Raw genomic sequence first — 47266 nt, 5'->3', positions numbered from 1 at the left:
TTCAACCGTTTCGATTTTTGGTTTTTCTATTTCGATCATCAATAAACCCTCCTTCAAAACGTCAAAACCCCGGCAAGTAAACTTGTCACTTAACCGAAATTCCCCATGTATACGTTCCCGCTGTGCGCAACAACTGAAAAATTAATCTTCTGTAAGAACGCAAACTCAGTATTATATCCCATTATTGACAGGAATACAAAATCTATACAGAAAAATTAAACACGGCGACGTTTTGGCGGACGACATCCGTTATGTGGAACTGGAGTTACATCTTTAATTGCAGTTACTTCTAGGCCAGCAGCTTGAAGTGCACGAATAGCAGCTTCACGTCCTGCACCTGGTCCTTTAACTGTAACTTCAAGAGTTTTCATCCCATGCTCAATAGATGTTTTAGCAGCAGTTTCAGCAGCCATTTGTGCAGCGAAAGGAGTAGATTTACGAGATCCACGGAATCCTAATGCTCCAGCACTTGACCAAGAAATAGCATTACCATGAGAATCAGTGATAGTAACGATTGTGTTATTGAAAGTTGAACGAATATGTGCAATACCAGTTTCTATATTCTTTTTCACACGACGTTTACGTGTATTAGTTTTACGTGCCATGAAAAGTAACCTCCTTTACTAATTATTTTTTCTTGTTAGCTACAGTACGACGAGGTCCTTTACGCGTACGAGCATTGTTTTTTGTATTTTGTCCACGAACAGGAAGACCACGACGGTGACGTAAACCACGGTATGAACCGATTTCCATTAAACGTTTGATGTTAAGGGAAATTTCACGACGTAGATCGCCTTCTACTTTTAACTTGTCAATGATATCACGAATCTTATTTAATTCGTCTTCCGTTAAATCACGAACGCGAGTCTCTTCAGAGATACCAGCTTCTGCAAGAATTTTAATCGCAGTTTGTTTTCCAATACCATATATATATGTTAATGAGATAACAATTCGTTTGTCACGGGGAATATCTACTCCAGCAATACGTGCCATGCTTGAGTGCACCTCCTTCTATTTAGCCTTGTTTTTGTTTATGTTTAGGGTTTTCGCAAATAACCATAACTTTACCTTTTCTGCGGATAACTTTACACTTTTCGCAGATTGGTTTGACTGATGGTCTGACTTTCATTGCTATCTAACCTCCTTATACAGATCGGAGCGTAACCGGATTTATTTAAACCGGTATGTGATTCTGCCGCGAGTTAGATCATACGGGGAAAGCTCAACCGTAACTTTATCTCCAGGCAAAATGCGAATAAAGTGCATACGAATTTTACCGGATACATGAGCTAAAACAGTATGACCATTTTCTAATTCTACCTTAAACATTGCATTTGGCAAAGTCTCTTGTACTGTGCCTTCTACTTCAATTACATCGTCTTTCGCCATTAAAGTGATTCTCCCTTCTCTATGCGTGAACCTATTACAGGTACACATCTTTCCGTCAACTTTACTTCAGTCCAATTATCCTCAAAAGTCTTACAATTCTGCATCAAGTATTCACCATTTTGTAGAACCAGGCTTTAACTGAGGACCTTTATCAGCTGGACCGAAATGAGGATTTATGGGTCCTCATGTAAGTCTTGACCGATTCCGTGACCGACATACTCTCAAAAAAAGAGAAGCAATTAGTCTCGACATAGGCTTGAATAGCATGGGAGATGTTTGAAAGGCGCACGCCTGGCATAGCTACTTTCTACCCTCTATATCATGACTCTTTTAGAAAACTACTAGAGTCTTTGCATTTCTTCAACAATTTTGCCGACCGGATATGTCCATGAAGATTACTTAATACGTAATCGCCCAATTCAGGGAATACCAAGTGCAAGAACCTGATCGATAAATGTGTAAATGCTGTTGCGAAATCCATTATACCCTTTGTATGAAAGGAATGCACCAAATTTAAATAGGAAGTTATAAAAATGGTAGGATTTCAATAATCATCAAGGATAATTATTTTTGCAAAGAAGCGAGTAACACATCAATGTTTTCAAATACCTTATTAATATCTTGCTGTCCATTAATGTCGACTAAGTACCCTTTTTCTCCGTAGAAATCAAGAAGTGGCTTAGTTTGTTTCAAATTCACATCTAAGCGATTTTGAACCGTTTCTTCATTATCGTCAGCACGTTGATATAAGTCCCCGCCGCAACGGTCGCATACATCTTCTTTTGTTGGAGGATTGAAAACAAGGTGATATGTCGATCCGCATGATTTGCAAATACGACGTCCTGTCAATCTTTCCATCAAGATGCTTTTATCTACATTGATATTAATTACAAAATTAATTTTTCGGTCTAAATCAGCAAGAATGTTTTCAAGTGCCTCTGCTTGGGCCACAGTACGTGGGAACCCATCAAGTAGAAATCCTTTTAAGCAATCTTCCTTGCTTAATCGTTCACGTACAATGCCGATGGTTACTTCATCAGGAACCAACGCGCCTTTATCCATGAATGATTTAGCCTTTAAACCTAATTCTGTTCCATCTTTGATAGCTGTTCGGAACATATCTCCAGTAGAAATATGAGGGATGTTATATTTTTCTACGATTTGTTCGGCTTGAGTACCTTTACCAGCACCCGGTAGCCCCATTAAAACTAGATTCAATGTTCTTCCCCCTCAAACTCTATAATGGGTAAAGGGAACATGTCGTTCCCAAAACTCATTACTTTATAAAGCCTTTATAGTGTCTCTTCACAAGTTGTGCTTCTAGCTGTTTCATCGTATCAAGGGCAACCCCTACTATGATTAACAAACTAGTTCCGCCAATCTGAGCAGATTGTGGAAGATCAGCAAACTTAATGAAGAATACCGGTAAAACGGCAATGGCTGCTAAGAATAGTGAACCAACGAACGTTAAGCGATATAAAACACTAGTTAAATAATCTTGTGTACTCTTACCTGGACGAATCCCCGGCACATAGCCACCTTGCTTTTTCAGATTTTCAGACATTTGTTCAGGGTTAACCTGAATGAATGCATAAAAATAAGAGAAGGCAATAATAAGAGCAACATATATGATCATGCCAATTGGCTTAGTATAATCAAGGTTGTTTGAGATCCAAGTAGTCACGTCATTCTTTCCAAAGAAAGTAGCGATCGTAGTTGGAGTGATAATAAATGCAGATGCGAAGATTACCGGAATAACTCCCGCAGCATTTACTTTCAATGGTAAATGAGTAGACTGGCCACCCATTTGTGTACGACCTACCGCAGCACGCTTGGCATACTGAATAGGAATTTTACGTAATGCTTGCTGAATGAAGATTACAGCAACCACGATTGCTAATACTGCTACGATGATGAGGATAATCGTTACAATTCGTAAGAACAGTTGGTCTCCAGCATTCTCAAACTGCTGTGCATATATCTGATTTGCCGTAGTAGGCAAACTAGATACGATACCAGCAAAGATAATGATAGATATCCCATTACCAACACCTTTAGCAGTAATCAACTCTCCTAACCACAAAAGAAAAGCTGTTCCTGCCGTTAAGACAGTCGCAATAAGCAAGTATGTTGTAACCCCAGGAGATTCAATTAACGTGCCACCAGACATATTGTTAAATCCGTAAGACATACCCAAAGCTTGGATAAATCCTAGGACAATAGTGAAGTAACGTGTAAATTGAGCCAATTTACGGCGCCCTGCCTCCCCTTGTTTCGACCATTCAGTGAACTTTGGAACAACGTCCATCTGTAATAGCTGTACGATGATCGATGCCGTGATATACGGCATGATTCCCATCGCCAAAATAGAGAAGTTTTGCAGTGCTCCGCCGCCAAAGGTATTTAATAGACCAATGACGCTCATTTGATCCTGTTCAGCAAGAAAACCGGCATTCACATGCGGTACAGGAATAAATGTACCGATGCGATAGACGATTAACATGAGAAGGGTAAAAATTATCTTGTTTCTTATTTCACCCACGCGCATAAAATTGGAGATCGTGCGAAACATTAGATCACCTCTGTGTTACCGCCAGCAGCTTCGATAGCTTCTTTTGCAGTAGTAGAGAATTTGTGAGCTTTAACAGTAAGCTTTTTCTCAATGTTTCCTTTAGCAAGAATCTTGATTCCTGCTTTCTCTTTACTTACGACACCAGTCTCAAGTAAAAGAGCTGGAGTTACTTCAGTACCGTCTTCGAAAAGATTCAACGTATCAAGGTTTACGATAGCATAGTCTTTACGGTTAACGTTGGTAAATCCACGTTTAGGCAAACGTCTGAATAGAGGAGTTTGACCCCCTTCAAATCCAAGGCGTACACCGCCGCCTGAGCGAGCGTTTTGCCCTTTGTGTCCTTTACCTGCTGTTTTACCGTTACCAGATCCAATACCGCGACCTTTACGTTTACGTTCCTTACGAGAACCTTCTGCAGATTTTAACTCATGAAGTTTCATGTTGGCACCTCCTTGTTAAGTTAAAAATTATTTTATTGTTCTTTTACAGTAACAAGATGAGATACTTTGGTAATCATACCGCGAATCGCAGGGTTATCATTTTGAATAACCGTTTGATGCATTTTGTGTAAACCCAAAGTGTTAACTGTAACACGTTGATCTTCAGGACGACCGATCAAGCTGCGAGTGAGGGTAATTTCTAATTTATTAGCCATAATTCGATTTCCCTCCTTATCCTAACAGTTCTTGTACTGATTTACCACGTAACTTAGCTACGTCTTCAGCACGTTTTAATTGCTTCAATCCTTCGATTGTTGCACGAACCATATTAATAGGTGTGTTAGTACCTAATGATTTAGACAAGATATCACTTACTCCGCCTAATTCTAGGACCGCACGAACAGGACCACCAGCAATAACTCCTGTACCTTCAGATGCTGGTTTCAAAAGAATGTGACCAGCGCCAAAGTGACCATTCACAACGTGAGGAATTGTAGTTCCTACCATTGGTACAGTGATTAGATTTTTCTTAGCATCCTCAATAGCTTTACGGATTGCATCCGGAACTTCTTGAGCTTTACCAGTACCAAATCCAACATGACCGTTTTTATCACCTACAACAACTAGTGCAGTGAAACGGAAACGACGTCCGCCTTTAACAACTTTAGCTACACGATTTACTGTAACTACGCGTTCTTCAAGTTCTAATTTATTAGGATCAATGCTACGCATCTGTATATGTCCCTCCTTATCCATTAAAATTCTAAGCCGTTTTCACGAGCAGCGTCAGCTAATGCTTTAACACGACCATGGAAGAGGTAACCACCGCGGTCAAATACCACAGCTTTTAAACCTTTTTCAATAGCACGTTTCGCAATAAGTTCGCCAACTTTTTGAGCTGCTTCAGCGTTGCTAGTAGCTTCGATGCCGATCTCTTTATCAAGAGTAGAAGCACTTGCTAATGTTACGCCTTTTGCATCGTCAATCAATTGTGCGTAAATGTGTTTGTTCGAACGGAACACATTTAAACGAGGACGAGCTTCCGTTCCAGAAATCTTTGCACGTACACGTGCATGTCGTTTCTGACGAGTAGCATTTTTATCAAGCTTCGTAATCATTTACGTCACTCCTTTCGTTTACTTAAGCAGCATTACTTACCAGTTTTACCTTCTTTACGACGAACGAATTCGCCAACGTAACGAATACCTTTACCTTTATACGGCTCAGGTGGGCGAGTATCACGAATATTAGCTGCAAGAGCACCTACACGTTCTTTACTAGCACCTTTAACGATTACTTTTGTATTAGAAGGAACTTCGACTTCAACGCCTGCTTCTGGTTCTATTTCTACAGGGTGAGAATATCCTACGTTAAGGATAAGCTTTTTACCTTGCATTTGAGCACGGTAACCAACCCCAATAAGTTCTAGTGATTTTTCGAATCCTTTTGAAACTCCTTCAATCATGTTAGCGATAAGAGCGCGAGTAGTACCGTGTAAAGAACGGTGAGCTTTCTCGTCAGACGGGCGTGTAACAGTTAGCACGTTCTCTTCAACAACGATTGAAAGATCAGGATTAAATGATCTTGTTAATTCACCTTTAGGGCCTTTAACTGTAACTTCACTTCCGTTAACAGTAACAGTAACGCCAGCAGGGATTTCAACAGGTTTTTTACCTATACGAGACATATTGTGCACCTCCATTCTTGTGAAAATGTATTACCAAACGTATGCTAAAACTTCTCCGCCAACTTGTTTAGAGCGAGCTTCCTTGTCTGTTAAAACTCCGTGAGAAGTAGAAACAATTGCGATACCTAAACCGTTTAGAACGCGTGGTACCTCTCCAGTTTTTGCATATACACGCAAACCAGGTTTGCTGATACGTTTCAGACCAGTGATAACACGTTCGTTGTTTGCACCGTATTTTAAGAAGATACGGATGATACCTTGTTTGTTGTCTTCGATTAATTCAAAGTCACGTACGAAGCCCTCACGCTTTAAGATCTCAGCAATTTCCTTTTTGATCTTTGAAGCAGGAACTTCTAGTTTTTCGTGACGAACCATATTCGCATTACGGATGCGAGTAAGCATATCTGCAATAGGATCTGTCATGACCATTTTATTTTACCTCCTTCCCAAACTCGGGTTTTACCAGCTAGCTTTTTTAACGCCAGGAATTTGTCCTTTATGTGCAAGTTCGCGGAAACAAATACGACAAAGTTTAAATTTACGGATTACAGAATGTGGACGGCCGCAACGTTCGCAACGTGTATATTCTTGTACTTTAAACTTTTGTTCGCGTTTTTGCTTTACGATCATAGACTTTTTAGCCACGATTTCGCCTCCCTTTATTTAGAGATTACTTTTGGAACGGCATTCCAACTTGAGTAAGTAGTTCACGAGCTTCTTCGTCAGTGTTGGCTGTCGTTACGATAACGATATCCATACCACGAACTTTGCTCACTTTATCGTAATCAATCTCAGGGAAGATAAGTTGTTCTTTAACACCTAATGTGTAGTTTCCACGTCCGTCAAAAGATTTCTTTGAAACGCCACGGAAATCACGCACACGTGGTAAAGATACAGATACTAGCTTATCAAGGAATTGATACATACGCTCTCCACGTAGTGTAACCTTCGCTCCGATAGGCATACCTTCACGCAAACGGAATCCTGCGATTGATTTTTTAGCTTTAGTGATTACTGGTTTTTGACCAGCAAGTAGTGTTAATTCTTCAACTGCTGTATCTAAAGCTTTTGAGTTAGATACTGCGTCACCAACACCCATATTAATAACGATCTTTTCAATGCTTGGTACTTGCATTACTGATTGATAGTTGAATTTACCCATCAATGATGGTGTAATTTCGCTTTTATATTTTTCTTTAAGGCGGCTCATTGCTTCGTGTACCTCCCTTCATTTATGACTTATTTATCTAAAGATTCACCTGATATTTTAGCTACGCGTACTTTCTTGCCGTTTTCAATCTTATATCCAACACGAGTCGGTTTACCTGTTTTCAGATCAAGAGGCATTACATTGGATACGTGAATAGCAGCTTCTCTGCTGATAATTCCACCTTGTGGATTAACTTGAGATGGCTTAGAATGCTTTTTCACGATATTAATTCCTTCAACAAGCACACGATTTTGTTTCGGATATGCTTCAAGAATTGTTCCTTGTTTGCCTTTGTCCTTACCAGAGATGACTACGACTTTGTCACCTTTTTTAACATGCATTAGCTTGGCACCTCCTTGAAAGGCTTTACGAAATTTAACTTATAAAACTTCTGGAGCTAGAGAAACGATCTTCATGAAACTGTTATCACGTAATTCACGGGCAACAGGTCCAAAAATACGAGTTCCACGTGGGCTCTTATCGTCACGGATAATTACACATGCGTTCTCATCGAAACGAATGTAAGAACCGTCAGGACGACGCATACCACGTTTTGTACGAACAACAACAGCCTTAACGACTTCACCTTTTTTAACAACGCCTCCAGGTGTTGCTTGTTTTACGGTACAAACAATAACGTCGCCGATATTAGCATACTTACGTCCAGAACCACCTAGTACTTTAATAGCTAGGACTTCACGAGCACCTGAATTGTCAGCGACTTTTAAACGAGATTCTTGTTGAATCATGTACGGTACCTCCCTTCGGAATTAACTTAATCCGAATTAAATTAAATGATTACTGATTTTTCTACAACTTCTAAAAGACGGAAGCGCTTTGTAGCTGAAAGTGGACGAGTTTCCATGATACGTACAACGTCGCCTGCTTTAGCTTCATTCAGCTCGTCATGTGCTTTTAACTTTTTAGAGTATTTTACGCGTTTACCGTATAAAGAATGCTTTTTATAGGTTTCTACAACGACTGTTACGGTTTTATCCATTTTGTCGGATACTACGCGGCCAGTGTAGACTTTGCGTTGGTTGCGTTCGCTCATTATGCAAACCTCCATTCATTATCGATTAGTGACACCGATCTCTCTTTGACGAACAACTGTTTTCATACGAGCGATCGATTTGCGAACTTCACGGATGCGAGCTGTATTTTCAAGTTGTCCAGTAGCTAACTGGAAACGAAGATTAAATAGTTCTTCTTTAAGAGATTTTAGTTTTTGTTCAATTTCAGCAGTGGTTAGGTCTTTGATTTCATTAGCTTTCATTTGTTTCACCACCAATTTCCTCTCTTTTTACAAACTTACATTTGATAGGAAGTTTGTGTGCTGCAAGGCGCAATGCTTCTCTTGCCACCTCTTCAGATACACCAGAGATTTCAAACAATACTTTGCCCGGTTTAACGACTGCTACCCAACCTTCAGGAGCACCTTTACCGGAACCCATCCGTACTTCAAGCGGCTTAGCTGTGTAAGGTTTGCTTGGGAAGATCTTGATCCAAACTTTTCCTCCACGCTTCATGTAACGAGTCATCGCTATACGAGCAGCTTCGATTTGACGGTTAGTGATCCAGGAAGCTTCTTGAGCTTGAAGTCCAAATTCTCCAAAATGAACTTCACGGCCGCCTTTAGCCATCCCTCTCATCTTACCGCGGTGTTCACGACGGTATTTTACGCGTTTTGGCAATAACATATTATTTTCCTCCTTCCTCAGATTTCTTCTTAGTAGGAAGAACTTCTCCACGGTAGATCCAAACTTTCACGCCTAGCTTCCCGTAAGTAGTATCTGCTTCAGCATGAGCATAATCTATGTCAGCACGAAGTGTGTGAAGTGGAACTGTTCCTTCGCTGTAGTGTTCAGCACGAGCAATATCTGCACCGCCAAGACGACCAGAAACTTGAGTTTTGATTCCTTTAGCGCCTGAACGCATAGTGCGTTGGATAGCTTGTTTTTGAGCACGACGGAATGAAACACGGTTTTCTAATTGACGAGCGATGTTTTCAGCAACCAATTTCGCATCAAGATCTGCTCTTTTGATTTCGATGATATTGATGTGAACTCTTTTGCCTGTTAATTGGTTTAATGCTTTACGAAGTGCTTCAACTTCAGTACCGCCCTTACCGATAACCATTCCTGGTTTAGCAGTATGAACTGATACATTGATGCGGTTAGCTGCACGTTCGATTTCAACCTTGGATACAGAAGCATCACTTAGACGTTTCGCGATATATTCACGAACTCTAAGGTCTTCATGCAAAAGAACTGCGTAGTCTTTATCAGCGTACCATTTGGATTCCCAATCACGGATGATCCCGATACGCATACCGACTGGATTTACCTTTTGACCCACAGATTACCCCTCCTTCTTTTCTGATACAACGATTGTAATATGACTAGTACGTTTGTTAATTGCACTCGCACGACCTTGAGCGCGAGGACGGAAACGTTTTAATGTTGGTCCTTCGTTAACGTATGCCTCTGAAACGACTAGGTTATTGATATCCATTTCGTAGTTATGTTCTGCATTTGCGATAGCAGATTTCAGAATTTTTTCTACGACTGGAGAAGCAGATTTTGGTGTTAAGCGAAGAATCGCTACTGCTTCACCTACTTGTTTTCCTCGAATTAAGTCTGCGACTAAACGCACTTTACGAGGAGCAATACGAACTGTTCTAGCGACAGCTTTTGCTTGCATGAGATGCCCTCCTCTCATTAACGTCTTGTTTTCTTGTCATCACTTGCGTGACCTTTATAAGTGCGTGTAGGCGCGAATTCGCCTAGTTTGTGACCTACCATGTCTTCAGTTACATAAACCGGCACATGCTTACGACCATCATAAACAGCGATAGTATGTCCGATGAATTGCGGGAAGATTGTTGAACGACGAGACCAAGTTTTAACTACCTGTTTCTTGTCAGTTTCATTTAATTTTTCAACTTTTACCAATAAATGATCATCAACAAAAGGCCCTTTTTTTAAGCTACGACCCATGCGAGTACCTCCCTTCGTGATCGTTCTACGGTCCGATTAATGAACCGTAGCTCAACCCCGTTATTTTTTACGACGACGAACGATAAATTTATCGGATTTATTTTTCTTCTTACGTGTTTTGAATCCAAGAGTTGGTTTACCCCAAGGAGACATTGGTGATTTACGTCCGATTGGTGCTTTACCTTCACCACCACCGTGTGGGTGATCATTCGGGTTCATTACTGATCCACGTACAGTTGGACGTTTACCTAACCAACGATTACGACCAGCTTTACCAATGTTGATAAGTTCATGTTGTTCATTACCAACTTGACCGATAGTAGCGCGACAAGTAGCAAGAATCATACGAACCTCACCAGAATTTAAACGTACAAGAACATAACGACCTTCTTTACCAAGTACTTGTGCAGATGTTCCTGCAGAACGGACTAATTGTCCACCTTTTCCTGGTTTTAGTTCGATGTTATGAATTACTGTACCAACTGGGATGTTAATTAGAGGAAGTGCGTTACCCACTTTGATGTCGGCTTCTGGGCCTGACATAACTTCCAAACCTACTTCTAGGTTTTTAGGAGCTAGGATATAACGTTTTTCTCCATCAACGTAATTAATTAATGCAATGTTTGCAGAACGATTTGGATCGTACTCAATAGTAGCAACGCGTCCTGGTATACCATCTTTATTCCGTTTGAAATCGATGATACGGTATTGACGCTTATGGCCGCCACCTTGATGACGAACTGTTAACTTACCTTGGTTATTACGGCCGCCTTTGCTGTGTAAAGGAGCAAGTAATGATTTTTCGGGTTTGTCTGTAGTAATCTCAGCAAAATCCGAAGTTGTCATATTACGTCGACCGTTAGAGGTAGGTTTATACTTCTTAATCGCCATTTGTATTTCCCTCCTTCTCTAATGAATTAAGCTTCGAATAGCTCGATTTCTTTGCTGTCAGCAGTTAATTTAACAATAGCTTTACGGCGCTTGTTAGTATAGCCTGCATGTTTGCCCATGCGTTTGAATTTACCTTTGTAGTTCATGATATTTACCTTTTCAACTTTTACGCCGAAAACTTCTTGAACCGCATCTTTAACTTGAGTTTTGTTAGCTCTAACATCAACTTCAAAAGTATACTTCTTTTCAGCCATAGCGTCTGAAGAAGCTTCTGTGATTACGGGGCGCTTAATGATATCGCGTGCATCCATTATGCAAGCACCTCCTCTACTTTTTCGACAGCTGATTTAGTCAAGATCAATTTGTTGTGTGAAACAACATCAAGAACATTAAGACCAACAGCTTCAACTACAGTAACACCTGGGATGTTACGTGCAGAAAGAGCAACTTTCTCATCTAAACCGTCAGTAACGATCAACGTTTTAGTATCTACAGAAAGATTTTTAAGTACAGCAACAAATTCTTTCGTCTTTGGAGCTTCGAAAGTCAAGCTTTCAAGTACTAAGATATTCTCTTCCAATGCCTTTGCAGACAATGCAGATTTAATAGCTAAACGACGTACCTTTTTAGGTAGCTTGTAAGAGTATGATCTTGGAGTTGGTCCAAAAACAACACCACCGCCACGCCATTGTGGAGAACGGATAGAACCTTGACGCGCACGTCCAGTTCCTTTTTGTTTCCAAGGTTTACGTCCACCGCCTGCAACTTCAGAACGGTTTTTAACTTTATGAGTTCCTTGGCGTAAGGAAGCTCGTTGCATGATGATTGCTTCAAATAATACATGATTATTAGGTTCGATACCAAAGATGGATTCGTTTAGCTCGATGTCGCCAACTTGTGAACCTGTTTGGTTGAACAATGTAACTTTTGGCATTCTATTGCTCCTCCTTTCTCAGAAATTACTTTGCTTTAACAGCAGATTTAACTTTGATCAGTGCTTTTCTAGCACCAGGTACATTACCTTTGACCAATAGTAGGTTACGTTCAACGTCAACTTTAACGATAGCTAAGTTCTGAACAGTAATTTGTTCCCCACCCATACGTCCTGGTAATAGTTTACCTTTGAATACGCGGTTTGGAGCAACAGGACCCATTGAACCTGGGCGACGGTGGTAACGAGAACCATGAGTCATCGGTCCGCGAGATTGTCCGTGGCGTTTAATAGCACCTTGGAAACCTTTACCTTTTGAAATACCTACCACGTCTACTAAATCGCCTTCTGCGAAAATACTAACATTGACTTCTTGACCGATCTCATATGCAGCAAGATCCGTTCCGCGGAATTCGCGAATGAAGCGCTTAGGAGTAGTATTTGCTTTTTCAACGTGTCCCTTTTCAGGTTTGTTAGAAAGCTTTTCACGTTTGTTTTCAAAACCAACTTGAATTGCTTCATAACCGTCAGTTTCAACAGTTTTCTTTTGAAGTACTACATTGTTAGCAGCTTCGATAACTGTTACCGGGATAAGTTCGCCATTTTCAGCAAAAACTTGAGTCATACCGATTTTTCTTCCTAAGATTCCTTTGGTCATAAGTCACACCTCCTAGAGTAATTGTTCTTATTATATAAATTATAATTTAATTTCAATGTCAACGCCTGATGGTAAATCTAAACGCATCAATGAATCAACTGTTTGTGGAGTCGGATTAACGATATCGATAAGACGTTTATGCGTACGCATTTCGAATTGTTCGCGAGAATCTTTATATTTATGAACCGCACGAAGGACCGTGTATACAGATCTTTCAGTTGGCAATGGAATTGGACCAGCTACAGTCGCACCAGAACGTTTTGCAGTTTCAACAATCTTCTCAGCAGATTGATCAAGGATTCTGTGATCATATGCTTTCAAACGAATACGAATTTTTTGTTTTGCCATAATTTTCCCTCCTTTTCGCCTATTTTATAAATAGACTTTCTCAATGGAAATTTCCCACACACTCGCCATGGCAAAGCGGCCGGGTGTGTCAGCAACCTTCCATATCATCGCAGTCAAAGACCAACATTGTCTATTATACATCACACACAAGTTAAAAGCAAGTTAAACTTAAATCTTTCTTGTGCAACACACTTTTATTATTATACATACAATCATTAGGATTTACAAGTAGATTCTACATCTCTATTTATAACCAGTTTCTTCTATTATAAAATACCATCCATAACTAGTATTCAAATAGCTTTGTAATACAAAAAAAAGCAGATGGCGTCCCATCTGCTTCTCCGGAAGGCGTCCCTTCCAATATTCGATTTAGAATCGATTACTCTTGGATTGTAGCAACTACGCCAGCGCCTACAGTACGTCCACCCTCACGGATAGAGAATTTAGTACCTTCTTCGATAGCGATTGGAGCGATTAGTTCTACAGACATTTCAATGTTATCTCCAGGCATAACCATTTCTACGCCTTCAGGAAGGTTACAAATACCAGTTACATCAGTTGTACGGAAGTAGAACTGAGGACGGTAGTTTGTGAAGAATGGAGTATGACGTCCACCTTCTTCTTTAGAAAGAACATAAACTTCAGCTTTGAATTTGCTGTGTGGAGTAATTGTATTTGGTTTAGCAAGTACTTGTCCACGTTGGATATCTTCACGGGAAACACCACGAAGTAGAGCTCCGATGTTGTCACCAGCTTCAGCATAATCAAGAAGTTTACGGAACATTTCAACACCAGTTACAGTTGTTGGTTTTGCTTCTTCGTTGAAACCGATGATGTCAACAACGTCACCGACTTTAACTTGTCCACGTTCAACACGTCCTGTAGCAACTGTTCCACGACCAGTGATTGAGAATACATCCTCAACTGGCATCATGAATGGTTTTTCAGTGTCACGAGTTGGTTCTGGAATGTACTCGTCAACAGCTGTCATTAATTCATGAATTTTTTCTTCCCAAGCAGCTTCGCCTTCAAGAGCTTTAAGTGCAGATCCTTTGATAACTGGAATGTCATCGCCAGGGAAATCGTATTCAGAAAGAAGGTCACGAATTTCCATTTCTACTAGTTCAAGAAGTTCTTCGTCATCAACCATGTCGCATTTGTTCATGAATACAACAAGGAATGGAACACCAACTTGTTTAGAAAGTAGGATGTGCTCACGTGTTTGAGGCATTGGGCCATCAGCAGCAGATACTACTAAGATACCGCCATCCATTTGTGCAGCACCAGTGATCATGTTTTTAACATAGTCAGCATGTCCTGGGCAGTCAACGTGTGCGTAGTGACGAGTAGCAGTTTCGTACTCAACGTGTGCTGTAGAGATTGTGATACCACGTTCTCTTTCTTCTGGTGCACCATCAATTTGGTCATAAGCGCGTGCTTCTGCTCCACCTGATTTAGCAAGTACAGTAGTGATTGCAGCAGTTAAAGTAGTTTTACCATGGTCAACGTGTCCAATTGTTCCAACGTTAACATGCGGTTTTGAACGATCAAATTTAGCTTTTCCCATTAGGAATTCCTCCTTAAAAATATAAAAATAGTTTAAGTATATAGGGGCTGTGGGAGAAGAAAAATTCTTCCAACACAGCTTACATAAGTAGTTATACTTTAATAAGAGATGAAAATCAATTATTCACCTTTATTTTTTTTGATGATTTCTTCAGAAATGCTCTTAGGTACTTCTTCATAGTGATCGAAGTGCATAGAGAATGTTCCGCGTCCTTGTGTGTTTGAACGTAGAGATGTTGCATATCCGAACATTTCAGATAGTGGAACCATCGCTTTAACCATTTGAGTGTTTCCGCGAGCTTCCATACCTTCTACGCGACCACGACGAGATGTAATATCTCCCATGATGTCACCTAGGTAATCTTCAGGAATAACAACTTCTACTTTCATGATTGGTTCAAGGATAACCGGTTTACATTTAGAAGCAGCATTTTTAAGCGCCATAGAAGCAGCGATTTTAAATGCCATTTCATTGGAGTCAACATCATGGTAAGAACCATCGAATAATTTTGCTTTAATATCAACTAATGGGTAACCAGCAAGTACTCCACGATCAAGTGAATCAACTAATCCAGCTTGTACAGCAGGGATATACTCACGTGGTACTACACCACCAACGATAGCATTTTCAAATTCGAAGCCTTTACCTTCTTCGTTTGGTCCAAATTCAATCCAAACGTGTCCGAATTGTCCACGTCCACCTGATTGACGAACGAATTTACCTTCGACTTTAGCTGAACCACGGAAAGTTTCACGGTAGGCAACTTGAGGAGCACCAACGTTAGCTTCCACTCTGAACTCACGACGCATACGGTCAACAAGGATGTCCAAGTGAAGCTCACCCATACCAGCGATAATTGTTTGACCAGTTTCTTGGTCAGTATGCGCACGGAATGTTGGATCTTCGTCTTGTAGCTTTTGTAAAGCTTGTGACATTTTGTCTTGGTCTGCTTTAGATTTAGGTTCAACAGAAAGTGAGATAACTGGTTCTGGGAATACCATGGACTCAAGAATAACTTGTTGCTTGTCATCACATAGTGTATCTCCAGTAGTTGTATCTTTCAAACCAACAGCTGCAGCGATATCCCCAGCATATACTGTAGAAATCTCTTCACGGCTGTTTGCGTGCATTTGAAGGATACGTCCAATACGTTCACGTTTACCTTTTGTTGAGTTGATTACATAAGAACCTGATTCTAATGTACCTGAGTACACACGGAAGAATGTAAGCTTACCAACATAAGGATCTGTCATTACTTTAAACGCTAGTGCAGAGAACGGTTCAGAATCATCTGAATGACGTTCTACTTCTTCTTCAGTATCAGGAAGAGTACCTTTGATTGCCGGTACGTCCAATGGAGAAGGAAGGAAGTCAATAACGTTATCAAGCATTAATTGAACACCTTTGTTTTTGAATGCTGATCCACAGATAACTGGGAAGAATTCAACATTAACGGTTGCAGTACGGATAGCAGCTTTTAATTCAGGAATACTGATTTCTTCGCCACCAAGGTATTTTTCCATTAATTCTTCATTAACTTCAGCTACCGCTTCAATTAACTTTTCACGGTATTCTTCAGCTAATTCACGGTGTTCTTCAGGAATTTCACCAACAGTGATATCTGTTCCTAAATCATTAGCATAGAAATGAGCTTTCATTTCAATTAAGTCAATGATTGCGGAGAAGTTATCTTCAGCACCGATTGGTAATTGTACCGGATGAGCGTTTGCTTGCAAACGATCATGGATAGTTCCTACTGAATATAGGAAATCCGCACCGATTTTGTCCATTTTGTTTACGAATACGACACGTGGTACACCGTATGTCGTAGCTTGACGCCAAACTGTTTCAGTTTGAGGTTCAACACCTGATTGTGCATCAAGTACTGCTACAGCACCATCAAGTACACGTAGGGAACGTTCAACTTCAACAGTGAAGTCTACGTGACCTGGAGTATCGATGATGTTTACGCGGTGACCTTTCCACTGTGCAGTTGTTGCAGCAGAGGTGATCGTGATTCCACGTTCTTGTTCTTGTTCCATCCAGTCCATTTGTGAAGCACCTTCGTGTGTTTCACCAATTTTATGGATTTTACCAGTATAGTAAAGAACGCGTTCTGTTGTAGTCGTTTTACCAGCATCAATATGTGCCATGATACCGATATTACGAGTATTCGCTAAGGAGAACTCTCTTGCCATTTGTCTTTCTCCTTCCTATTATAAGGATTTTTTTGTTATATATCTTACCAGCGATAATGAGCGAATGCTTTGTTAGCTTCAGCCATTTTGTGTGTATCTTCACGTTTCTTAACTGCTGCTCCAGTGTTGTTAGCAGCATCCATGATTTCATAAGCTAAACGCTCTTCCATCGTTTTTTCTCCACGAAGGCGAGAGTAGTTTACTAACCAACGAAGTCCTAGAGTCGATTTGCGGTCTGGACGCACCTCAACTGGTACTTGGTAGTTAGCTCCACCCACACGGCGTGCTTTTACTTCTAGTACAGGCATGATGTTTTTAAGTGCTTGATCGAACACTTCAATTGGCTCATTCCCAGTACGTTCTTTAATTAATTCAAATGCAGAGTAAAGTATTTTTTGTGATTTACCTCTTTGTCCATCAACCATTAATTTGTTGATTAAGCGAGTCACAAGTTTAGATTTATAAATTGGATCTGGTAATACGTCTCTTTTCGTTACAGGTCCTTTACGAGGCATTATATTTCCTCCTTTCAAGAAAGTTCATATTTTGTTTTGGATTATTTTTTTGCTGCTTTCGGACGCTTAGTACCGTATTTAGAACGGCTTTGCATACGATTGTTAACTCCTGCTGTATCAAGAGCACCACGAACGATATGGTAACGTACCCCTGGTAAATCCTTTACACGTCCGCCGCGGATTAGTACCACGCTGTGTTCTTGTAAGTTGTGACCGATACCTGGGATATAAGCTGTTACCTCGATACCATTTGTTAAACGTACACGCGCATATTTACGTAAAGCGGAGTTTGGTTTTTTCGGTGTCATAGTTCCCACACGAGTACAAACACCACGTTTTTGCGGAGATGATACGTTAGTTTGTGCTTTTTTAAAGCTGTTGTAGCCTTTGTTAAGTGCTGGAGAGTTAGATTTAACCTCTTTAGACTCGCGTCCTTTACGCACTAATTGATTAATAGTAGGCATTACATTTTTCCTCCCTTCGCAATTTCATGTCTAGTACCACACATCCAGGTGGTTCATAAATGGGTAAAAACAAAGTCCTTGCAAATATTATTGCAAAAACATTTTTACTTTTTGATGGCAACAGTTGCTGCTCCGACATCAATACCACATGCTTTACCAAGCATTTTCATCGAATCAACGTATGTGATAGGAACATCCACTACTTTAGCCGTCTCAACGACGCGCCCAGTCAAGTATATATCTGCATCATCAGCGATGATAACTTCTTGAATTAAATTGTTCTTCAGAGCTCTAACTGTTTGTTTCGTTCCTATAACTACTGACTTTGCCTGTATTACTTTTTCATAAGACATGGTCCATATCCTCCAAAGTTACAGGGTAACATAGGAGCACCTTTGCTATAGTATCATTATTAGTCAGATGCTGTCAACTTGTTTCAAGAAATAATTTAAGCAAAAGGTTTTCCAGTTACATAATTCTAAACATTTTAAGTCTACCAAAATGGGTTGTTATGAATCGAAAGTTCTTGCTGCTTACCTTTAATAAAGAGAGTCCAGCTCATTTTATTAAAGAATCTCCATCCCTCTATACAGGGGGATGGAGGTCTTCAGTTTCATTAATCAACAGATACTGTTTCAGAACTTTCTACAACTACAGGGTTAGCTTTTCTGTAGCGAGGCATTCCGGTTCCGGCTGGAACAAGTTTACCGATGATAACATTTTCTTTCAATCCAAGCAATTCATCACGTTTTCCTTTAATTGCTGCATCAGTCAATACTCTTGTTGTTTCTTGGAATGATGCTGCAGACAAGAAGGAATCCGTTTCAAGAGATGCTTTTGTAATTCCGAGTAATACAGGACGTCCTGTAGCAGGCAATTTGCTAGTTAGCAATGCGCTTGTGTTTGCATCTGTAAACTGGTTAACATCCAATAGAGTACCTGGAAGCACTTCAGTTTCACCTGCATCAAGAACACGAACTTTACGCATCATTTGTCTAACCATAACCTCTATATGCTTATCGCCGATTTCTACCCCTTGCATGCGGTATACTTTCTGTACTTCATGAAGCAGGTATTCCTGGACGGTAAGAACATCCGTAACTTTTAACAATTCTTTAGGATCAATAGAACCCTCTGTTAATTCCTCGCCTCGGCGAACGAATGTATCAACGGTTACTTTTAAGCGCGCTGTGTACGGCGCTGTGTAAGTACGTGATTCAACCGCACCTTGGACAACGATTTCTTGTTGCTTATCGCGAATTTCATTGATAGAAACGATAGTTCCCTCAATTTCAGAAATAACAGCTTGACCTTTAGGGTTTCTCGCTTCAAATATTTCTTGGATACGAGGTAAACCTTGAGTAATATCGTCTCCGGCAACCCCACCTGTATGGAAAGTACGCATAGTTAACTGTGTACCTGGTTCACCAATTGATTGGGCAGCGATGATACCTACTGCTTCACCCACTTCAACTTCTTGACCAGTAGCCAAGTTACGTCCGTAACATTTTTTACATACACCATGACTAGTGTTACATGTAAAGGCAGAACGAATCCATGCAGTTTCAATACCAAGAGATTCAATATAAGCTGCTAGATCCTCAGTGATAAGGTCGTTTTCAGCCACAATTACTTCATTCGTTTCCGGGTTTCTAATGGCTTTTCTTGCATATCGGCCAATTAGACGTTCCTCCAGATGCTCGATAATTTCTGTACCCTCTCTCAAGGCAGAGATTTTCAAGCCGCGGTCTGTTCCACAATCATCATCACGAATGATAACATCTTGGGCTACATCAACCAGACGACGTGTAAGGTAACCAGAATCGGCTGTTTTAAGGGCTGTATCGGCAAGACCTTTACGAGCACCATGTGTAGAGATAAAGTACTCTAACACTGTTAAGCCTTCACGGAAACTTGATTTGATCGGTAATTCAATGATACGTCCAGCCGGGTTGGCCATTAGTCCACGCATACCCGCAAGTTGCGTGAAGTTGGAAGCATTACCACGGGCACCGGAGTCACTCATCATGAAGATCGGGTTGCGTCGGTCAAGAGATTTCATCAGTTTAGACTGAATTGTATCTTTCGCTGCACTCCAAATCGAAATGACACGATCATAACGCTCATCTTCCGTAATTAGACCACGTCTAAATTGTTTTAGAACGTTATCTACTTTCGTTTGAGCTTCTGTGATGATTTCTTGTTTTTCTTTTAATACAACAATATCAGCCACACCAACAGTGATACCTGCTTTTGTTGAATATTTGAAACCAAGGTCCTTCATCCGGTCAAGCATCTTAGAAGTTTCGGTAATCTTGAAACGTTTAAATACTTCCGCAATGATATTTCCAAGAATCGCTTTCTTGAAAGGATCAATAGCTGGTTGTGCTTTAATCAATTCCGAGATATTAGCACCTTTTTCCACGAAATATTTCTCTGGAGTTTTAGTTTCCAAATTATAACGAGTTGGCTCATTGATATATGGGAATGATTTTGGCAGAATTTCATTAAAGACCAATTTACCAACAGTAGTGATTAATAGCTGGCTGTTTTGTTCTTCCGTGAATGTTTCATTATTTAGTGATGAAGCGTGTACTGCACAACGAGAATGTAAGTGAACATAACCGTTTTGATATGCAAGTAAAGCTTCACTAGTATCTTTGAATATCATACCTTCACCGATAGCGCCTTCTCTTTCCAATGTTAAGTAGTAATTACCTAACACCATATCTTGAGAAGGTGTTACGACTGGTTTTCCATCTTTCGGATTCAAGATGTTCTGGGCAGCAAGCATTAGCATACGTGCCTCAGCTTGAGCTTCAGATGATAAAGGAACGTGGACCGCCATTTGGTCACCATCAAAATCAGCATTGTATGCTGTACATACTAATGGATGCAAACGGATTGCGCGTCCTTCAACCAATGTTGGCTCAAACGCTTGAATACCAAGTCTATGAAGAGTAGGTGCACGGTTAAGTAATACCGGATGCTCCCTGATGACTTCTTCAAGTACATCCCAAATCTCAGGAGATAATCGTTCAATTTTCCGTTTAGCAGATTTAATGTTATGCGCTAAACCTCTTTGAACAAGTTCCTTCATAACGAATGGTTTGAATAATTCAATCGCCATCTCTTTCGGCAGACCACATTGGTACATCTTCAAGTTAGGTCCTACGACGATAACTGAACGACCAGAATAATCGACACGTTTACCAAGAAGATTTTGACGGAAACGACCTTGTTTACCTTTTAACATGTGAGATAAAGATTTCAATGGACGGTTACCCGGTCCAGTTACTGGGCGACCACGACGGCCGTTATCGATTAAAGCGTCGACTGCTTCTTGGAGCATACGCTTTTCATTTTGAACGATAATGCTCGGAGCACCAAGATCAAGTAATCTTTTCAAACGGTTATTACGGTTAATAACCCGACGGTAAAGATCGTTTAAATCAGATGTTGCAAAACGGCCGCCATCCAGTTGAACCATCGGACGAAGTTCTGGTGGAATAACTGGTAGTACATCTAGTATCATCCATGAAGGCTCATTACCAGAGTTACGGAAGGCTTCTAATACTTCCAAGCGTTTGATAGCACGAGTTCTGCGTTGTCCTTGAGCTGTTTTAAGCTCTTCTTTCAACGTTTCTACCTCTTTTTCCGTATCAATATCTTGTAAAAGTTTTTTAATAGCTTCCGCACCCATTGCAGCTTGGAACTTCTTACCGTATTTTTCACGGTATGTACGATATTCTTTTTCAGAAAGAAGTTGTTTCTTTTCTAAAGTTGTATCGCCCGTTTCAGTTACCACGTAAGATGCGAAGTAAATAACTTCTTCTAAAGCCCGAGGAGACATGTCTAGGACAAGACCCATACGACTTGGAATTCCTTTGAAATACCATATATGTGAAACTGGTGCAGCCAGCTCAATATGACCCATACGTTCACGACGAACCTTAGCACGAGTGACTTCAACACCACAACGGTCACAAACTACGCCTTTATAACGGACACGTTTATATTTACCACAGTGACATTCCCAGTCCTTTTGAGGTCCAAAGATTCTCTCACAGAATAAACCGTCTTTTTCTGGTTTTAACGTACGATAGTTGATTGTTTCTGGTTTTTTAACTTCTCCATGTGACCAAGAACGAATCTTATCTGGTGAAGCAAGACCAATTTTCATATACTCAAAATTATTAACATCTAACAAGGGGCCTACCTCCCTTTTAATCTCCAGGTTTTACCCTGATTGCCTTCATATGTTCGGGCAATCTACACCGGATGATGGTTGATTGAATCAATAAGACTCCGACAAGGCAGCAGGATTCTTAAAGAAAAGCCTTGCTGCCAGTCAGAGCGGATATTATAGATTGATTTATTTAAATTATTTATTCTTTTGATGGTGCTCCTGCTTCAGTAGCAACCATATCTTTTGTTTCTGTATCCAGGCTTAATTTGTCTGATTGATTAGGGTCTTCTTCATCTTCTAAGTCACGCATTTCAATCTCGCGGTCCTCAGCATTCATGATTTTAACGTCTAATCCTAAGCTTTGAAGTTCCTTGATCAATACTTTGAAGGATTCAGGGACACCAGGCTCAGGGACATTTTCGCCCTTGACGATCGCTTCGTATGTTTTCACACGGCCCACGACATCATCTGATTTAACCGTTAGGATTTCTTGTAATGTATACGCAGCACCATATGCTTCAAGTGCCCATACTTCCATCTCACCAAAACGCTGTCCACCAAATTGCGCTTTACCACCAAGTGGTTGTTGCGTAACAAGGGAGTAAGGTCCAGTTGAGCGTGCATGAAGTTTATCATCGACCATATGTGCAAGTTTAATCATATACATGACACCAACAGACACTCGGTTATCGAAAGCTTCTCCCGAACGGCCATCGTAAAGTACAGTTTTTGCATCACGGGACATGCCAGCTTCTGCAATTGTACCCCAAACATCTTCCTCAGTAGCACCATCGAATACAGGGGATGCTACGTGAATGCCAAGTGCACGGGCAGCCATACCTAAGTGAAGCTCCAGCACCTGACCGATATTCATACGTGAAGGTACACCCAGTGGATTTAACATGATATCTACTGGTGTGCCATCTGGCATATAAGGCATATCTTCTTCAGGAAGGATCCTGGAGATTACCCCTTTATTACCATGACGTCCGGCCATTTTATCGCCTTCATGTATTTTACGTTTTTGAACGATATATACACGAGCAAGTTGGTTAACACCTGGTGGTAGTTCGTCGCCATCTTCTCTGTTAAACACTTTAACATCAAGGACGATTCCGCCGCCACCGTGAGGAACACGAAGTGATGTATCGCGTACTTCACGAGCCTTTTCACCGAAAATTGCATGTAATAGGCGTTCTTCAGCCGTAAGTTCAGTTACCCCTTTAGGAGTTACTTTCCCTACTAGAAGATCTCCGTCTTTCACTTCGGCACCCACACGGATTATTCCACGCTCGTCAAGGTTGCGTAATGCATCTTCACCGACGTTAGGTATATCTCGAGTGATTTCTTCAGGCCCCAATTTCGTATCACGAGACTCAGATTCATATTCTTCAATATGGATAGAAGTGTACACATCATCTTTGACTAGACGTTCGCTCATGATAATGGCATCTTCATAGTTGTATCCATCCCAAGTCATGAAGGCAACCAATACGTTACGTCCAAGAGCTAACTCACCTTTTTCCATTGAAGGACCATCAGCAAGAATTTCACCTTTGACGACATTGTCACCTACGCTAACGATAGGACGTTGGTTATAACACGTTCCTTGGTTGGAACGAATGAATTTCAATAAACGGTACTTATCAAGGTTACCTTTTACTTGCTGACCGTCTACTTCACTTACCCGACGCACCCATACTTCACGCGATTCCACGTGTTCTACGATACCAGGGTGTTTACAGATGACAGCAGCCCCAGAGTCTTTCGCCGAAACATATTCCATACCCGTTCCGACTCTTGGTGCTTCTGGTTGTAATAAAGGTACTGCTTGACGTTGCATGTTCGCTCCCATTAGGGCACGGTTGGAGTCATCGTTTTCCAAGAAAGGAATACATGCAGTCGCAGCAGAAACGACTTGTTTAGGCGATACATCCATATAATCTACGCGGTCACGCGGAACAACGGTATTCTCACCGCGGAAACGTGCAACTACCATATCATCAAGGAATGTACCATCATCTGATAGACGAACATTCGCTTGGGCTACTACGTAGTTATCTTCTTCATCAGCCGTCAAGTAATCAATTTTGCTAGTGATTTTCCCAGTTTCATGGTCAACACGGCGATATGGTGTTTCAATGAATCCATATGGATTTACCTTTGCAAAACTTGATAAGGAGTTGATCAGACCGATATTCGGTCCCTCAGGCGTTTCAATCGGACACATACGGCCATAGTGGGAGTAATGAACGTCACGCACTTCAAATCCAGCACGTTCACGAGTCAAACCACCAGGTCCCAATGCAGATAGACGACGTTTGTGCGTCAATTCAGCTAAAGGATTCGTTTGGTCCATGAATTGTGAAAGCTGTGAGCTACCAAAGAATTCTTTAATAGATGCTATAACAGGACGAATGTTAATCAATTGCTGAGGAGTGATCGTATTCGTATCTTGAATGGACATTCTTTCACGAACGACACGTTCCATACGGGACAAACCGATTCTGAATTGGTTTTGCAACAATTCACCAACAGAACGCAGACGACGGTTTCCTAAATGGTCAATATCATCTGTGATTCCCACGCCATGAAGCAAATTAAAGAAATAACTAATAGAAGAGATTATATCAGCTGGTGTAATGTTTTTAACCTGATCGGTTACATAAGCATTTCCGATGATATTAATTACTTTTTCGCCTTCAGCATCATTCGGTGCAAACACTTTAATAGGTTGAAGAAGAGTTTCTTCTTCCACTACTCCACCAGATGGATGGAATGTTTTAAAACCGATTCCTGCTTCTAGGTTAGGCAGAATCTTATCGAGAGTCCGTCGATCAAGCAATGTGCCCTTTTCAACAATAATTTCTCCGGTTTCAGGATCAATTAATGTTTCGGCAATTTTTTGTCCGAAAAGACGATTCTTGATATGCAACTTTTTATTGATCTTATAGCGACCAACATTAGCTAAATCATAACGTTTTGGATCGAAAAAGCGGGATACTAATAGACTTTTCGCGTTTTCGACTGTAGGTGGTTCACCTGGACGAAGACGTTCATAGATTTCTAGTAATGCTTTTTCTACACTCTCTGTGTTGTCTTTTTCAAGAGTGTTGCGAAGGTATTCATTATCACCGATTAAATCGATGATTTCTTGATCAGTTCCGAAGCCTAGTGCACGCATCAAAACCGTGATAGGTAATTTCCTAGTCCGGTCGATTCGAACATAAACTACGTCCTTGGCGTCTGTCTCATATTCAAGCCATGCACCACGGTTAGGAATAACGGTCGCAGAGAAACCAAGCTTACCGTTCTTATCCATTTTCCCATTATAGTAAACACTCGGTGAGCGTACTAATTGGGATACGATTACACGTTCAGCACCATTGATGACAAATGTGCCCGTTTCAGTCATAAGTGGGAAATCACCCATGAATACATCCTGGTCTTTCACTTCACCAGTTTCCTTGTTAACAAGGCGTACTTTCACACGAAGTGGCGCAGAATAAGTAACATCGCGTTCTTTTGTTTCTTCTACAGAATACTTCGGTTCAGCTAGGCTGTAATCGATGAATTCTAATGATAAATTACCTGTGAAATCCTCAATAGGTGAAATATCTTGGAACATTTCTTTTAAACCTACATCTAAAAACCATTGATAAGAAGCCGTTTGAATTTCAATCAGATTCGGAAGATCCAAAACCTCACTGATTCTTGCATAACTTCTACGTTGGCGGTGTCGTCCATACTGAACAAGTTGACCTGTCAACTGATTCACCCCTTAAATCAAGCGTTATAAGGATCTATTTGCCACGGAAAAAGGAATCCAATCCATAGACAAAAAGAAAATGGTTTTTATTTTAAAAACCACTATTTCTCATAAAACGAACTATTATTTATATATTTTTCCCATATTATCCATTGGTTATACACCAATGGTATAAAAATTGCATAGTAACGGAATTATATATATGCATTTTATAATACTAACATAGCGAAAATTTAGAGTCAAACTTTTTTGGATAATAGTATGTAGTAGCCTTTTTTCTTAACAGCCACTTCGACATTTCCAAATAACAGCTCTAGTTTATCCATGGCGGACGGAGCGCCTTGCTTTTTTTGAATGACAACCCATAGTTCTCCACCAGCTACCAAACTCCGATAGCTTTCTTCCAGTATTTCGTGGACTACACTTTTACCTGCGCGAATGGGAGGGTTAGTAAGAATTGCAGCGAATTGTTCAGAACCTACTTTTTCAAAGCGATCGCTTTCATATACCTTTACATTAGCGATACCATTTGAAGCGGCATTTTCCTTCGATAATTCAACTGCCCGGCTATTGATATCTATCATTTCTACCGTTCTTTCGGGATAAGCTGAAGCAATCGAAATTCCAATGGGTCCATAACCACAACCGACATCAAGAATATTCCCTTTTACAGCTTCATTGAGATTGAAGGTTTCTACCAAAAGGCGAGAACCAAAATCAACCTCTTTTTTTGAAAAAACGCCATTATCACTTTTAAAATGGAATGTGCGTCCTTTTAGTTTAAAATCCCAAAACTTAGGATTGCTTTCGACATCCGGTTTTTGTGAGTAGTAATGCTCTGTCAGAGTCATCTCCCCCTATCAGAAAGGAATATTGAAGATTAAACGAGAGAAGAGATTTGAAGAATGGATACTTGCATGTCTAAAAGTTTGTATACTTTCTTACTAAACCATCTTTCATTTGTCTTTAAAATGAAGAGAAAAAAGCTCGCCAGTGATAGCGAGCTTTTTGTTTATGCAAGATTACTTAACTTCAACGCCAGCTCCAACTTCTTCAAGTTTAGCTTTAAGTTCTTCAGCTTCCTCTTTAGAAACGCCTTCTTTGATTGCTTTTGGAGTGTTATCAACAACTTCTTTCGCTTCTTTAAGTCCAAGACCAGTTGCTTCACGTACAGCTTTGATAACTTTGATTTTTGAATCTCCAGCAGATGTAAGAACTACATCAAACTCAGTTTTTTCTTCAGCAGCAGCGCCACCAGCAGCAGCTACAGCTACAGGTGCAGCAGCAGTTACGCCAAATTCTTCTTCGATTGCTTTTACAAGGTCGTTTAATTCTAGAACAGTCATGTTTTTAACTGCTTCAATGATTTGATCTTTAGTCATTGTTATTTCCTCCTCGAAATGGTTGGTTTTTTTTGGTTCAATAGGCTGAATAAGCGGTTAGCTTACGCGCCTTGTTCTTCTTTTTGTTCTGCAACTGCTTTTGTAGCAAGAGCAAGACCGCGCATAGGTGCTTGTAGCACACTTAGCAACATTGAAAGTAGGCCTTCGCGTGAAGGTAGTTCTGCAAGAGCTTTAATATCTTCAGCAGATGCAACATTTCCTTCGATAACTCCAGCTTTAATTTCTAACGCTTCATGTTTTTTCGCAAAATCGTTAAGGATTTTAGCTGGCGCAATAACATCTTCATTCGAGAATGCAATTGCATTTGGTCCTGTTAGAGATTCGTTTAAAGAGCTAAGTTCAGCACTTTCAGCAGCACGACGAGCCAAAGAGTTTTTGTAAACCTTGAACTCAACGCCAGCTTCACGAAGTTGCTTACGAAGTTCTGTTAATTCAGCAACAGTCAAACCACGGTAGTCAACAACAACTGTGGATTTGCTAGCTGTTAATTTATCAGTAATCTCAGCAACGATAGTTTGCTTTTGTTCAATAATTGCGTTCATCCTTACACCTCCTGTAGATTTGCTTGAAAACATTTATACCGTTTCAAAGAAAAAGCCTTCATCTCTATTGCAGACATGAAGGCAGTAATTTCAAAGGTCATAGTCAACGACTATTTTTATCGAATTACCTCGGCAGGGTATTAAGCTCATATAGAGCACCTACTGTCTTCGGTACAAATGATATTCATTTATCACAACAAAACATATTATAACAATAATAGTTTTGGTATGTCAAATTTATTTATTGAAAGAAGAAGAATCAACTTTCACACCAGGACCCATTGTAGTAGTTACAGAAACGTTTTTCATGTAAGTACCTTTAGCAGCCGCAGGTTTAACTTTCATTAATGTATCATAGATAGTAGTGAAGTTTTCCACTAGTTTAGCATCTTCGAAAGATACTTTACCGATTGGAGCATGGACGTTACCAGCTTTATCTACGCGGTATTCCACTTTACCAGCTTTGATTTCATTAACAGCTTTTGTTACATCAAATGTAACTGTGCCTGTTTTAGGGTTTGGCATTAAGCCTTTAGGTCCTAATACGCGGCCAAGTTTACCAACTTCACCCATCATGTCAGGAGTCGCAACGATTACATCGAATTCGAACCATCCTTGTTGGATTTTGTTGATGTAGTCAGATTCGCCAACGAAGTCAGCACCAGCAGCTTCAGCTTCTTTTGCTTTTTCGCCTTTTGCGAATACTAATACGCGTTGAGTTTTACCAGTTCCGTTCGGAAGCACAACTGCTCCACGAATTTGTTGGTCAGCTTTCTTAGGATCTACTCCTAAACGGAAAGCAACTTCAACAGTCGCATCGAATTTTGTGAAGTTTGCTTTTTTAGCAACTTCAATTGCTTCTGTGACAGCATATGCTTTTGAAACTTCAACAAGCTTAGCTGCTTCAAGATACTTTTTACCTTTTTTAGCCATGATATAAATCCTCCTAAATTGTGGTTTTAACGGTAATACCTCCCACGAATAAAGGTTGCGAGTATCAATCGCAACCCCGTAGAAACGAATAACAATTACATGGATTAGTCTTCGATGACAATACCCATGCTGCGAGCAGTACCTTCAACCATACGCATTGCAGCTTCAACGTTTGCAGCGTTTAGGTCAGGCATTTTAGTTTCAGCAATCTCGCGCACTTGATCACGCTTGACTGTAGCAACTTTTTTACGGTTAGGTTCACCAGAACCAGACTCGATACCTGCTACTTTCTTAAGTAGTACAGCAGCGGGTGGAGTTTTTGTAATGAATGTAAATGAACGGTCTTCAAATACCGTGATTTCAACAGGAATAATTAGACCAGCTTGGTCTGCTGTACGAGCGTTGAACTCCTTACAGAATCCCATGATGTTAACACCAGCTTGACCTAATGCAGGACCAACCGGCGGTGCAGGATTCGCTTTACCAGCAGGAATTTGCAATTTAACCATTTTAATTACTTTTTTAGCCACGAGACACACCTCCTTATAAGTCCGTGATGTGGTAATAGGGATATACCCTCCCACTCATCTTGAATTCTTTATATGTTAATAAAGAATTCTTGTATCGTTGAGGCCTAAAAATTTGAAACATACTGACCTTTGAAATTCTACCACTTCCAAAAGGCTTTTTCAAGTTTTTTTCCGTTTATAATTTTTCCACTTGGTTAAAGTCTAGTTCTACCGGCGTATCTCGACCAAACATATTAACAAGAACTCTGACTTTTCCTTTATCTGTATCCAATTCTTCAATTGGACCCGCAAAGGTTGCAAATGGTCCTTCTTTCACTTGAACAGTGTCTCCGACTTCAAAGTCGATATCGAATTTGCTTTCGTCGACGCCCATACGTTTAAGGACTACTTCTATTTCTTCATCAAGCAGTGCCGTCGGTTTAGAACCGGCTCCTGATGAACCGACGAAGCCTGTTACTCCGGGTGTATTACGGACTACATACCATGAATCGTCCGTCATGATTATTTCCACTAGCACGTACCCTGGGAAAACCTTCTTCTTCGTTACTTTCGTTTTGCCATCTTTAACTTCGGTTTCTTCTTCTTCAGGGACTACTACGCGGAAGATCCTATCTTCCATTCCCATTGTTTCAACACGTTTCTCTAGGTTGGCCTTAACCTTGTTCTCATAGCCTGAGTAGGTGTGAACTACATACCAATTCTTTTCCATATCTTTAGGACTTTGACGTCCTTCCCTCCCTGCGATCGATCATTTTCTTTATGAAACTTTATTTTCTAACGAACTAGCCAAAATTAACACCCTGCATGATCCGGATATACCCACAGATTGAACAGCAATGCTAGAGTTTGAACTTTTCTTAAAAAAGACAAATTAAAAAACCCGTTTCCGGGCTTTTCTGCTGACACATATTATTCTATCACTATTATACCTTATTTTCGAATCTCTTATTCAATAACTAAGCGAATTAATTCGGAAATGCCCATATCGACCACTAGAAAGAATAGAGCCATGAACACAACAGTCGTTACTACAACGATTGTGTATTTGGTTAATTCTTTACGTTTCGGCCAGCTTACTTTTCGCATTTCGCGTGTGACTCCGCTGAAAAATTCGGTTAAGCGTTTCATGAATGTATCCTCCAAGCATTAGACTGCTTCTGTCAATCTATTTAAAAAACGGTTATTTTGTTTCCCTATGATTCGTATGTGAATTACAGGTGCTGCAAAATTTCTTTAATTCTAGTCGTTCAGCGCTGTTAGACTTGTTGCTATCATAGTTATAATTTCTTGAACCGCAATCGGTGCAAGCTAGTGTGATTTTCTTTTGCATTTGAAACACCTATCCTATCTACTATATCCATAAAACCTTATCACGGCTGTCTTTTATTGTCAATAACAAAGGGGATTGCCACCTCAATCACTGTCAACTCAATTAGCCTTTTCATACCATTGAGAATGCAACATTCAAGTGGAGTTAGTGACAGATGAAATGAAGCGGAAAAAGCGGAGGGACTATAAACTGATTTCCCTTACTTCCAGGTAACGCTCGAGCTTTCTTTTCACCCTCTGGAGGGCATTATCGATCGACTTCACATGGCGGTTCAACTCTTCAGAGATTTCCTGATAGGTTTGCCCATCCAAATAAAGAGCTAATACCTTTCTCTCTAAATCACTTAGAAGCTCGGCCATCTTCAATTCGATATCGTCAAACTCCTCTTTGTTGATAATCAGTTCTTCTGGGTCTAATACCTTTGTACCCGATATAATATCCATAAGAGTACGGTCGGACTCCTCATCATAAATGGGCTTGTCCAGGGAAACATAGGAATTGAGCGGGATATGCTTTTGACGTGTTGCTGTTTTAATAGCTGTAATGATCTGTCTCGTAATACATAGTTCAGCAAATGCTTTAAAAGAAGAGAGCTTATCGCCTTTAAAATCACGGACGGCCTTATACAAACCAATCATGCCTTCTTGTACGATGTCTTCCTTATCTGCACCTATTAAAAAATATGTCCTTGCCTTCGCTCTTACAAAATTACGATACTTTTGAATCAAATAATCTAGCGCCTCACTGTCTCCAGTGTGTACTAACTCAATCAACTCTTCATCATCAAACTGCAGATACTTTTCGTTCAGTTTCATTCCGAAATTGAGACCCAAATTATATCCCCCTGACCTGACTCAGATAGAAATATTATACAGCAGGTAAAATTTGCCCGTCAATGGTTCAAATTTTGCCCCGGCGCCATTTTTCGAATATTTCTGCTACTTCTTCACTCAAAGGGATTTTAGCCGCAGGTTTTATTGCCGTTGTTTTTTGCACATCTTTCTTTATTTCTCCCTGAATTTCTTCCATATCCATCAACAGTTCACGAGCAGACTTTCTTAGGGCCCCTTGGCCAAAGATGACCCATTGCTCCGTGAAGTCAGAAGTAGCCACTTGAATCTGCGTTTTGACATTATTCATTTCAATCGCCATTTTTTCAATTCTCTCGTCGGCTGTTTCATTTTCTTTTGTGAAAATTATGTCGACTTTATGATTTTTGAATACCCTCGCTATTCCTTGAACATATTGGGCATCAAATACGACGATGACCCTCGATCCAGTAAAGGCTTGATATTCGGCCATCATTTCTATCAGTCGGTCTCTTGCCGCAGCAAGATCTCTTTCTTTTAATTCTCTCAGTTCCGGCCAGGCTCCAATGATGTTGTAACCGTCCACTAACAGAATATTCATCTCATTACTGTCCTAGGGGATTTCTTTTTCGATAGACCTCATACATCAGTAAGCTTGCGGCCACCGATGCATTTAATGATGTTACTTTCCCGACCATAGGGAGGCGAATCAGAAAATCACATTTCTCTTTCATTAACCTGGCCATTCCCTTGCCTTCGCTTCCAATAACAAGACCAATAGGCATCTTGCCGTCCATGTTCCGGTAATCATCGCTACCTTTCGCGTCGGTACCCACTATCCAGACCCCGCGTTCTTTTAACTCTTCTACCGCTCTAGCTAAATTCGTAACCCGTGCAACCGGAATATACTCAATGGCCCCTGTGGATGCTTTCGCTACCGTCGCCGTTAGCCCTACCGCTCTACGCTTCGGAATGATAATTCCATGAGCACCGACCGCATCTGCCGTTCTCATGATTGACCCTAAATTATGCGGGTCTTCTACTTCATCTAAAATCATGAAAAACGGGGCTTCATCCCGTTCAGCTGCTTTGGCGAATAAGTCGTCCAACTCCACGTAATCGTAAGCTGCCACTTGCGCAATGACACCTTGATGGATTCCCTCTACCATTTGGTCTATTTTTTTCTTTGGCACGATTTGTACGAAGACTTTCTTTTCCTTTGCCAGTCCGATCAGTGGAAGCATAGACCCTTTTTGCGAGCCCTCTGAAATCCAAATTTTATTAATATCCCGTTCGGAACGCAGTGCTTCCAAGACGGGGTTTCTTCCGATAATATATTCTTCAGTCATGGGTTATTTCCCCTTTTCTTCTTCTATGAATTCAATTGATTTTTCAATAAGTTCTTCCATTCTTTCAATTCGGCCCGATAGATATAGAAAGCCCATAAGTGCCTCAAAGGCTGTACTGTAACGATATGTTTGCACATCCGTATTCTTGGGCACCGTCCCGGATTTTGCGTTACGACCCCTACGAACGACAGCGGCCTCCTCTTCGGACAACCAATCCGACTCCATAAAAAAATGTATGATTTTGCTCTGCGCTTTAGCCGATACAAAAGATGTCGCTTTTTTATGAAGCAAATTAGGCTTCACCGCTCCCTTTTGAATAAGATGATGCCGTATGTAGGTCTCAAATACGGCATCTCCCATATAGGCTAGAGCAAGACTATTTAACATTTTTTCGTCTATTTTATTATCGTATTGAAGCATCTGTTACCCTCTTTTCCATCTAGTACCTTGAGGGGTATCTTCTAATATAATGTTCATGTTTTTTAGACGGTCACGAATTTCATCAGATAACCCAAAGTTACGGTCTTTCCTTGCTTGAATTCTTTGCTGGATCAAGCCTTCTATTTCTTCATCCAATAATTCTGCTTCTTCTTCAAGTGATAAGCCAAGAACGGATAAAAGAGTTTCAAATTCAGAAAGGAAAGCTGCAATGACTTCCTTGTTAGTATTCTTCTCCATCAAGTAATAATTCGCTTGTTTGGATAGTTCGAAAAGAATGGATATCGCGTTTGCGGTATTGAAATCATCGTCCATTTCCTTTATGAACTGTTCATGCAATTCGTCAACCTTCTGCAACCACACATCATTATTCTCGGTTAACCCACTGCTGACTTGTTGACGGTGCTTCAGGTTTTGATAAGAAGTTTTCAAACGGTCGAAAGCTGCCGTTACATTTTCCAGCACTTCTTCGCTGTAATTGATTGGATGACGATAATGCACGGATAACATGAAGAAACGTAACACTTGTGGGTCGTGCTTCTGGATGATGTCATGAACAAGAACGAAATTGCCTAATGACTTTGACATCTTTTCATTATCTATATTGATATACCCATTGTGCATCCAATAATTAGCGAAAGACTTGCCTGTTAACGCTTCTGATTGGGCAATTTCGTTTTCATGGTGGGGGAAAGCTAAATCTTGGCCACCCGCATGAATATCGATTGTATCACCAAGGTACTTCTTGACCATTGCCGAACATTCTATATGCCAGCCTGGACGACCTGATCCCCATGGACTTTCCCAAGAAATTTCGCCCTCCTTCGCCGCTTTCCAAAGGGCAAAATCTAGTGCATCCTGCTTCTTCTCACCGATTTCAATACGCGCTCCGACCCGCAGTTCATCAATGGACTGATGAGACAGTTTCCCATACCCGTCAAATTTACGAGTGCGGAAATAGACATCCCCTTCCGATTCATATGCATATTCCTTATCAATCAACGTCGAAATGAATTCAATGATTGTATCCATGTTCTCCATCACGGTTGGATGCGCATCCGCTTTTTTGCAACCAAGCGCTGAAACATCTTCGAAATAAGCATTAATAAAGCGCTCTGAAATGGTCGGGACATCTTCTCCCAATTCTTTGGCCGCTCGAATCAGCTTATCATCAACATCCGTAAAGTTCGAAACGAAGTGAACATCATAGCCTCTGTAACCCAAGTATCTTCTCACGGTGTCGAATACGATTGCTGGTCGGGCATTTCCGATATGAATGTAGTTATAGACTGTAGGTCCACATACATACATTTTTACTTTTCCCTCTTCCATCGGGATGAAGGTTTCTTTCTGTCTAGTCGCTGTGTTATATATTTTTATCGCCATATTATAAACTCCTTTCTTCCTGCTTCTGTTTTGCTAACTCCGTTTTTAACGCTTGGATTTCTATATCCATTACCTTCAAACGGTCAGCAATTGGATCAGGAAGATCTGAATGATTTAAGTCTTTCTTGATTTTGATGCCATCTTTAATGACTACTTTTCCAGGTATGCCGACCACTGTTGAATTGGCGGGTACTTCCTTCAGCACGACCGAACCAGCACCAATCTTGGAATTTTCACCGATTGTAATGGAACCAAGTACTTTGGCTCCTGTTGCTATCAGTACGTTATCTTTTATCGTAGGATGGCGTTTCCCTTTTTCCTTTCCCGTCCCTCCAAGTGTTACTCCTTGAAAGACAGAAACATTGTCACCGATTTCACATGTTTCACCAATGACGATTCCCATGCCATGATCGATGAAGAAACGACGGCCTATGGTCGCCCCAGGGTGAATCTCAATTCCGGTAAAAAAGCGACTGATTTGTGATATGCTTCTAGCCAGGAAAAACAACTTTTTCTTGTATAGTACATGAGCCATCCGGTGACTCCAAATGGCATGCAACCCGGCATACGTCAATATAACTTCCAAATAACTGCGCGCAGCAGGGTCTTGATCAAAAACCACTTCGATATCTTCTTTAAACATTTTTAACATGATGATTCCCCCCTATGCTCCATCCTTGTAATTTTAAAGCATATAAAAAAGCGCCTCTGTCCATATAGACAGAGACGCTTTAAGCGCGGTTCCACTCTGTTTGGAATGGATATAGCAGACCCAAAAGGCCCAACTCCCATTCCCAACTTTCATCCCTGTAACGGAGGATATTCCGCCTGTGCCTACTATAGGTTAGTTCAGCACAGGACTCAAGGGTGCATTTCAGAAAACGAGAGGCTTAAACCATTTTCAGCAGGTTATGGTTCTCTCTAATAAGCTTCGTTTACTTACTTCTCCCCATCTACGCGTTCTTTTGTAAGATTATTAATTACTATATTACATTTTGGTCTAATTGTTAACATTAAATACTCAGGATGCGTTGTTTAATTTTTTCTTTACCTAGTAGAGAAATCGCTTTAGGAAGGTCAGGACCATGTGTTTGACCAGTCACAGCCGCACGGATTGGCATGAATAATTTCTTACCCTTATGCCCCGTACTTTTCTGTACCGCTTTAATGGACTTCTTGATTTCGTCTGCTTTAAACTCCTCAAGACCTTCAATTTCTTTAAGGAAGGCTTCCATGACTTCAGGTACTTGTTCCTCCGCTAGGACTTCTTTCGCTTCAGGCTCATATTCAAGTTCTTCTTTGAAAAATAGTCCAGACAGTTCTACGATTTCCGCCCCATAGCTCATCTGCTCTTGATATAGAGAAACTAGACCACGCACCCACTCTTCTTCTTCCGGAGAACGCGTTGCAGAAATCTTGCCTGCCTTCACTAAGTGAGGAATGGACAATTGTACCGCACGTTCCTCATCCATTTGCTTCACATATTGATTATTCATCCAAGTAAGTTTTTGCTTATCGAAAAGTGCCGGTGATTTTGAAAGACGGTCTGCTTCGAATAGCTTAATGAACTCTTCCTTGGTGAAAATCTCTTCTTCGCCGCCCGGTGACCATCCAAGCAATGTTATGAAATTGAATAACGCTTCCGGTAAGTAACCCAACTCTTCATATTGTTCGATGAATTGTATAATTGATTCATCACGCTTACTTAATTTTTTCCTGCTTTCATTGACGATCAGTGTCATGTGTCCGAACACAGGGGGCTCCCAACCGAATGCTTCGTAAATCATTAGTTGCTTAGGTGTATTAGAAATATGATCATCTCCGCGAAGAACATGCGATATCTTCATCAGGTGATCATCAACCGCTACCGCAAAGTTATACGTTGGAATTCCATCTTTTTTAACAATGACAAAATCTCCAAAGCCATCCGTTTCAAATGAAACATCATCCTTAACCATATCTTTGAAAGTAAGGACCCTTCCTGAAGGAACGATAAATCGAATGCTTGGTTTTCTGCCTTCAGCCACTAGTTTCTCTTGGTCTTCTGCTGTTAAATGGCGGCACTTTCCGGAATATTTCGGTGTTTCGTTCCGTTCAACCTGTCCTTCACGTTCTGCTTCAAGCTCTTCTTCCGTACAGTAACATTTATAAGCCAAACCTTTGTCTAGAAGGTCTTCGAACAGTTCTTTATAAATGTCGTTCCGTTCTGACTGACGATACGGTCCATACTCCCCGCCAATGTCTACGCCTTCATCCCAGTCCATTCCGAGCCATTTCAAATATTTCAGCTGACTTTCTTCGCCACCTTCAATATTTCTTTTTTTGTCGGTATCTTCAATGCGGATAATGAATTTGCCGTCATTATGACGGGCATATAAATAATTAAATAAAGCTGTCCGAGCATTTCCTATATGTAAATGTCCAGTCGGACTTGGTGCATAACGAACACGAATATCACGGTTCATGATAGATATAGACCTCCCAGTCTTTCTTTTCTACGTTTTATTTTACCATTTAACCTCAATGTAATAAAGGTTTCCACTCTAAAACGAGTTTCAGTTAGTTTTAACCAACAGGACAACAGCCTGCGCTGCAATGCCCTCGCCTCTTCCCGTGAATCCTAGCTTCTCGGTCGTTGTCGCCTTTACATTGATTTGACCTACTGAGGCATCCAAGAGTTCTGCAATCCTAATACGCATTTCTTCAATGTAGGGGGCCATTTTGGGACTTTGTGCAATGATTGTACAATCTGCATTACCTAATTCATAGCCTTCTTTTTTGACGATGGCCCAGATGTACTGCAATAACTTAGCAGAATCGGCATCTTTGAACTCCGGATCAGTATCTGGAAAATGCTTGCCTATATCACCTTCACCAATTGCACCTAAACAAGCATCTGCAACCGTGTGCAGCAATACATCCGCATCCGAATGACCAAGCAACCCTTTCTCATGAGGAATCGTTATCCCTCCAATTATTAAAGGCCTGCCTTCTACAAGTTGATGTACGTCATAACCCTGTCCTATTCGAAACATCTTATTCTCCCCTATCTTCACTTTTCATTTGTTGTTTATGTAAAATCGCATCCGCAAAATATAAATCTTCCTGAGTCGTGATTTTAATATTATCATAATTGCCTTCAATAATGACTACCTGTTCGTTGATTCGTTCTAGCAAACTTGAATCGTCCGTACCCAGAAACGATGCTGCTTCCGCTTTTTCATGAGCGTTAATTAGAATAGATGCACGAAAAGCTTGTGGCGTTTGTACGGACCACAAGCTTGATCGTTCAACTGTTTCCATCACTGATCTGTTGTTTGCTTTTTTAATCGTATCCTTCACTGGGACTGCGATGATTGCTCCACCATGGAGACTTGCCGCAGTCGTTAATTCACTAATTTGCTTTTGGTCGATAAATGGACGTGCTCCGTCATGAACTAGGATTATTTCTTCTTCTACATGTGTCAAAGCATTATAAACACTCTGTTGACGTTCCTTACCACCCGATACAAGCTTCTTGACCTTCTTAAAATCGAAGGAGGCTATCATTTCCTTGAAATAATCCTTTTCTGCTGGATTTATCGAGAGGATAATTCCTTGGCAGTTTGAATCCTCCTCAAAAACACGAAGTGTATATACAATGATCGGGGTACCCGATAGTTCAATAAAAAGCTTATTCTTGCCGGCCTTCATTCTCTTTCCTTGTCCCGCTGCAGGTATCACTACTTCATAAAACATAAAAGTTTCTCCTACTCTTCTTTATAATGCTTTTTCTAATAGTTTAGGTTTAGCAAAAATCATTCGACCTGCTGATGTTTGAAGAACGCTTGTCACAAGTACGTCAATGCGTTTCCCAATATAATCACGTCCACCCTCGACAACGATCATCGTCCCATCATCTAAATAGGCAATCCCCTGATTCTGCTCTTTCCCATCCTTAATGACTTGCACATTCATTTCTTCCCCAGGCAGTACAACTGGTTTCACTGCATTCGCTAAGTCATTTATATTGAGGACGGCTACATTTTGAAACTCACATACTTTATTAAGATTGAAATCATTGGTCACTACCATGCCACCTGAAATCTTGGCAAGCTTCACTAGTTTACTATCCACTTCCTGGATGTCCTCGAAATCACCTTCGTACATCTCCACTTTAATGGGAAGGTCCCTTTGAATCCTATTTAGGATATCTAGGCCTCTCCGGCCCCGGTTTCTTTTCAAGGCATCCGAGGAATCAGCAATGTGCTGAAGCTCATTTAATACGAATTGAGGTATCACTATGGTTCCTTCCAGGAAGCCCGTCTGACAAATATCCGCAATTCTCCCATCAATGATAACGCTTGTATCGAGGATCTTCAACCGCTTGCTGTCACCTTCCTCGTCCTCTTCAGCCATACCCCCATCAGCAGCTTTTTTCTTATTGCTTTTTGAGAAAAGACTCAGTAGTTCATCACGTTTCTTAAAGCCGACCTGAAATCCTAGGTAGCCAAATAAAAGCGTAAGAATAATAGGGACGACCGTATTTAGAATCGGTACTCGAATCGCACTGAAGGCTGAACCTACCAAGAATGCCGCAAGCAGGCCGACTAAAAGGCCTACGCTTCCAAAGATTATATCTGTGATTGGAAATTTAACCAGCTGCTCTTCTAACCACTTCATAAAATAGACCACATGATCCACTGCCCAAAAAGTTATAAGATAAAAGATAATAGCACCCAACAGTACACTAACATAAGGATTGTTTAATAAAGCAATATCATCTGCATGGACAACAATTAATAATTCAGGAATAAGTAACATACCAAGCGTTCCACCAATTATTAAGAAACATGCTTGTATAATGCGTTTTAACATTCCCTTTCACCTCCCTCTTCTCATTATTGACCAATACAAAAAAAATGAAACCATTGAAAATTCGTTTTCGTTATATATCAAGAAATTCACTGAAGGACTCGTGATTTATTCATATAGTCATCGTCCTTTTTCGTAATTTCAGCCTAGCATCCCGAGTTTTGGGTGTCAAAAATAAACACTATTCAATTTCAAGTTAAAATAGGAAAATCTAGAAGGGTAATCAGTATCTTACATCCTCCGATTTGTGACGAGTTGATTTTTTAAAATACGAAGTCCTTCTCTAATTTTATTGGCCCGGACTTCCCCTATTCCTTCCACTTCATCAAGTTGCTCCACCGTCGCCTTATTGATTTCCTTAAAACAATCAAATTGCTTCACCAGATTGTCGATGATCAAACCTGGTAATCGGGGAATTTTATGAAGAATCCGATAGCCTCTGGCATGTACTGGAGCATCTAGATGGATGTGACCTTGGTATCCTAGTATCCTCAGCAGTATACTTTCATCGAGCTTTTCCTGCATGGCTAGCTCTTGAAGACGGAAAATGATTTCCACTGGGTTTTCTTCCTTGTTAGAGGCGTAATCCTTGATGAGCCATTTTCCTTCCGTTTCGATATCTGCCAAGATTTCATACATCTGTAGCCGAATTAGCCGACCTTCCGTGCCTAGCTCGTTGAGGTAGGCCAGTAACTCGGATTTGATACGCAAGACCATTACATACCGATGGAAGACTCGTAAAAGGTCTTCATAAGTAACTACTTCCTCGAACTCCAAGGCTCCTAACACCGAAATGCTCTGCTGTAAAACGACCTTATACTTTTCTAATGTCTGAATGGCTAGGTTAGCTTTAGCTAGAATCACTCCGATATCTTTAAGGGCATATCGAAAGCTCCCCTGGTATAGGGTGATAACTGTCCTTCTCTGGGAGATGGCAATTACCAATGACTTGGTTTCCCTCGCCACCCTTTCCGCTGTCCGGTGCCGCATGCCCGTTTCTGTGGAAGGTGCACTATTATCGGGCACTAACTGTGCATTAGCGAAAATGATTTTGTCCGCTTTTTCATTCAAAATAATGGCCCCGTCCATCTTGGCTAACTCATATAATGTGCTCGGGGTGCAGGCGCAATTAATCTCGAAGCCACCATCCACAATCGCTCGTACTTTTTCGTTGTCACCTACAACAATCAAGCCACCCGTATTTGCCCTTAGTACATTTTCGATTCCTTCTCGAAGCGGGGTACCAGGCGCCACAATTTGCAAAATATCCAATTTGGTTTTTTCATACCCTTTTTTCTCTGTCATCTTTACCCCCCTAACGAATGGTGAAGAGCCTCCGAAACTGATGAAACACCAATGACTTTAATACCCTTTGGCGCGGTCCATCCCCCAATGTTATTAGCCGGGATGATTACACGTTCAAATCCAAGCTTTGCCGCCTCCTGTACACGTTGTTCGATTCGGGACACCCTTCTAACTTCTCCCGTCAAGCCGACTTCGCCAATGATGCAATCGGTTGGGTTGGTGGACTTGTCACGAAAACTTGATGCGATACTGATGGCGACTGCCAGATCAATGGCCGGTTCATCCAATTTAACTCCGCCCGCAACTTTTAGGTAAGCATCTTGGTTTTGTAGGAGCAAGCCCACTCTCTTCTCCAGAACCGCCATCAAAAGTGAAACTCGATTATGATCGATTCCTGTAGCCATTCTCCTCGGGTTCCCAAAACTTGTCGGCGATATCAAGGCTTGAATTTCTACAAGTACTGGTCTCGTACCCTCCATTGAGGCAACAACGGTGGAACCAGAGGCACCCTGGGAACGTTCCTCAAGGAAAATCTCAGATGGATTCGCCACTTCTTCCAATCCATGCTCCTTCATCTCAAAAATGCCCATTTCATTCGTCGAACCAAAGCGGTTCTTGACCGCACGGATTATCCGGTATGTATGGTGTCTCTCCCCTTCAAAATATAAAACGGTATCCACCATATGCTCGAGTAGACGGGGGCCAGCAATCGCCCCTTCCTTTGTAACATGTCCAACAATGAAAATGGCGATTCCATTGGTCTTTGCTATCCGCATTAAGGACGATGTACATTCCCTCACTTGAGAAACACTACCCGGAGCCGATGTCACTTCTGAATGGTACACGGTTTGAATGGAATCGATAATGACCAAGTCCGGTTTGACCTCTTGGATCGCCTCTTGAATATAGTCCATATCCGTCTCGGCATAAACGAGAAGATTCTCCGACATAGCCCCTAACCGATCCGCTCTTAACTTGGTTTGTTTTATGGATTCCTCACCAGAAATATACAATACCTTTTTCTGTTTATGAGCCAACTGCGAAGAGACTTGCAAGAGCAGGGTTGATTTGCCTATCCCGGGATCTCCACCGATCAACACAAGTGAGCCTTGGACAATCCCACCGCCAAGGGCACGATTCAATTCCGCTAAATCCGTGGTAATTCGTGGTTCCTTGTCCGACTGAATGGTCGTAATGGGTGTCGCCTTCTCACGCTCCGCAGACCCTCGTACTTCAGAATGAGTGAATGCTCCCTTTCGTGCTGGCTTTACGATTTCAGTTTCTTCCACCATCTTATTCCATTCCCCACATCCGGGGCATTTTCCCATCCACTTCGCTGACTCATATCCACAAGACTGACACATGAATTTCGTTTTCTTTTTTGCTGCCATAATAACTCCTCTTTTTCCTCAAAATACCCATATAAAAGATATTATATGCCGGTTTTATTTAATCCTTCTTATTCATAAAATTATTTGCAATTTCTATATAGTAGTCCGCTAAGGAACAGTTTTTACCTATGAATAAAAAACAGAGGTACACTGCTAAAAAGTCTGAGTGTACCTCGAAGTTAAAAAAATAGCTTATTCACTTATATTGACGGGTTCGCCTTGTCTAACCACGAATTTACCATCTACTACATCTATTACGACTGTTTGCCCTTTTTTCACATTTCCCTTGAGCAATTCCTCAGATAGGAAATCTTCTACATGCTTTTGGAGCGCTCTACGGATTGGACGTGCCCCATATTCCGGGTCAAATCCTTCTGTCGCTACTTTTTCTCTTGCCGCATCTGTAAGTTCTAAGAAAATTTCCTGTTCTTTCAAACGAGAAATTAGTTGATTGGACATCAACGTAACAATTTGCTTCAAATGGTCCTTTTCTAATGAGTGGAAGACGATGGTCTCATCTATACGGTTCAGGAATTCAGGACGGAAAGCACGTTTCAATTCTTCCATTACTTTCCCTTTCATATTTTTATAGTCTTGACCAGTATCCTGAATATTGAAGCCCACATACTTATCCGTTTTCAATGCAGAAGCCCCAACATTCGATGTCATGATCAAAATCGTATTCCTGAAATCGACAGTGCGACCTTTTGAATCCGTCAATCTCCCATCTTCTAGAACTTGTAGAAGAATGTTAAATACATCTGGATGTGCCTTTTCAATCTCATCAAGCAGGACGACGGAATATGGCTTTCTTCTTACTTTTTCAGTCAGCTGTCCGCCCTCTTCATATCCCACATAACCTGGAGGGGAACCCACTAAGCGAGACGTTGAATGCTTCTCCATATATTCGGACATATCAATCCGGATCATCGCATCCTCATCACCAAACATGGATTCTGCCAAAGCACGCCCAAGCTCCGTTTTACCTACTCCTGTTGGTCCCAAGAAGATGAATGAACCGATTGGACGCTTAGGATCTTTCAACCCGGCTCTTGCACGACGTACCGCTTTGGAGACGGCAATGACAGCCTCTTCCTGCCCGATTACGCGATCATGAAGGATAGATTCCATATTCAGCAGCTTATCTGACTCCGTTTGTGCCAAACGAGTAACCGGCACTCCAGTCCAGCTTGATACGACATTGGCAATATCCTCCACTGTCACTTCACTGTTCTCTTGCCCCTGTTTCTCTTTCCACGTCTTCTTGGTCTCTTCCAATTGTTCTCTTAAACGTTGCTCCGTATCACGAAGGGAGGCAGCTTTTTCAAATTCCTGACTTTGAACAGAAGCATCCTTTTCCTTGCGAACTTCATCTAATTTCACTTCAAGTTCTTTTAGGTTAGGTGGTGTAGTGTATGACCGTAAGCGGACTTTCGAACCTGCTTCATCAATCAAATCAATGGCTTTATCCGGAAGGAAACGATCGGAAATATACCGATCAGATAATTTAACTGCGGCATCGATGGCCTCATCAGTAATCGATACACGGTGATGTGCTTCATACCGGTCACGTAATCCCTTCAAAATTTGAATCGATTCCTCATTTGTTGGTTCGTCTACTTGGATTGGTTGGAAGCGGCGTTCGAGTGCAGCATCCTTTTCGATATATTTACGGTACTCATCCAAAGTCGTTGCCCCGATACATTGTAATTCACCACGGGCCAAGGATGGTTTAAGGATATTGGATGCATCGATGGCACCTTCAGCCCCACCTGCACCGATCAATGTATGCAATTCATCAATAAACAAGATAATATTCCCGGCCTGGCGAATTTCATCCATCACTTTCTTTAACCGGTCCTCAAATTCACCCCGATATTTCGTCCCTGCTACGACAGTCCCCATATCTAGCGTCATTACACGTTTATCACGCAGGATTTCAGGAACCTCATTATTAATGATTTGCTGTGCAAGACCTTCTGCAATGGCGGTTTTACCCACCCCAGGCTCTCCGATTAATACAGGATTATTCTTTGTACGGCGGCTTAGCACTTCAATGACACGCTGGATTTCCTTGCCTCTGCCAATGACAGGGTCTAGGCTGTCTTCACGAGCGATTGCGGTTAGATCACGAGCAAGACTGTCAAGCGTTGGTGTGCTTGCATTAGATGTGGCCGAACCTTGATGACCACCTGATTCATTACTGCCTAGAAGCTGTAATACTTGCTGACGTGCCTTATTTAAGCTTACGCCCAGATTATTTAACACACGGGCCGCTACACCTTCCCCTTCTCGAATGAGACCAAGAAGCACATGCTCTGTACCTACATATGAATGCCCTAGTTTTCTTGCCTCATCCATAGAAAGTTCAATGACTTTCTTCGCTCTTGGAGTGTAATGAATCGTTTGAGCAGTGTCCTGGCCACGCCCAATCAAGTTTTCTACCTCTTTTTGTATCTTTTCCGGGCCTAATCCGAGAGCGAATAATGCCTTAGCAGCAATACCGTCTCCCTCACGCACTAAACCTAATAGAATATGCTCTGTACCAATATTATTATGACCTAACCGGATAGCTTCTTCTTGGGCTAATGCTAATACTTTCTGGGCTCTTTCAGTAAAACGACCAAACATCATAGGGAATTCCTCCTTTAGAATTTTCGTTTGAATAAAGCTTCTTTCTTTAGCAGAAGCTTTGCTTTACTTGTATAGTGTGAACATTACGTAAAAATGGCCTTTTTCTATGAGAAGGAGGATTCCGTGAAATCCAAGTGTTCTCGTATAAGAGCTGCTCGGCGGATATCCCTTTCATGAGTCCTTAAAGGTCCACCTGCGTATTTTTGTAAAAACCCTGGCTGAGTTAGAATCATCAACTCATTTAGGATACTCTTAGAAACATTTTTTATATAGCCTATATCTATCCCTAATCTCACATCGGAGATACAGGCAGCGGCTTCCTTAGTCCCAATGATTCGAGCATTTGATAAAATTCCATAAGATCGGAAAACTCTATCCTCTAATTGTATGTGAGAGGTCTTCACTAATGCATCCCTTGCAGACCTTTCTTGGGCAATGATCTGCTGAACTACACTCGTCAGATCTTCCACAATATCCTTCTCCGACTTCCCAAGAGTAATTTGGTTGGATATCTGAAAGATATTCCCTAAAGCTTGGCTGCCCTCTCCATAAATCCCTCGAACTACGAGACCTAATTGGTTAATAGCCGGGATAATGTGATTCATTTGCTGAGTAAGTACAAGACCTGGGAGATGCATCATGACCGAGGCTCTTAATCCTGTTCCCACATTAGTCGGACAGCTGGTTAAGTACCCTCTTTCCTCATCATATGCATAGTCTATGGATTCTTCAATCCAATCGTCAAGAACATTTGCAAGCCTTAAGGTTTCCTTAAGCTGTAACCCTGACATCAAACACTGAATCCTAAGATGGTCCTCTTCGTTAACCATGATGCTTATTTCTTCATTTTCCGAGAGAAGACATGCACCTTTCGCCGATTCTTCCACTAGATGGGGACTGATTAAATGCTTCTCGACAAGTACTCTCTTTTCCAGTGACTTTATTTGATCCATCTCTAGAAGTTCAAGATTGCCTATTTCCGGTGAAACTTCTTTTTCAATCCTCTTCTTAACCAATTCAATAATCTCTTTTGCCTCATCATTGGAAAAGGCGGTAGGGAAGGTGAAATCTTTAAAATTTCTGGCTAACCGAATTCGGGAACTTAATACAATATCCATTTCAGGACCTTCATCATGCATCCATGAACTCAATGCGTTCTCCATAAACTTTTCTAAACTCATGATTCATCGCTCCCCTCCTGTGCCTCATACCTTTTTTCAAGGGAACGAACTTTATCTCTGACTTCTGCCGCTTTTTCAAATTCCTCCTGATCGATGTGTAGCTTTAAATTCTCTTTCAGGTCTGATATTTGTTTCCGAAGATAAATACTTCCACCAATTCTTTTTGGAATTTTACCGATATGTGCAGTATTACCGCTATGAACCCTCTTTAGAATCGGATTTAACTGATCATTGAAAGTTTTATAACACTCAGCACAGCCAAATTTACCAATATGGACGAACTCTTTATAAGAACGATGACAATGAGGACAACGTTTCTCTTCTTTCATAGGGAATGAATTAGTCTTTGTCTGTTGAATATTCGACTCGATATTTAACAATCCTGCTAATAAATTATTTATTGAAAATCCATGCCCACCCGCATCCATGAACATTTCACCTTTTTCCTGAGCACATTTCTCACAAATCATAACTTCAGTCTTTTTCCCATTAATGATTTTGGTAAAGTGAAGAGTCGCAGGTCTTTGTTGGCATTCTTGACAAATCATCATTCATCACCTCTGCCATTTTATTTATATTTTAAGGTTGTAAGCATCGCAGTTAAAATTCGCGCCCTTAATTCATCACGATCTGGTAAATCTATATATATCACTGATCTATCTATGACACTCATCATAATCTTGGCTTCTCTTTCATTAATGACTTCTTCGCTCATCAGTCGGGCAATGACCCCTTCAGCCATAGATTGAGGTACTCGAGAACCGATTAGCGATAATAATTGGTTGATGAGTTGCACGTAATCCTGTGATTTCACCTTCATTATCCGAATATATCCGCCACCGCCGCGCTTACTCTCTACAACATAACCTCTTTCGATTGTAAACCTGGTATTAATTACGTAATTGATTTGAGAAGGAACACACTGAAATTTATCTGCTATTTCGCTTCTTTTAATTTCTAAGATATCTTTCTGACTTATTTCTAGTACTTGCTTCAAATAAGTTTCGATAATATCAGATATGTTTCTCACTCGACCTCCTCCAATCTGACTTTGACTATATTTGACTATTATTATACAAGGAAAAGCACATAATGCAAATTAAAACGCACTAATTCTTCTGTAATAACTATTTTCTCCAAATTATATGTATTTACATACCTCTTGCACACAGTAAAAATAAAATATCTTATTAATTACCCTCAATGATTCTCTTTAAAACCTTCCATATCTCTATTTAACTTTACTTCTAAAACACAAAAAAGGCCAGCACGATGGCTGACCTTTCAAATGGCTTGGCGGCGTCCTACTCTCACAGGGGGAAACCCCCAACTACCATCGGCGCTGAAGAGC

The 47266-nt window shown here is 40.9% G+C and carries 58 protein-coding genes and 2 other annotated features; all 58 genes read right to left on the bottom strand.

The window, feature by feature from the left end:
- Positions 1–215: 215 nt before the first annotated feature.
- Positions 216–605 (bottom strand): 30S ribosomal protein S11, encoded by a 390-nt coding sequence (gene rpsK / locus ACIQXN_RS20490; RefSeq protein ID WP_028390438.1) that lies wholly within the window; start codon positions 603–605, stop codon positions 216–218.
- Between the two features lie 22 nt (positions 606–627).
- Positions 628–993 (bottom strand): 30S ribosomal protein S13, encoded by a 366-nt coding sequence (gene rpsM / locus ACIQXN_RS20485; RefSeq protein ID WP_063235804.1) that lies wholly within the window; start codon positions 991–993, stop codon positions 628–630.
- Between the two features lie 22 nt (positions 994–1015).
- On the bottom strand, positions 1016–1129 hold the full coding sequence (rpmJ, locus tag ACIQXN_RS20480; RefSeq protein ID WP_003156543.1) for a 50S ribosomal protein L36: 114 nt from the start codon (positions 1127–1129) through the stop codon (positions 1016–1018).
- A 41-nt stretch (positions 1130–1170) separates the two neighbouring features.
- Positions 1171–1389, bottom strand: a complete 219-nt coding sequence (gene infA, locus ACIQXN_RS20475) for a translation initiation factor IF-1 (protein WP_028390440.1) — start codon at positions 1387–1389, stop codon at positions 1171–1173.
- Positions 1390–1953: 564 nt separating this feature from the next.
- The gene (locus tag ACIQXN_RS20470; RefSeq protein WP_402971075.1) at positions 1954–2607 is read right to left on the bottom strand and encodes an adenylate kinase; all 654 of its coding nucleotides are present in this window, start codon (positions 2605–2607) and stop codon (positions 1954–1956) included.
- 58 nt (positions 2608–2665) lie between these two features.
- Complete coding sequence (gene secY, locus ACIQXN_RS20465; protein ID WP_402971070.1) at positions 2666–3961, bottom strand: preprotein translocase subunit SecY; 1296 nt, start codon at positions 3959–3961, stop codon at positions 2666–2668.
- Entirely contained in the window at positions 3961–4401 is a 441-nt protein-coding gene (gene rplO, locus ACIQXN_RS20460) for a 50S ribosomal protein L15 (protein WP_402971068.1), read from the bottom strand. The genes secY and rplO overlap by 1 nt, the downstream gene beginning before the upstream one ends.
- A 32-nt stretch (positions 4402–4433) precedes the next feature.
- Positions 4434–4616, bottom strand: coding sequence for a 50S ribosomal protein L30 (gene rpmD, locus ACIQXN_RS20455; protein WP_402971065.1), 183 nt, complete (start codon positions 4614–4616; stop codon positions 4434–4436).
- A gap of 16 nt (positions 4617–4632) precedes the next feature.
- Entirely contained in the window at positions 4633–5133 is a 501-nt protein-coding gene (rpsE, locus tag ACIQXN_RS20450; RefSeq protein WP_402971062.1) for a 30S ribosomal protein S5, read from the bottom strand.
- Between the two features lie 23 nt (positions 5134–5156).
- Positions 5157–5519 carry a 50S ribosomal protein L18 gene (gene rplR / locus ACIQXN_RS20445; RefSeq protein WP_402971059.1) on the bottom strand — a complete coding sequence of 121 codons (363 nt, stop codon included), beginning with the start codon at positions 5517–5519 and terminating at the stop codon, positions 5157–5159.
- A 32-nt stretch (positions 5520–5551) separates the two neighbouring features.
- Positions 5552–6088: a 50S ribosomal protein L6 gene (gene rplF / locus ACIQXN_RS20440; RefSeq protein WP_402971056.1), complete on the bottom strand. Its 537-nt coding sequence runs from the start codon at positions 6086–6088 to the stop codon at positions 5552–5554.
- Positions 6089–6118: 30 nt separating this feature from the next.
- The gene (rpsH, locus tag ACIQXN_RS20435; protein ID WP_285769160.1) at positions 6119–6517 is read right to left on the bottom strand and encodes a 30S ribosomal protein S8; all 399 of its coding nucleotides are present in this window, start codon (positions 6515–6517) and stop codon (positions 6119–6121) included.
- A gap of 30 nt (positions 6518–6547) precedes the next feature.
- On the bottom strand, positions 6548–6733 hold the full coding sequence (locus ACIQXN_RS20430; RefSeq protein ID WP_402875689.1) for a type Z 30S ribosomal protein S14: 186 nt from the start codon (positions 6731–6733) through the stop codon (positions 6548–6550).
- A 25-nt stretch (positions 6734–6758) separates the two neighbouring features.
- Positions 6759–7298, bottom strand: a complete 540-nt coding sequence (rplE, locus tag ACIQXN_RS20425; protein WP_402971054.1) for a 50S ribosomal protein L5 — start codon at positions 7296–7298, stop codon at positions 6759–6761.
- Between the two features lie 29 nt (positions 7299–7327).
- The gene (rplX, locus tag ACIQXN_RS20420; protein ID WP_402971051.1) at positions 7328–7639 is read right to left on the bottom strand and encodes a 50S ribosomal protein L24; all 312 of its coding nucleotides are present in this window, start codon (positions 7637–7639) and stop codon (positions 7328–7330) included.
- A gap of 39 nt (positions 7640–7678) precedes the next feature.
- Positions 7679–8047 (bottom strand): 50S ribosomal protein L14, encoded by a 369-nt coding sequence (rplN, locus tag ACIQXN_RS20415; protein ID WP_402875694.1) that lies wholly within the window; start codon positions 8045–8047, stop codon positions 7679–7681.
- A 41-nt stretch (positions 8048–8088) separates the two neighbouring features.
- Positions 8089–8352, bottom strand: a complete 264-nt coding sequence (rpsQ, locus tag ACIQXN_RS20410) for a 30S ribosomal protein S17 (protein ID WP_402875696.1) — start codon at positions 8350–8352, stop codon at positions 8089–8091.
- Positions 8353–8370: 18 nt separating this feature from the next.
- Entirely contained in the window at positions 8371–8574 is a 204-nt protein-coding gene (rpmC, locus tag ACIQXN_RS20405; RefSeq protein ID WP_034305010.1) for a 50S ribosomal protein L29, read from the bottom strand.
- Positions 8564–8998 (bottom strand): 50S ribosomal protein L16, encoded by a 435-nt coding sequence (gene rplP / locus ACIQXN_RS20400; RefSeq protein ID WP_402971048.1) that lies wholly within the window; start codon positions 8996–8998, stop codon positions 8564–8566. The genes rpmC and rplP overlap by 11 nt, the downstream gene beginning before the upstream one ends.
- A 1-nt stretch (position 8999) precedes the next feature.
- A complete protein-coding gene (gene rpsC / locus ACIQXN_RS20395) occupies positions 9000–9656 on the bottom strand; it encodes a 30S ribosomal protein S3 (RefSeq protein ID WP_402875700.1) in 657 nt (218 codons plus the stop codon).
- Positions 9657–9659: 3 nt separating this feature from the next.
- A complete protein-coding gene (gene rplV / locus ACIQXN_RS20390; protein WP_061440384.1) occupies positions 9660–10001 on the bottom strand; it encodes a 50S ribosomal protein L22 in 342 nt (113 codons plus the stop codon).
- Positions 10002–10018: 17 nt separating this feature from the next.
- Complete coding sequence (gene rpsS, locus ACIQXN_RS20385) at positions 10019–10297, bottom strand: 30S ribosomal protein S19 (RefSeq protein WP_402971045.1); 279 nt, start codon at positions 10295–10297, stop codon at positions 10019–10021.
- A 60-nt stretch (positions 10298–10357) separates the two neighbouring features.
- Positions 10358–11188, bottom strand: coding sequence for a 50S ribosomal protein L2 (gene rplB, locus ACIQXN_RS20380; RefSeq protein ID WP_402971042.1), 831 nt, complete (start codon positions 11186–11188; stop codon positions 10358–10360).
- A 26-nt stretch (positions 11189–11214) separates the two neighbouring features.
- The gene (rplW, locus tag ACIQXN_RS20375; RefSeq protein ID WP_402875704.1) at positions 11215–11499 is read right to left on the bottom strand and encodes a 50S ribosomal protein L23; all 285 of its coding nucleotides are present in this window, start codon (positions 11497–11499) and stop codon (positions 11215–11217) included.
- Complete coding sequence (rplD, locus tag ACIQXN_RS20370) at positions 11499–12122, bottom strand: 50S ribosomal protein L4 (protein ID WP_402971039.1); 624 nt, start codon at positions 12120–12122, stop codon at positions 11499–11501. Before rplD ends, rplW begins: the two co-directional genes overlap by 1 nt.
- Positions 12123–12147: 25 nt before the next feature.
- Positions 12148–12777, bottom strand: coding sequence for a 50S ribosomal protein L3 (gene rplC / locus ACIQXN_RS20365; RefSeq protein WP_402971036.1), 630 nt, complete (start codon positions 12775–12777; stop codon positions 12148–12150).
- Between the two features lie 39 nt (positions 12778–12816).
- Positions 12817–13125, bottom strand: a complete 309-nt coding sequence (gene rpsJ / locus ACIQXN_RS20360) for a 30S ribosomal protein S10 (RefSeq protein ID WP_402971033.1) — start codon at positions 13123–13125, stop codon at positions 12817–12819.
- Positions 13126–13507: 382 nt separating this feature from the next.
- Entirely contained in the window at positions 13508–14695 is a 1188-nt protein-coding gene (tuf, locus tag ACIQXN_RS20355; RefSeq protein ID WP_402971030.1) for an elongation factor Tu, read from the bottom strand.
- Between the two features lie 119 nt (positions 14696–14814).
- Positions 14815–16893 (bottom strand): elongation factor G, encoded by a 2079-nt coding sequence (gene fusA / locus ACIQXN_RS20350; protein WP_402971027.1) that lies wholly within the window; start codon positions 16891–16893, stop codon positions 14815–14817.
- Positions 16894–16937: 44 nt separating this feature from the next.
- Entirely contained in the window at positions 16938–17408 is a 471-nt protein-coding gene (gene rpsG / locus ACIQXN_RS20345; RefSeq protein WP_402971024.1) for a 30S ribosomal protein S7, read from the bottom strand.
- A gap of 41 nt (positions 17409–17449) precedes the next feature.
- Positions 17450–17872, bottom strand: coding sequence for a 30S ribosomal protein S12 (rpsL, locus tag ACIQXN_RS20340; RefSeq protein WP_402875717.1), 423 nt, complete (start codon positions 17870–17872; stop codon positions 17450–17452).
- 104 nt (positions 17873–17976) lie between these two features.
- Positions 17977–18225, bottom strand: coding sequence for a 50S ribosomal protein L7ae-like protein (locus tag ACIQXN_RS20335; RefSeq protein ID WP_402971021.1), 249 nt, complete (start codon positions 18223–18225; stop codon positions 17977–17979).
- Between the two features lie 263 nt (positions 18226–18488).
- On the bottom strand, positions 18489–22082 hold the full coding sequence (rpoC, locus tag ACIQXN_RS20330) for a DNA-directed RNA polymerase subunit beta' (protein ID WP_402971018.1): 3594 nt from the start codon (positions 22080–22082) through the stop codon (positions 18489–18491).
- Between the two features lie 178 nt (positions 22083–22260).
- Positions 22261–25830, bottom strand: a complete 3570-nt coding sequence (gene rpoB, locus ACIQXN_RS20325; RefSeq protein WP_402971015.1) for a DNA-directed RNA polymerase subunit beta — start codon at positions 25828–25830, stop codon at positions 22261–22263.
- Positions 25831–26069: 239 nt separating this feature from the next.
- Positions 26070–26675 carry a class I SAM-dependent methyltransferase gene (locus tag ACIQXN_RS20320; RefSeq protein ID WP_402971080.1) on the bottom strand — a complete coding sequence of 202 codons (606 nt, stop codon included), beginning with the start codon at positions 26673–26675 and terminating at the stop codon, positions 26070–26072.
- Between the two features lie 177 nt (positions 26676–26852).
- Complete coding sequence (gene rplL / locus ACIQXN_RS20315; RefSeq protein ID WP_402875724.1) at positions 26853–27212, bottom strand: 50S ribosomal protein L7/L12; 360 nt, start codon at positions 27210–27212, stop codon at positions 26853–26855.
- A 62-nt stretch (positions 27213–27274) separates the two neighbouring features.
- Positions 27275–27775: a 50S ribosomal protein L10 gene (rplJ, locus tag ACIQXN_RS20310; RefSeq protein WP_402971012.1), complete on the bottom strand. Its 501-nt coding sequence runs from the start codon at positions 27773–27775 to the stop codon at positions 27275–27277.
- A 39-nt stretch (positions 27776–27814) separates the two neighbouring features.
- Positions 27815–27965: a sequence feature (ribosomal protein L10 leader region), on the bottom strand.
- A 47-nt stretch (positions 27966–28012) separates the two neighbouring features.
- The gene (gene rplA / locus ACIQXN_RS20305) at positions 28013–28708 is read right to left on the bottom strand and encodes a 50S ribosomal protein L1 (protein ID WP_402971009.1); all 696 of its coding nucleotides are present in this window, start codon (positions 28706–28708) and stop codon (positions 28013–28015) included.
- A 104-nt stretch (positions 28709–28812) separates the two neighbouring features.
- The gene (rplK, locus tag ACIQXN_RS20300) at positions 28813–29238 is read right to left on the bottom strand and encodes a 50S ribosomal protein L11 (protein WP_053349074.1); all 426 of its coding nucleotides are present in this window, start codon (positions 29236–29238) and stop codon (positions 28813–28815) included.
- A gap of 175 nt (positions 29239–29413) precedes the next feature.
- Entirely contained in the window at positions 29414–29947 is a 534-nt protein-coding gene (gene nusG / locus ACIQXN_RS20295; RefSeq protein ID WP_402875730.1) for a transcription termination/antitermination protein NusG, read from the bottom strand.
- A gap of 236 nt (positions 29948–30183) precedes the next feature.
- Complete coding sequence (gene secE / locus ACIQXN_RS20290) at positions 30184–30366, bottom strand: preprotein translocase subunit SecE (protein ID WP_402971006.1); 183 nt, start codon at positions 30364–30366, stop codon at positions 30184–30186.
- Between the two features lie 52 nt (positions 30367–30418).
- Positions 30419–30568, bottom strand: a complete 150-nt coding sequence (gene rpmG / locus ACIQXN_RS20285; protein ID WP_402971004.1) for a 50S ribosomal protein L33 — start codon at positions 30566–30568, stop codon at positions 30419–30421.
- Between the two features lie 182 nt (positions 30569–30750).
- Positions 30751–31383, bottom strand: a complete 633-nt coding sequence (gene sigH / locus ACIQXN_RS20280) for an RNA polymerase sporulation sigma factor SigH (protein WP_402875764.1) — start codon at positions 31381–31383, stop codon at positions 30751–30753.
- An 85-nt stretch (positions 31384–31468) separates the two neighbouring features.
- Complete coding sequence (locus tag ACIQXN_RS20275; protein WP_402971001.1) at positions 31469–31978, bottom strand: NYN domain-containing protein; 510 nt, start codon at positions 31976–31978, stop codon at positions 31469–31471.
- Between the two features lie 4 nt (positions 31979–31982).
- A complete protein-coding gene (gene rlmB, locus ACIQXN_RS20270; protein WP_402970998.1) occupies positions 31983–32726 on the bottom strand; it encodes a 23S rRNA (guanosine(2251)-2'-O)-methyltransferase RlmB in 744 nt (247 codons plus the stop codon).
- 3 nt (positions 32727–32729) lie between these two features.
- On the bottom strand, positions 32730–33146 hold the full coding sequence (locus ACIQXN_RS20265; protein ID WP_402970996.1) for a Mini-ribonuclease 3: 417 nt from the start codon (positions 33144–33146) through the stop codon (positions 32730–32732).
- Between the two features lie 3 nt (positions 33147–33149).
- Positions 33150–34550 (bottom strand): cysteine--tRNA ligase, encoded by a 1401-nt coding sequence (cysS, locus tag ACIQXN_RS20260; protein ID WP_402970993.1) that lies wholly within the window; start codon positions 34548–34550, stop codon positions 33150–33152.
- Between the two features lies 1 nt (position 34551).
- A complete protein-coding gene (gene cysE / locus ACIQXN_RS20255; RefSeq protein WP_402970990.1) occupies positions 34552–35202 on the bottom strand; it encodes a serine O-acetyltransferase in 651 nt (216 codons plus the stop codon).
- A gap of 67 nt (positions 35203–35269) precedes the next feature.
- Positions 35270–35515: a binding site (T-box leader), on the bottom strand.
- 48 nt (positions 35516–35563) lie between these two features.
- Positions 35564–37015, bottom strand: a complete 1452-nt coding sequence (gltX, locus tag ACIQXN_RS20250; protein ID WP_402970987.1) for a glutamate--tRNA ligase — start codon at positions 37013–37015, stop codon at positions 35564–35566.
- Between the two features lie 90 nt (positions 37016–37105).
- Positions 37106–37585: a 2-C-methyl-D-erythritol 2,4-cyclodiphosphate synthase gene (gene ispF, locus ACIQXN_RS20245; RefSeq protein ID WP_402970985.1), complete on the bottom strand. Its 480-nt coding sequence runs from the start codon at positions 37583–37585 to the stop codon at positions 37106–37108.
- A gap of 1 nt (position 37586) precedes the next feature.
- Entirely contained in the window at positions 37587–38288 is a 702-nt protein-coding gene (ispD, locus tag ACIQXN_RS20240) for a 2-C-methyl-D-erythritol 4-phosphate cytidylyltransferase (protein ID WP_402970982.1), read from the bottom strand.
- 21 nt (positions 38289–38309) lie between these two features.
- Positions 38310–39407 (bottom strand): PIN/TRAM domain-containing protein, encoded by a 1098-nt coding sequence (locus ACIQXN_RS20235; protein ID WP_402970979.1) that lies wholly within the window; start codon positions 39405–39407, stop codon positions 38310–38312.
- A 228-nt stretch (positions 39408–39635) separates the two neighbouring features.
- Positions 39636–40709, bottom strand: coding sequence for a DNA integrity scanning diadenylate cyclase DisA (gene disA / locus ACIQXN_RS20230; RefSeq protein ID WP_402970976.1), 1074 nt, complete (start codon positions 40707–40709; stop codon positions 39636–39638).
- A 2-nt stretch (positions 40710–40711) separates the two neighbouring features.
- A complete protein-coding gene (gene radA / locus ACIQXN_RS20225; RefSeq protein WP_402970973.1) occupies positions 40712–42100 on the bottom strand; it encodes a DNA repair protein RadA in 1389 nt (462 codons plus the stop codon).
- Positions 42101–42292: 192 nt separating this feature from the next.
- The gene (gene clpC / locus ACIQXN_RS20220; protein ID WP_402970970.1) at positions 42293–44734 is read right to left on the bottom strand and encodes an ATP-dependent protease ATP-binding subunit ClpC; all 2442 of its coding nucleotides are present in this window, start codon (positions 44732–44734) and stop codon (positions 42293–42295) included.
- Between the two features lie 104 nt (positions 44735–44838).
- Positions 44839–45915, bottom strand: a complete 1077-nt coding sequence (gene mcsB / locus ACIQXN_RS20215) for a protein-arginine kinase McsB (protein WP_402970967.1) — start codon at positions 45913–45915, stop codon at positions 44839–44841.
- Positions 45912–46463, bottom strand: coding sequence for a protein-arginine kinase activator protein McsA (gene mcsA / locus ACIQXN_RS20210; RefSeq protein ID WP_402970964.1), 552 nt, complete (start codon positions 46461–46463; stop codon positions 45912–45914). Before mcsA ends, mcsB begins: the two co-directional genes overlap by 4 nt.
- Positions 46464–46483: 20 nt before the next feature.
- Entirely contained in the window at positions 46484–46945 is a 462-nt protein-coding gene (locus ACIQXN_RS20205) for a CtsR family transcriptional regulator (protein ID WP_402970961.1), read from the bottom strand.
- Positions 46946–47266: the final 321 nt, after the last annotated feature.

Source organism: Peribacillus sp. NPDC097295, from assembly GCF_044761665.1.
Lineage (GTDB): Bacteria > Bacillota > Bacilli > Bacillales > DSM-1321 > Peribacillus.
This window is presented reverse-complemented; position numbering and strand designations above follow the sequence as displayed.

Bases quoted from the DNA above. Each gene is read 5' to 3' on its own strand.
- rplE (WP_402971054.1), bottom strand. From the start codon at position 7,298: ATGAGCCGCCTTAAAGAAAAATATAAAAGCGAAATTACACCATCATTG.
- rpsE (WP_402971062.1), bottom strand. From the start codon at position 5,133: ATGCGTAGCATTGATCCTAATAAATTAGAACTTGAAGAACGCGTAGTT.
- clpC (WP_402970970.1), bottom strand. From the start codon at position 44,734: ATGATGTTTGGTCGTTTTACTGAAAGAGCCCAGAAAGTATTAGCATTA.
- rplW (WP_402875704.1), bottom strand. From the start codon at position 11,499: ATGGATGCACGCGATATCATTAAGCGCCCCGTAATCACAGAAGCTTCT.
- ACIQXN_RS20275 (WP_402971001.1), bottom strand. From the start codon at position 31,978: ATGAATATTCTGTTAGTGGACGGTTACAACATCATTGGAGCCTGGCCG.
- rpsQ (WP_402875696.1), bottom strand. From the start codon at position 8,352: ATGAGCGAACGCAACCAACGCAAAGTCTACACTGGCCGCGTAGTATCC.
- rplV (WP_061440384.1), bottom strand. From the start codon at position 10,001: ATGCAAGCAAAAGCTGTCGCTAGAACAGTTCGTATTGCTCCTCGTAAA.
- tuf (WP_402971030.1), bottom strand. From the start codon at position 14,695: ATGGGAAAAGCTAAATTTGATCGTTCAAAACCGCATGTTAACGTTGGA.
- rplN (WP_402875694.1), bottom strand. From the start codon at position 8,047: ATGATTCAACAAGAATCTCGTTTAAAAGTCGCTGACAATTCAGGTGCT.
- rpsK (WP_028390438.1), bottom strand. From the start codon at position 605: ATGGCACGTAAAACTAATACACGTAAACGTCGTGTGAAAAAGAATATA.
- rpsJ (WP_402971033.1), bottom strand. From the start codon at position 13,125: ATGGCAAAACAAAAAATTCGTATTCGTTTGAAAGCATATGATCACAGA.
- ispD (WP_402970982.1), bottom strand. From the start codon at position 38,288: ATGTTTTATGAAGTAGTGATACCTGCAGCGGGACAAGGAAAGAGAATG.
- rpmG (WP_402971004.1), bottom strand. From the start codon at position 30,568: ATGCAAAAGAAAATCACACTAGCTTGCACCGATTGCGGTTCAAGAAAT.
- rplD (WP_402971039.1), bottom strand. From the start codon at position 12,122: ATGCCAAAAGTTACATTGTTCAACCAAACAGGTTCACAAGTTGGCGAC.
- ACIQXN_RS20265 (WP_402970996.1), bottom strand. From the start codon at position 33,146: ATGCTTCAATACGATAATAAAATAGACGAAAAAATGTTAAATAGTCTT.
- ACIQXN_RS20235 (WP_402970979.1), bottom strand. From the start codon at position 39,407: ATGTTAAAACGCATTATACAAGCATGTTTCTTAATAATTGGTGGAACG.
- cysS (WP_402970993.1), bottom strand. From the start codon at position 34,550: ATGGCGATAAAAATATATAACACAGCGACTAGACAGAAAGAAACCTTC.
- fusA (WP_402971027.1), bottom strand. From the start codon at position 16,893: ATGGCAAGAGAGTTCTCCTTAGCGAATACTCGTAATATCGGTATCATG.
- rpsM (WP_063235804.1), bottom strand. From the start codon at position 993: ATGGCACGTATTGCTGGAGTAGATATTCCCCGTGACAAACGAATTGTT.
- rplA (WP_402971009.1), bottom strand. From the start codon at position 28,708: ATGGCTAAAAAAGGTAAAAAGTATCTTGAAGCAGCTAAGCTTGTTGAA.
- rlmB (WP_402970998.1), bottom strand. From the start codon at position 32,726: ATGACTGAAGAATATATTATCGGAAGAAACCCCGTCTTGGAAGCACTG.
- ispF (WP_402970985.1), bottom strand. From the start codon at position 37,585: ATGTTTCGAATAGGACAGGGTTATGACGTACATCAACTTGTAGAAGGC.
- cysE (WP_402970990.1), bottom strand. From the start codon at position 35,202: ATGTTAAAAATGTTTAAAGAAGATATCGAAGTGGTTTTTGATCAAGAC.
- rpmD (WP_402971065.1), bottom strand. From the start codon at position 4,616: ATGGCTAATAAATTAGAAATTACCCTCACTCGCAGCTTGATCGGTCGT.
- rplP (WP_402971048.1), bottom strand. From the start codon at position 8,998: ATGTTATTGCCAAAACGCGTAAAATACCGTCGTGAACACCGCGGTAAG.
- rplF (WP_402971056.1), bottom strand. From the start codon at position 6,088: ATGTCTCGTATAGGTAAAAAACCTGTTGAAATCCCTGCTGGCGTTACT.
- infA (WP_028390440.1), bottom strand. From the start codon at position 1,389: ATGGCGAAAGACGATGTAATTGAAGTAGAAGGCACAGTACAAGAGACT.
- rplL (WP_402875724.1), bottom strand. From the start codon at position 27,212: ATGACTAAAGATCAAATCATTGAAGCAGTTAAAAACATGACTGTTCTA.
- rplJ (WP_402971012.1), bottom strand. From the start codon at position 27,775: ATGAACGCAATTATTGAACAAAAGCAAACTATCGTTGCTGAGATTACT.
- rplR (WP_402971059.1), bottom strand. From the start codon at position 5,519: ATGATTACGAAGCTTGATAAAAATGCTACTCGTCAGAAACGACATGCA.
- ACIQXN_RS20335 (WP_402971021.1), bottom strand. From the start codon at position 18,225: ATGTCTTATGAAAAAGTAATACAGGCAAAGTCAGTAGTTATAGGAACG.
- rplX (WP_402971051.1), bottom strand. From the start codon at position 7,639: ATGCATGTTAAAAAAGGTGACAAAGTCGTAGTCATCTCTGGTAAGGAC.
- mcsB (WP_402970967.1), bottom strand. From the start codon at position 45,915: ATGAGTTTAGAAAAGTTTATGGAGAACGCATTGAGTTCATGGATGCAT.
- mcsA (WP_402970964.1), bottom strand. From the start codon at position 46,463: ATGATTTGTCAAGAATGCCAACAAAGACCTGCGACTCTTCACTTTACC.
- secY (WP_402971070.1), bottom strand. From the start codon at position 3,961: ATGTTTCGCACGATCTCCAATTTTATGCGCGTGGGTGAAATAAGAAAC.
- rpsS (WP_402971045.1), bottom strand. From the start codon at position 10,297: ATGGGTCGTAGCTTAAAAAAAGGGCCTTTTGTTGATGATCATTTATTG.
- radA (WP_402970973.1), bottom strand. From the start codon at position 42,100: ATGGCAGCAAAAAAGAAAACGAAATTCATGTGTCAGTCTTGTGGATAT.
- nusG (WP_402875730.1), bottom strand. From the start codon at position 29,947: ATGGAAAAGAATTGGTATGTAGTTCACACCTACTCAGGCTATGAGAAC.
- rpmC (WP_034305010.1), bottom strand. From the start codon at position 8,574: ATGAAAGCTAATGAAATCAAAGACCTAACCACTGCTGAAATTGAACAA.
- sigH (WP_402875764.1), bottom strand. From the start codon at position 31,383: ATGAAACTGAACGAAAAGTATCTGCAGTTTGATGATGAAGAGTTGATT.
- disA (WP_402970976.1), bottom strand. From the start codon at position 40,709: ATGACAGAGAAAAAAGGGTATGAAAAAACCAAATTGGATATTTTGCAA.
- gltX (WP_402970987.1), bottom strand. From the start codon at position 37,015: ATGAACCGTGATATTCGTGTTCGTTATGCACCAAGTCCGACTGGACAT.
- secE (WP_402971006.1), bottom strand. From the start codon at position 30,366: ATGAAACGCTTAACCGAATTTTTCAGCGGAGTCACACGCGAAATGCGA.
- rpsL (WP_402875717.1), bottom strand. From the start codon at position 17,872: ATGCCTACTATTAATCAATTAGTGCGTAAAGGACGCGAGTCTAAAGAG.
- rplC (WP_402971036.1), bottom strand. From the start codon at position 12,777: ATGACCAAAGGAATCTTAGGAAGAAAAATCGGTATGACTCAAGTTTTT.
- rpsH (WP_285769160.1), bottom strand. From the start codon at position 6,517: ATGGTCATGACAGATCCTATTGCAGATATGCTTACTCGCATCCGTAAT.
- rplB (WP_402971042.1), bottom strand. From the start codon at position 11,188: ATGGCGATTAAGAAGTATAAACCTACCTCTAACGGTCGACGTAATATG.
- rplO (WP_402971068.1), bottom strand. From the start codon at position 4,401: ATGAAACTTCATGAGTTAAAATCTGCAGAAGGTTCTCGTAAGGAACGT.
- rpsG (WP_402971024.1), bottom strand. From the start codon at position 17,408: ATGCCTCGTAAAGGACCTGTAACGAAAAGAGACGTATTACCAGATCCA.
- rpmJ (WP_003156543.1), bottom strand. From the start codon at position 1,129: ATGAAAGTCAGACCATCAGTCAAACCAATCTGCGAAAAGTGTAAAGTT.